The sequence below is a fragment of the Yinghuangia seranimata genome (assembly GCF_029953285.1).
GTDB classification, from domain to species: domain Bacteria; phylum Actinomycetota; class Actinomycetes; order Streptomycetales; family Streptomycetaceae; genus Yinghuangia; species Yinghuangia seranimata.
Map to the genome: position 1 here is coordinate 1 of NZ_JASAOI010000020.1, position 55,584 is coordinate 55,584.

Below are 55,584 nucleotides of genomic sequence, written 5' to 3' on the forward strand. Positions count from 1 at the left end.
GGCGGGGCGCGCCCCCCGGCCCCGCGGCGCAAGCGGGCTGCGTTGTGTTTTGGGCGCGCCGACCTTGCTCGGCGCGCCCAACCCCCAACCCCGGATGTGGGTTGTGGGAGCGCGACGCCGTGGTGGCGACGCCGCGCAATGCGATTGGGCGCGCCAAACAGACTCCGATGCCGTTCTGTGATTAGTGAGTGGGTTCGAACGGCGCGCGCGGTCGTGGGCTGCGCTGCGTGACATGGCCGTGGTTGGGCTGGTCGGCTCGGTGGTCGATGGGCGGGGTGCTTGGGCGTGTGTCGACGTTTGGCCGGTGCGTGCGACGGTCGACTCCGTACCCAGCTCACTCCGGTACTGGCGTGAGCACGTTGTCCGGGGGAAACGGCGAAGGCCCCCGGGCGCCTTGCGGCGGCTCGGGGGCCTTCTTGGTGGGGTGAGTGACGGGACTCGAACCCGCGACGTCCTGGACCACAACCAGGTGCTCTACCAGCTGAGCTACACCCACCACGCTTCTGCCGATCGTGTTCGCGACCGGAGCAGCGAGAAAGAGTGTACAGGGGATCGAGGGGTGCTCGCTCCCAGGTTGTTTTTGCGGGTCAGGGGGTCGGGACCTCGGGGGTGGTGAACCGCGCCGAGATCTCTTTGGCGGTGTCGGTGTCGGGGCCGGGCTGCGGGACGAAGATCGCGTCCCGGTAGTACTTGAGCTCGGTGATGCTGTCCTTGATGTCCGCGAGGGCCCGGTGGTTGCCGGTCTTCGGCGGGGACTGGAAGTAGACGCGGGGGTACCAGCGCCTGGCCAGCTCCTTGATCGAGGAGACGTCCACGATGCGGTAGTGCAGGTACGACTCCAGGTCCGCCATGTCGCGGGCGAGGAAGCCGCGGTCGGTGGCGACGGAGTTGCCGCACAGGGGGGCCTTGCGGCCCTCGGGCACGTGGGCGCGGATGTAGGCGAGGACCTGTGCCTCGGCCTCGGCCAGGGTGATGCCGTCGTCGAGCACGTTGAGCAGGCCGGACGCCGTGTGCATCTTCCGCACGACGTCGGGCATGCCCACCAGGGCCTCGGCGGGCGGGCGGATCACGACGTCGACACCGTCGCCGAGGATGTTGAGCTCCGAGTCGGTGACGAGCGCCGCCACCTCGATGAGCGCGTCCTGGGCGAGGTCGAGTCCGGTCATCTCACAGTCGATCCAGACCAAGCGGTCATTCATAGCCGATCAGCCTAGGCCCTCCGCCCCACACCTTCCCCCGGAAGGAGGGGAAGGAGGGGAAGGACGCTAGGGCGCGGCCGTACCGCCGTACCACCTCTGGTCGGGTGGTACGGCGGTACGGCACGGTCCGCCGTGGTGCGGGGCCCGGCTCAGCCCCGCTCCGCCGCCGCCTCCAGCTCGTCGTCCGCCGCGTCCGGGTCGCGGGTCCGGAACGCGTCCCGGTAGGCCGCCGGCGGGATGCCGAGCTGCTTGCGGAAGTGTCCGCGGAGCGCGACCGGCGAGCGGAAGCCGCAGCGCCGGGCGATCTCCTCGACCTGGAGCTCGGTGGTCTCCAGCATCCGCTGCGCCTGCAGCACCCGCTGGGTGAGCAGCCACTGCAGCGGCGCACTGCCGGTCAGTGAGCGGAAGCGCCGGTCGAAGGTGCGTCGGCTCATGTAGGCGCGCGTGGCGAGGACCTCGATGTCGAACTTCTCCGACAGGTTCTCCAGCGCCCACGAGATGACCGTGGCGAGCGGGTCGCCGCTGATCTCCTCCGGCAGCGACAGGTCCATGTACGCGGCCTGTCCGCCGACCCGGTGCGCGGGCACGACGAGCCGCCGGGCGAGCGCGTTGGCGGCGTCCGAGCCGTGGTCGATCCGCACCAGGTGCAGGCACAGGTCGATGCCGGCCGCGGTGCCCGCGCTGGTCAGGACGTCGCCGTCGTCGACGTACAGCTCGCGCGGGTCGACGCGCACCTTCGGGAACGACTTGGCGAGCGCGGGCGCGTACATCCAGTGCGTGGTGGCCGGCCGGTCGTCGAGCAGGCCGGCCGCGGCGAGGACGAACGCGCCGCCGCACAGGCCGACCACGCGGGCGCCTTCGCGGTGCGCGCGCCGCAGCGCGTCGACGACGGGCGCGGGCGGGGTGCGGGACGGCGAGTGCCAGGCCGGCACGATCACGGTGCCGGCGCGGTGCAGCCCGTCGAGCCCGTGCGGCGCGATGAGCTCGACGCCGCCGGTGGTCCGCAGCGGCCCGGGTTCGGCCGCGCATACCAGTAATCGGTAGTTGGGGACCCCGGCGTCCCGCCGGTCGACGCCGAAGACCGAGATCGGGATCGAGCTCTCGAGGATCGGCGAGTTGGAGAAGAGCAGCACCGCGATGGTCTCGGCGCGGCGTCGGCCGATGAGCCCCGCGGGCCACTCGGCGTAGGTGCCGGGATCGGCGGCGTCGCGCACCGCCGGGTCGGCGTCCTCGGAGTCGTCGGCGTCGCCGTCGTACGGGTTCTGGACGGAGTACGCGGTGCGCCCCGGTGTCTCGTCGTCCTCGGGTCTGTCCCCGTGGTCGTGCTCGTCCCCGCTCCGGTACGCCTCCGGCTCGACCGCGGTCCCCAGTTCGCCGCGCGGCCCGGGTACCGGCACCTGGGCCCGGCCGGTCCGCGCCGCGGGTATGGACACCTCGGTTTCGGGCTCGGGAGAGGCCGCCACCTGCTCCGCGTCGCCCTTCTGCGTGGCCGCCGCCGTACCCACCCGGACACGTCGATCCGCTTGCCGATCGTCGGTCCTGCTCATGGCTCCGATCGCCCCCTTCAGCCCTCCGCGGCCCCCACCGGCCGAGGACCGGGGGAGCGGGAGGGGTCGTTGATGGCGAGTCTCAGTAGTTCACACACGCCACTCAAGTCACCCAAGATCGGAACTTACTCTTTCTGGGCTTGTCTATGCATGGTGTTCTCCACGTGACGTTATGTAGATATGCCTGTTTGTGATGGCGGTCACACCCACCGTCTGAACTCTTCGCCGAGGAATGCCCGGTTTGAGGGGTGAATTTCGTGAATGAAAGTTATGCCGAGTTACGTGCGGTGTGATGGGAATTTCGAATGATCACCAGCAACGCGACGGCGCCCGCGGCGAGCAGCCCGGCCGCGACGCCCGCCGCGGCGGCGGGGCCGGCTCCGGTGGCGAGCATGGCGACCGCGGCGCAGCCCGTCGCGACGGCGTACCAGAGGCCCGCTTCGGCCAGGTCGGCCCGGGCGTCGGTCACGGGCGTCGAAGGGAGACGGGTGGGCGGCACGGCGGGGTCTCCTAGCGGGCTCCTCAAGGGCGGGCCGGACCCCGCCGACCCGGGGTCGGCGTCACACGTGCGCGGGATCGCCGCCCCGGCCGGCGCGGCCGCCCGGACACGCGGTGTCGCCCTGTGCAACGCGGAGGCCGGGTGCGGGGTAACGGGCGCTCCCCCTGGCGTACCGGAACGTCCTCCGCCGATGACTTCACCCGGACGGCCGCTTGGGGGCGCTCAGGGGCTCCCGTCGGCACGCGAGGGCGGATATCGTGCGTCCTCGACCACCGCACGGCCTGTCCGATTCCGACCGCGAGACGTAATCTGTACCCATAGGCTCTTAATTGATCCTGAGGGGCCCTGCGGCGTCCCTCCTCAGCAAAGACGCCCCGATTGCCATGGCTGCTTTCGACTTCAGTGACCTTCCGGACGGCACCCCGTTGCTCCGTCCCGACGCCAAGCGCCCCCGTGACCCCGCCTTCCAGCACCCCGTCGTCGTCGGCTTCGACGGCTCCGGCGCGAGCGAACGCGCGCTCGCGTACGCGGCCGGCATGGCCCGGCGGCTCGGCGGAGGGCTGGTCATCGTGCATGTCGCGAACCGCATTCCGGCGACGGTGTGGGCGGGCTGCGAACCGCCGGTCTTCATCGACGTGCCCGACAACCGCTCCGAGGCGCTCGGCCTCGAACTCGCGTGCGCGGACCACCTGAGCGACGTCCCGTGGATCCTGGTGGAGCGCGGCGGCGACATCTGCCACGAGATCGAGGACGTGGCCAAGGAGTTCGCGGCGGACGCCATCGTGGTCGGCGGCTCCTCCGGGTTCGTCAGCCGGTTGTTCGGCTCGGTGGCGTGCCGGCTCGTGAAGCACGCCAAACGCCCCGTCGTCGTCATCCCCTGACGCCCGGATTTCCCTGTTACCGCAGGTAATTCGGTACGTGCGCGAAGCCCCGACCGTTTTGTTGCCGTGCGATCCACGCCACCCCGGCGGTCACCCCGGCGCATGTTGCCTGCCCCTGACATGGGGAAGTGTCGCGCTTTGCCCGAATTATCGGGCAATCTTGCCCCCGGCTCGTGATCGAGGTTCGCGCCGACCTGCATTACTTTGCTGCCAGCCACGAAAACTGCGCAGTGCTGTGGTCACGTGACAGAACAGAGATCGCGAGGCACGAGGTTGGCGGACTACCGAATCGAGGACCTCGCCCGCGAGGGCGGTACGACCGTGCGGAACGTGCGCGCGTACCAGGACCGCGGGCTGCTGCCCCGGCCGCGACGTGCGGGCCGGGTGTCGCTGTACGACGGCAGCCATCTGGCGCGCCTGCGCCTGATCGGCCAGCTGCTTGAGCGCGGCTACAGCCTGGTCAGCATCAAGGAGCTCCTCGACGCGTGGGACAACGGGCGCAGTCTCGGCGGCGTCCTCGGCCTGGTCGCCGAGGTGACCGGCCCGTGGAGCGACGAGGAGCCGGGCCGGATGACGCGCGGCGAGCTGACCGCGATGTTCGGCGGCCTGTCCGATCCGGTGGTCATCGCGGGCGCGGTGCAGTTCGGCCTGCTGGAGCCCGAGGACGACACGCTGACGGTGTTCCGGGTGCCCAGTCCCCGCGAACTGGCGGTGTGCGCCGAGCTGCACGCGGCCGGCGTCCCCGTGCACGCGGTGCTCGACCACCTGCGCGCGCTGCGCGCGGACATGGAGCGGGTCGCCGGGCTGTTCATGAAGCTCACCGAGACCTACCTGTGGCAGAACTACCTCAAGGACTCCTCGCTCGACGAGGCGCCCGAGATGGCGGAGCTGATCCGCCGGCTGCGTCCGCTCGCGCAGCGCGCCGTGGACAGTGAACTGGCCCGGGCCATGCGCCGCCTGGCGACCCGTCAGTTGGGCGAGACGCTCGGCAGGGTGCTGGAGGCGGAGAACGCCGCCGAGTCGCCGGTGCCCGACGAGCCCGCGGCGCCTGCCATGGAGCGCTACCCGTTCATGTCGGACGAGTGGATAGCCGCGGTCTCCAGACTCAGCAGACTCATCACGCCCGACCCCGAGAAGCGCACCCCGCACCCGGCGGTCGTCGACATCGTGGTGAGCGACGTACCGGGCCGCGACGACCCGGCCGAGCTGCACATGGACGTCTTCCACGGGCGCGTCCTGGTGCGCCCCGGCCTGCTGCCGGGCCCGGACCTGATGATCCACATGGACTACCCGACGGCGCGCAGCCTGCTCCTGGAGAACGACCGCTCGCTGCCCCGCGAGGCGCTCATCGACGGCCGCATGACGGCGCGCGGCGACCTGTTCGCCCTGACCACCTTCCGCGAGGCCATCGCCAGCCTGTCCGGATGGGACCTCGCGGGCGTGCTGACCGAGCTGACGGCGGCCGAGGACGCGGACCCGGCGCAGGCCCAGTAGGGCCGTCCGCCACCGGCCGCCGTTCGCCGAACTCGGCGAGGGGGGCCGGACCCGGTCAGGCCCGGATCCGCTCCACCAGCGCCTCGACGTACTCGGTGAACACCGCGACCATGTCGACGCGCTCGGGGTCGAGCAGCCACTGCAGCTGCAGTCCGTCCATCATCGCCAGCACCTGGCGGGTGACGGCCTCGGGATCGACGTCCGCGCGCAGCTCGCCGGACTCGACGCCGTGCCGCAGCGCGGTCGAGATCGACGTGACGAGCGTCGCATAGCGCTGCCGCGCCCACGCGTGCGCCGGATGGTCGGTGGTGACGGCCTCGCCGGTGAGCACGGTGAACAGCTGGACGATGCCCGGCTGCCGCGCGTTGTGCTCCACGAGCGCGACGAGCGCGCGCAGCATCGGGTCGGCGCCGTCGGGGATGGCCGCGACGTCGAGGCGTTCGGCGTCCATCTCGTCGCGCAGGTCGAGTACGGCGGTGAGCAGGTCCTGCTTGCTGCGGAAGTGGTGCAGCAGCCCGGCCTGGGTGAGCTCGGCGCGCTCGGCGATGCGGGCGAGCGAGGTGCCCCGGTAGCCGTTCTCGCCGAACTCCTGCAGCGCGATGTTGAGGATGCGCGCGCGGCGGGCGTCGCCGGTCGCGTAGCCCTGGCGCCTGCCGCGCCCGGCCGGCGCGCTGCCGCGCTCACCGGTCCGCGTGGCGGCGGATGCCGTCGTCCCTGATGCGTCCATGCCTCCCATCCTGCCGTGCGCCGCTCGCGGCGCGTCAGGGGGAAGGTCACGTGCAGATAACAAAGCTACCGTGTTATAGGTTTTTACGGTTACCGTGCCGTGGAACCTGGTGAAGCGGACCGTGCGGCCCGCGGTCGCGGCGGCAGGACCGTGCCCCAGGAAACGACCCAAGCAGCGACCCAGAAAGCGACGGTAGGGCGGCCATGACGACCACCAACCCTGGCGGCACCGCGCACAGCGCACCCGCCGAGATCTCCGACGAGGAGCTGCGCGGCCTGGTCGGGCGCCTCGCGCTCGAGGACAAGGTCCGGCTCATCGTCGGCGAGGACTTCTGGTCGCTGCCGGAGCTGCCGCAGATCGGCCTGCGCAAGCTGCGCATGTCCGACGGCCCCGTCGGCGTCCGCGGCGTCCTGTGGGACGAGCGCGACACCTCGCTGCTGTTCCCCTCGCCGACCGCGCAGGCGGCGGCGTGGGACCCCGAGGTCGCCCGCCGCGTCGGCTTCCTGATGGGCGCGCAGGCCCGCGACAAGGACATCCACGTCCTGCTGGCGCCGACCGTCAACATGCACCGCACGCCGCTGGGCGGCCGACACTTCGAGTGCTACTCCGAGGACCCGCTGCTGACGTCGAGGATCGGCGTCGGGTTCGTCGAGGGTGTGCAGTCCGCCGGCGTCGCCGCGACCATCAAGCACTACGTCGCCAACGACTCCGAGAACGAGCGGATGACGTACGACAGCCGGGTCGGCGAGCGCGCGCTGCGCGAGGTCTACCTGGCGCCGTTCGAGGCCGCCGTCCGTGAGGCGCGCGTCTGGCTCATCATGTCGGCGTACAACAGCGTCAACGGCGCCACGATGACCGAGAACGCGCCGCTCCAGAACGACGTGCTCAAGGGCGAGTGGGGCTTCGACGGCGTCGTGGTCTCCGACTGGATGGCCGTCCGCTCCACCGAGGCCGCGTCCCTCGGCGGCACCGACATCGCGATGCCGGGCCCGAACGACCTGTGGGGCGACGCCCTGGTCGAGGCCGTCCGCGAGGGCCGTGTCGACGAGTCCGTCCTCGACGACAAGGTCACCCGCATCCTGCGCCTCGCGGCGCGCGTCGGCGTGCTCGGCGACACCGCGCCGCGCGGCGACGTCACGACCCCGGACACCGCCGACGCCGAGATCCGCGCGATCGCCGCCAAGGCGATGGTGCTGCTGGAGAACCGCGACGCGGCCCTCCCGATCGACCCGGCCGCCGTGCGCCGCGTCGCGCTCATCGGCCCCAACGCCGTGCGCCTGTCGTCACAGGGCGGCGGCTCCGCGCACGTCAACCCCGACCACGTCGTCGCCATCCCGCAGGGGCTGCGCAACGCGCTCGGCCCGAACGTCGAACTGACGGTGCGGGAAGGCGCGTTCACCCACCGCGCGCTGCCCGACCTGCCGCTCGACGCGTCCGTCGACCCGGCGACCGGCGAGCCCGGCCTCGGCATCGAGTTCGGCGCCGTGGACGGCACCTCGCTCGGCGCCGACCACCGCCTCGGCTCGAACCTGGTGTTCTGGCCCGGCACGATGCCGGAAGGCGCCACGTCCATCACGGCGCGCGCCCGCATCACGCCGACCGTCGACGGCACCCACCTGCTCGACGTGCGCGGCCTCGGCTCGTTCGACCTGACCGTCGACGGCGCCACCCAGTCGTTCCAGCTCGACTCCGAGAGCGGCGACATCATCGAGGCGCTGCTCCGGCCGCCGATCAAGCGGTTCGAGGTGGCCGCCAAGGCCGGCGTGCCGGTCGAGGTCGAGGCGCGCTACTCCGCCGACCAGGCGATGGTGTTCGCGTCCATGGGGCTCGGCTGGGCCAAGCCGCGGCTGGCCGACGACGAGGAGCTCGCGCAGGCGGTCGCCGACGCGGCCGCGGCGGACGTCGCGGTCGTCGTGGTCGGCACCACCGACGACATCGAGTCCGAGGGCTTCGACCGCGCGGACCTGCGGCTGCCCGGGCGGACGAACGAGCTCGTCACCGCGGTCGCGGCGGCCAACCCCAACACGATCGTCGTCGTCAACGCCGGCTCCCCGGTGCTGATGCCGTGGCGGAACGACGTCGCGGCGGTGCTGTGGGCCTGGCTGCCCGGCCAGGAGGGCGGCGCGGCGATCGGCGACGTCCTCACCGGAGCCGTCGAGCCCGGCGGGCGCATGCCGACCACCTACCCGGCCGACGAGGCCGACGTCCCGGTGCTGTCGACCGAGGTCGTCGACGGCGGGCACGTGTACGCCGAGGGCCCGAACATCGGCTACCGGCTGTGGGCGCGGCAGGGCGCCGTCCCGGCCTACCCGTTCGGCTACGGCCTGGGCTACACCGACTGGGCGTACGAAGGCCTGAGCGTGGACGGCGACGCCGCCACCGGCCTGACCGTCGAGGCCACGGTCGCCAACACCGGTGCGCGTGACGGCCGCGAGGTCGTGCAGGTGTACCTGGAGCCGGTCTCCGGCGAGCTGTTCGGCGCGCCCGAGCCGATCCGCCTGATCGGGTTCGCGGCGGTCGAGGCCGCGGCCGGCGGCAAGGCGGTCGCCCGCATCGCCGTCGACGCGGCGACGCTGGCCCGTTGGGACGAGGCCGCCGGCGGGTGGGCGACGACGCCGGGCGCGTACCGCGTCGGCGTCGGCCGCAACGTCGGCGACCTGCGCCTGAGCACGGAGGTTTCCCTGTAACCCAGGGAGGTCCGCAGGGGACCGCGAACGGCGGGACGGCACTTACCGGTGGCCCCGTCCCGCCTTTCGCTTTTCCCGGACGGGGAACGCGTGTTCGGGCTCCGGCCGGCTTCGCTCATGCGGCTGGCAATCCGGCGTAGCGGGTCCGCGGGTCCTCGAAGTGCCGTACGTTGGCCGATGAGCGACCGGTGCGGGCGTCGTCCGCCCGCCGAGAGAGGGGACCCGGCCATGGCCACTCAAGAGGAGATGGACGCCGAGAAGGCCGAACTGTACGGCCGGGACATCAGCGGCGCCGAGTGGATCAGCTATGGCGAGGACACCACCGGCGAAGGCGTCGTGCAGACCGCCGAGATCGGCGGCGGCGCGGTCGCGATGCGCAACTCGGCGCACCCCGAGGGCCCCGTCCTGCGCTTCACCAAGGGTGAGTGGGACGCGTTCGTGCTCGGCGTGCGGGACGGCGAGTTCGACCTCGACCGGCTGTAGACCTCGACCGGGTGCAGGGCGCGTCGGCCGCATTCGCCACGGCCGGCCTCGCCGAACCATCGGCGATAGTCGTACTTTTCACCCGTTTCACCTGTTTGGGCGGTCCCGATTCGGTTACCTCCCCCAGCATCCGTTCTGTCGGCTGCCCGGAGGAGGCGCGCCAGGTGCCTGCGCGTGGAGTGGGGATCGTCGCCGAAGGCGTCACGGTGCGCGGGCTCGAAGGCACCGTCGTCGCCGACGTCGACCTGGACGCCAGGCCCGGGTCGTTCACCGTCCTGTCCGGCCCGGCCGGCTCGGGGCGCACGGCGCTGCTCCTCGCGCTGGGCGCGCGCTTCAGGACCGCGCGCGGCACCATTACGGTCGACGGCACGCCCCTGCCGCGCGGCGCCAAGGCGGCGCGCCGCCGGATCAGCGTGGCCCGCGCGGCCCCCGCGATCGAGCTCGAGGAACGCCTCACGGTCGCGGAACTCGTCGGCGAGCGCCGGGCGATCGGCGGCCCGCACGTCACCGACACGTCGGTGGCCGACGCGTTCGACCTGGTCGACCTCGCCTGCCCGCCGCACACCCTCGCGGGCCGGCTGCCGCACGTCGAGAAGCTCCTGCTCGCCCTCGCGCTCGCCACCGCCGAGGAGAGCGGCGGCGTCCTGGTCGACGACGTCGACTCCGGCATCGCCGGGACCGACCTGGACCGCGCGTGGCACGCGGTCCGCGCCGTCGCGCGCACTGGCCGCACCGTCATCGCCACCGCGACGGCGCCGCCGGGCGGCAGCCTGCGGCCCGACCTGGGCCTGGCCCTGCCCGGCCACCACACGCACCTGCCGGCCACCCGCCCGGGCGGGCGCCGATGAACGCCCTGCGCCTCGCCTGGCTCGAACTGCGCCGCTTCCGCGGCCCCATCCCGCGCCTCGTGCCGATCGTGATCGCGCTGGTGCCGCTGCTGTACGGCGCGCTGTACCTGTGGTCCAACTGGGACCCGTACGGCAAGCTCAACCGCGTCCCCGTCGCGATCGTCAACGAGGACCGGGCCGTCCAGGCCGACGGCCAGACCGTCGACGCAGGCGCCCAGCTGACCGCGCGCATCCTGGCCGACCACACGTTCCAGTGGCACGCCGCCGACGCGTCCCAGGCCGCCGACGGACTCAAGGACGGCGACTACTACTTCGTGGTCACCGTGCCGCCCGACTTCAGCGCGGCGCTCGCCTCCGCGGGCGGCCCGCAGCCGCGCCAGGCCGACCTCACCATGACGCTCAACGACGCCAACGGCTTCATCGTCGGCAAGATGGCCGAGTCGGCGAAGGTGCAGCTCCAGGCGTCGGTGTCGCAGGCCGTACAGGCGACCTTCGTCCAGCAGGCGTACGGCCGCCTCGCCGCGCTCAAGCAGAACCTCGGCCAGGCCGCCGCCGGGGCGCGCCAGTTGCAGACCGGCATCGGCACCGCGCCCGTCCCGGAGCTGCAGCAGGGCGCGCAGCAGCTCGCCGCGGGCCTCGACCAGCTGACCGCGGCCGTGCCGGTGCCGCCCAGCCAGCAGGCGGCGCAGGCCGAGGCGGGCGTGCTCGCCGCGCCGGTCCAGATCGCCGTCCAGAACCTGCACCCGGCGAAGGTGTACGGCCGCGGCCTCGCGCCGTTCTTCCTCTCGATCGCCATGTGGGTGTTCGGCCTGATCGCGTTCATGATGCTGCGGCCGCTCAACACCCGGGCGCTCGCCGGGCGGTCGGGCGCGCTGACGGTCGCGCTCGCGGGGTGGCTGCCGGCCGCCTTCCTCAGCATCGTCGGCGCGTACGTCCTGTACGGCGTGGTCGACCTCGGGCTCGGCCTCGACCCCGTGGACGTCGGCAAGACGCTGCTGCTGCTCGCCGTCGCGGCGGCCTCTTTCGTCGCGATCGAGCATTTCCTGACCGTCGCGTTCGGCGTGATCGGCGACGCGCTGTCGCTCGTGCTGCTGATGCTGCAGCTGACCTCGTGCGGCGGCCTGTACCCGGTCGAGACGACGCCGGCGATGTTCCGCGCGCTGCACCCGGTGCTGCCGATGTCGTATGTCGTCGAAGGCCTGCGCGTCACGATCTCGGGCGGGCAGAGTTGGGTGCTGGACCGCGCGTTCCTGGTGCTGGGGGCTTTCCTGGTGGTCGCCCTCGCGCTGTCGACCCTGACCGTGACACGCCGCAGGATGTGGTCGATGACGACGCTCAAACCGGCCATCCAGGTGTAGCTCCCCGGCCGACGCCGCGACGGCCGACCCGCGTACCGTCGCATATGCACGCCACAGCGTCCGTTCTGACGGAGAATCGGACGGGGGCGGCCGCACGAGGCAGGCCGAGGGAGGGGCTCCGGGGATGGACGCTGCACGAATACAGACGTTGCACGAGAAGGCGGAGGCCGCTTTGACCGAGCTCGGGCCGGACCACCCCGGCGCGCTGGACGCGCGCGCCGAGTGGGCGCGTGCGCTCGGCGAGGAGGGCCGCGCCGCCGAGGCCGCGGTCGCTTTCGGCGAACTCGCGGACGAGTACGCGCGGCTGCTCGGCGCCAAGCACCCCGACACCCTGCTGGCGCGCCACAACCAGGCGTTCTGCCTCGGCATGTCCGGCAACGCGGTGACCGCCGAGTCGCTGGCCCGCGACGTCGCCACCGACTACGTCGAACTCCTCGGCGCGGACGACCCCGAGACGCTCAACGCCCGCGCGCTGTGGGGCCGCTGGACCGGCGAGGCCGGCGACCCCGGCGCGGCCGCACGCATCCTGCGCCCGGTCGTCGAGAGCTGCGGCGACGTCCTCGGCCCGGTGCACGCCGAGACGCTCACCAACCGGCACCAGCACGCCCAGTGGGTGGGCCGGGCCGGAAACCCGGCCGAGGCCGCGCGGCTGCTCGAGGAGATCGCCGGCGAGCGCGACGCCGTCCTGGGCGCCGAGCACCGCGACACGCTGCTGGCCCGCCACGACCTCGCCCAGTGGGCCGGCGAGGCCGACGACGCCGTACGCGCCCGCGACCTACTGCGCGCCCTCGTGACCGACGCCGTGCGGGCCCTGGGCGCCGGCCACCCCGACACGCTGGTCATGCGCCACAACCTCGCGCACTGGACGGGCGAGGCGGGCGACCCCGGTACGGCCCGCGCCCTCCTGGAGTCCCTGTGCGCGGACTGCACGCGCATCCTGGGCGCGGAGCACCCGGACACGGAGAACTGCCGCCGTGCCCTGGACTGGTGGACGTACGGCCCGAAGGCGGGGGCCTCCGCGCGGCCGGCCAAGGCGGCCAAGGCCGAGAAGACGCGCAAGCCCAAGCGGTTCAAGCCCGGCAAGGGCGGAAAGGGCGGCGACGCCGAGAACGCCGACGCGTCCGACGCCGACGCGGCCTGACGCGGCCCGACACCGTCCGACACCGTCCGACCGGCATGACGCAGGCGTGCGTGACGCAGATGTAGGGGACCGGCGGGTCGGCCGGTCCCGTCAGGCCGTCAGCCCCAGAACTCGTTCCCCAGGTCGAGGTCCTCGACGCACTCGTCGATGTCGCTCATCTTGCCGCCGACGATGGTGAAGAACAGCGAGCCGAGGGTGTCTATGCTGCGGCCCTCACGCGTCGCGGTGATCCGGTGAACGGAGATGGCGTGGCCGCGCCCGTCGGGCATCACCGACTGGAGCTCGACCTTCATCGTGCCGTCGGTCATCATGCCCATCTTCATGTAGTAGTCCAGGCAGGCGTCGACGCCCTTGTGGTGCCCGGACAACTGGTGGAGACCGGGGACATGGTGCACGCAGTCCGTGGTCAGCATCCCCCGGAGGGCGTCCATGTCGCCTCTGTTGAACGCGGCGTAGCCGTTCTTGACCAGCGTGACGTCGGGGTGTTCAGCCATGACTGATTCACCTGCTATGTCGTGATTGTCCCGAGGTTTCATCGTCTCTCTCCCGCGCCCGGCCCGGCAACACCGGGCCGGGCGCGGGAGAGCCGGTCAGCGCCGGGACTTCGGATAGACCGCGGTGACCTCGACCTCCACCAGCCAGCCGGGCACCGCCAGCGAGACCACCTCCGTGGTGGCCCGCGCGGGCCGGGCCGGGTTGGTCAGCAGCGGGGCCTTGGCGGGGGAGGTGCCCATCGGGACCGGAACCGGCTGCTTCGTCGTCAGGTCGGTGTTCGCGAAGAACTGGCGGTACGCGCGGTTCCAGCCCGCGTAGTCGGCCGCCGCCGCGCCCGGGGGCCGGACGAGGTAGCACTTCATGGTGACCACGTCGGCCGGGGTGAGCCCGGCCGCCTTCAGGTTGTCCTGGATCGCCTTCAGCACCACCAGGGACTGCGCCTCGGTGACCGTCACCCCTTGCGCGCCCGCGGTCGTCGCGGGGTCGGTGAACATCTCCGGGGACCCGGCGGGCGCGCCCGGGTTGAGCGCGCCGGGGCCCAGCCCGCTGCTCTGGTAGACGGCGACCTCGCCGCCGAGGCCGACCCCGGTGGCGATGGCGGGGTTCGACTGGCCCGCGGGCAGGGCGACCCGCACCTCCTTGTCGCCGATCCGCTCGTCGTGGGCGTCCGCGGCGCCGACCCCGGTGACGGTCGCGCACGCGACCGCCAGGACCGCGGCGGCGACAGCGAGCCCGCCCTTGCGGCGGGCGGTGGCCCGGCCGAGGCGCCGGGCGGGGTGGGCGGCCGGGCCGCTGCTCACTCGATTCAGCTCGCTCATGCCGCCATCACCCTCGTGTGCAGATCCGTCACGACCTTGCGCGCCGACGAGAACGCGCCGTGCTGCCAGGCGATGACGTGGCTCAGCCAGTCGCCCGCGAAGTAGACGTTCCCCTGGGCCTGGTTGAGCAGCTTGTACTCGGGCCCGTTCTGGTCGCGCCAGCCGACCCAGCCGCCTTCCAGGTACGGGGTGCGGTGCCACGCGACGCTGAACGACGCGTCCAGTTCGGTGCGGTACCGGTCGCCGAAGATCTTCACCCCCTGGTCGACCGCCCGCTTGGCGCGCTCCTCGTGCGCGAGCCTGCCGTACGCCTCGGCGTTGGCGCCGTAGTTGTAGTAGCCGATGACCGTGCCGCGCCGGCCCTGGAAGCCGTACGACGGGAACCACATGTTGCTCAGGTCGAGCGTCGTCGGCACCACGCCGCCGTACATGCGGTCGTCCAGCTCCCACCAACGGCGCCGGTACTCGAGGCCGATCTTGCCGACCGCGAACGGCACCGGCGTTTTGAGCGCTCCGGTGACCGCGTCGCCGAGGTTGTGCCGCAGCCGCGCGGCGATGTGCGGCGGGGTCGCGACGACGCAGAAGTCGGCGCGTTCGGCGTGCTCGCTCCCGTGCGCGTCCTTCCAGGTGACCTCGACGCCGCCGGGCACGTTGGCGACGCCGGTGGCGGCCGCCTCGTACTGGATCCGGTGCCGTCCGACGGCCTTCTCCAGCGCGCGCGGTATCGCGTCCATGCCGCCGACCGGCTGGAACATCATCATCGCCTGGTCGTAGCCGAGTTCGAACGAGAACCGCATGCCGACACCGCTCGCCAGGACGTCGGACAGCGACGGCACCGGGCCGAGCACGGTGCCGGCGTTCTCCGCCGCCCCGGGTTCGACCGTGTAGCCGCGCCGGTCGGAGCCCGCGTACTTCCAGCCGTCTGCCTTGCCCTTGATGGCGCCGAAGTCCTGCAGGAAGGCGAGCAGCCGGTCCTTGTCGTCCTTGGTCAGCGCGGTGTCGAGCGCGCCCTGGTCGGTGGCCTTGGCGAGCAGTTCGGAGACGTAGCCGTAGACGTCGGACTTGGCGGTGCGCCAGCGCATCGGCTTGCCGCTCAGCGGCCCGGCGTCCTCGTGGTAGATGTACGCGTCCGCGTTGGCGTTGACGAACGGCTGGAGTTCGACGCCCAGTTCGCGGCAGTAGTCCAGGGTGACGTGCGACTGCGGCAGCCGCCCGGGCCCGCAGTTCATGTACTGGCCGTCGGAGAACCGGGCGCGCTGGGTGCGCCCGTCCAGGTCGGTCTCGACGGTGCCGCCGCGCGCGGTCCAGTTGCGGCCGCCGGGGCGGTTCTTGGCCTCCAGGATCCGGCAGTCGTAGCCCGCCTTGCCGAGCTCGTACGCGGTCGCCAGCCCCGCGATGCCGGCACCCAGCACGACCACCTTCTTGCGGCCGCGCCCGGTCAGCCGGAAGTCGGACTCCTGCGGCGCGCGGTACGGCTCGGCTCCGGCGACCGGCACGGGAGCGAGCCCCAGCGCGCCCATGGCGGAGTACATGACGCCGGCCCCGCCGGCCAGGCCGACACTGCGCAGGAAGCCGCGGCGTGACGTTTCTTCGAGCATGTGTCCTCCGTTTGCGTGTAATGCGAACGGATCCTGGGTCAGGGGTGTTGCCGCGACGTGCCCAAGCGGTTTCCGAAGGGTTGTCATTCCCGCAGGGGAGGGGACGATGGAGTCCTCACGCCGGTGTCATCACTCGGCAACATGATCGAAATCGGTCGGTCGGATGATCGGACAGCCGGGTACACCGCACCCACCGGCGCCCGAACCAGCCCGAACCGATCCGACGGATACAAAGGAGGCGGTCCCCGCATGCTCTTCCGACTGCGTGTCTCGCTGCCCGACCGGCCCGGCTCGCTCGCCCGGGTCACCCAGGCCCTCGGGGCGTCGGGGGCGGACGTCCTGCAGATGACCGTGCTGGAGCGGGACACCGGCCGGGCCGTCGACGAGTTCACCGTGTCGTGCCCCGGGGAGGGCCCGGTCGGCCGGCTCGTCGAGGCCCTGGAGACGCTGGCGGGCGTGCGTGTGGACGGCTGCTGGGCGGCGGGCGAGGTGCCCGGCACGTCCCCCGAGCTGGACGTCCTCGGCCAGGTCGCCCGCGACCCCGGACGCGCCGTCGCGACGCTCGTGGACGCCGCCCCCGGGCTCTTCCACGCCGAATGGGCGGTGGCCACCCGCGGCAGCAAGAGCCGCTCGGTCGTGCACTCCAGCTGGCAGGCCCCGAACGCGCCGAAGCTGCCGCTCGTGTCCCCGCTGCGCCCGCTCGCGCTGGAGTTCGACCGGACCGCCCACGGCGCCGGCGTGTACGGCGCCGCGGCCCCCATCGGGCTGTCCTGGCTGACCCTCTTCGTGGTGCGCACCGAGGGCCCCGCGTTCCACCGCAGCGAGCTGGAGCGCCTCGGCCGGGTCGTGGACGTCATCCTGGGCGTCCTGGGCACCCGTGCGGCCCCGCGCGCGGGCCAGGCTCCGCGCGTCTGACGCCCCGCTTCCCGCCTGGGCGATTTAGCCCATATGGCCTAATACTCCTGAGTAGTTCGTGATCGCGGCTTTATGTGATTGGTGGCACAGTTGTACAAATCCGGAAACCACGGAGGCCGTCGCGACCGTGTTCCGGAGGAGTAGCCGGGCTCCCGCCGCACCACGGGGTGGGGCCCGGCAAGGCCAGTCGGGGGCCGGACGAAAGCGATACCTGTGCAGGAAGACGAGCAGGCCTCCCCGGCCGAGCCCGGCGGTCCCGCCCCCGAGGGGCGCGACGGCCGCCCCGGGCGCACCCACCGCCGGCGCGACCGCAGGCAGCGTCGCCGCAGGCGCGTCCTGATCGGTATAGCCGGCGGCATGGCCGCCCTGCTGCTGGCCGGCGGCGGCTTCGTGTGGTGGATGTACGAGCGGCTCAACGGCAACATCAAGACCGAGGACTTCGCCGCCAAGCTCGGCGACAAGGACCGCCCGGCCGCCACCAACGCGCTCAACATCCTGCTCGTCGGCTCCGACTCGCGGGAGGGCGCCAACGCCGCCTACGGCACCGACCCCGGCGACACGCAGCGGTCCGACACCACGATCCTGCTGCACGTCCCCGAGGGCCGGAAGGCCGCGCTCGGCGTCAGCTTCCCGCGCGACCTGATGGTCAACGTGCCGTCCTGCCAGAAGCCCGACGGCACCGCCTCGCGCCCGTACTTCGGCATGTTCAACAGCGCGATGGAGGTCGGCGGCACCGCCTGCACGATCAAGACCGTCGAGAAGCTGACCGGGGTCCGCGTCGACCACCAGATCACCGTCGACTTCACGGGCTTCAAGAAGCTCGTCGACGCGCTCGGCGGCGTCCCGATCCACCTCGACCAGCCGATCGACGACAAGGCCGCCAAGCTCCAGGTCCCGGCCGGCGACATCACGCTCAACGGCGAGCAGGCGCTGGGCTTCGTCCGCGCCCGCAAGAGCATCGGCGACGGCAGCGACATCCAGCGCATCCAGCGCCAGCAGCTGTTCCTGACCGCGATGATCCACAAGGTCAAGAACGAGCGCCTGCTGACCAGCCCGACGCGCCTGTACAGCATCCTCGACGCCGCTACGAAGGCCATCACGACCGACCCCGGCATCGGCAGCCTCAGCGACCTGTACGACCTGCTCACCAGCCTCAAGGGCATCCCCGAGAGCGACGTGAAGTTCGATACGGTGCCCGTCACCACCTACCGGCCCGACCCCAACCGGGTGGCGCTCGTGCGCCCCGAGGCCGACGTGCTGTTCGCGCAGCTGCGCGACGAGTCGGCGGCCGTGCTGCCGTCCGGCAGCGCGACCCCCACGCCGACGCGCTAGCAGAGGGTCGCCAATCCGGGGGCGTTACCGTGACCTCGGCGTGACCCGGCGTCGTTGGAAGGTACGGTGCAGGTGACCATGCCCACGGGTCGCGCACCGGCTCGCGGTGGGCGTGGTTACGGTGATCCCACCGGGCGAACTACGTGATACCGAGGGGTTGGTGGCAGCGACGCCATGGCGGGTCGGGTTCTTCAGGTGGTGCAGAGCACCCGCTGGCGGCGGCGCTCCGGCGAGTACGCGTCGATCGGGCAGGCGCTCGGCGCGGCCACCCCGGGCGATTCGGTCGTCGTCGCCGCCGGGACGTACCAGGAGGACGTGGTCGTCACCGTCCCCGTCACCCTCACGTGCGCGGACGGACCGGGCACCGTCGTGCTCGAGGCCGCGGACGGCGTCGCGCTGACGGTGCTCGCGGACGCCGCGGTGCACGGCCTGACCGTCAACGGCGGTGCGGGCGTGCTGTCGTCGGCCGTCGTGGTGGACGCGTGCGCGCCGATACTCGAGGAGCTGACGGTCCGCGCCGCGTCCGTCGTCGGCGTCGAACTGCGGGGCGGCGCCGACCCGATGGTGCGCCGCTGCCGCATCGGCAACCCGCAGGGGATAGGCGTCGGCGTCACCGCGCTCGCGCGCGGCACCTTCGAGGACTGCGAGATCTCCGGCACCGGCCGCGAAGGCATGGACGTGCGCGACGGCGGCAGCCCCACGCTGCTGCGCTGCCGGCTGCGCGACGTGTCCGGGCACGGCCTGCGGTTCAGCGGCCCCGGCAGCGGCGGCACCGCCACCGACTGCGAGATCCACGACGGCTCCGACACCGAGCCCGCGGTGTTCGCCGGCGACCAGGCGACGCCCGAGCTGGTCGGCTGCCACATCCACGACGTCGGCGGCGGCGGGGTGTGCGTCGCGGGCGGCGCGGCCCCGCGCGTCGTCGACTGCCGCATCGAACGGGTCGGCTGGGCCGGCATCTCGGTCGGCGGCCAGTCGAGCGGCGGCACCGCCGTGCGCACCGAGATCACCGCCGTCAAGGGCACCGGCGTGCAGGTGGACGACCTGGCGTCGTTCACCCTCGAGGAGTGCCGGATCCGCGACGCCGAGGCCAACGGCGTCTCGGTCGACCGCGGCGCCACCGCGACCCTGGTCGGCTGCCGGCTGCGCGACACCGGCCGCAGCGGCGTCGACGTGCACGGCCACTCCGAGGTCACGCTCACCGGCTGCACGCTGCGCAGCTTCGGCCGCAGCGGGCTCTCGCTGACCGACCACGGGGCCCGCGCGTCCGTCATCGACTGCGAGTTCCACGACTCGACCGGCGGCCACCCCGCGGTGTGGGTCGGCGACGGCGCGGACGCCGCGCTGGGCGAGTGCCGCATCCACGACGTGCTCGACGCCGTCAGGGTCGGCGGCGTGGGCACCGGACTGTCGATGCAGGGCTGCGAGCTCCACGACCTGGAGGAGACGGCGATCGTCGTCGGCCAGGGCGCGATCGTGTCGGTCAACGGCTGCCACATCCGCAAGAGCACCACCGGCGTGTGGTTCACCGAGGCCGACTGCGGCGGCATCGTCGCGGACTGCGTCATCGAGGACGTCACCGACGGCGTCTCCGTCACCGGTGCCGCCGGGCCCACCGTGCGCCGGGTCCGCGTCGACCGCGCCACCGGCGAGGGCATCCGCGTCTCGGGCGGCGGCCGCGGCGACTTCGAGGACTGCGAGATCGCCAACGGGCGCGGCTACGGCGTGCACGTGCGCGAGGGCTGCCAGCCGTCGTTCACCCGCTGCGCGACGCGCGGAAACGCCAAGGCGGGCTTCGAGTTCGCCGACGCCGGGCCGATCGCGTCCGACTGCACCTCGCAGGGCGACGGCCCCGGCGACGGCGGCGCTCCGTCCGCGGCGCTCAAGCCGGAGTCCCGGCAGGCCGGCGTCGCGACGCTGACCGAACGGCTCTCGCTGCCCGGCGCGCGGGACGGCGCGAGCCCCGGCGGCGACGACGCGCAGCACGCCTCCACCCGGAGCCCCGAGGAACTCCTCGGCGAACTGGACGCGTTGGTCGGCCTCGGCTCCGTCAAGCGCGAGGTCCGCAACCTCATCGACCTCATCTCGGTCGGCCGCCGCCGCGAGGAGGCCGGCCTCAAGGCCCCGACGCTCCGCCGCCACCTGGTCTTCACGGGCTCACCCGGCACCGGCAAGACCACCGTGGCACGGCTGTACGGCGAGATCGCCGCAGCGCTCGGCGTGCTGCGCACCGGCCACCTGGTCGAGGTGTCGCGCGTGGACCTGGTCGGCGAGCACATCGGTTCGACGGCTCCGCGCACCAAGGAGGTCTTCGACCGGGCGCGCGGCGGCGTGCTGTTCATCGACGAGGCGTACAGCCTCGCGCCCCCCGACCCGTCGCGCGACTTCGGGCGCGAGGCGATCGACACGCTGGTGAAGCTGATGGAGGACCACCGCGACGACGTCGTGGTGATCGTCGCGGGCTACACGGACGAGATGGAGCGCTTCCTGTCCGCGAACCCCGGCTTCGGGTCCCGGTTCTCGCGCACCATCACCTTCCAGGACTACGTGGCCGAGGAACTCGTCGAGATCACCGGCACACAGGTCGCCGAGCACGAGTACGCGCTGACCGACGCGGCGTCCTCGTCGCTGCTGACGTACTTCCGCCGGCTGCCGCGCGGCGCGGGCTTCGGCAACGCGCGCGAGGCCCGCCGCACGTTCGAGACGATGATCGAGAACCACGCGTCGCGGCTCGCCCGCATGCCGGAGGCGAGCATGGAGGAACTGCGCACGCTGCACGCGGCGGACCTGCCGGACCTGCCGGCCTGACGTCCCGTGGTGGGTGTGCGGCGAGGCGTCAGCCGCCCCACACCCACCACGACACGGTCTGCGTCATCGCGTCGTCGCGGTACGCCTCGTCGCGGACCCACACGGTCGTGTCGCGCACGCTGGCCTGCACGCTGTGCCACGTCCCCGGGGCGAGCCCCAGGGCGCCGGTGTCCGCGCTCGTCCGCCCCGCGAGGGCGGGTACCGCCGCCCCGTCGACCGCCCACGACACCTCGAGCGACGTCGCGGGCAGCACCGTGGTGACCGTGAGGTTCTGCCGCGTTGCCACGTTCTCGGACGGGGACGACGCGTCGATCGGCTTCACCCGTCCGTAGAGGCTCTTCACCAGCGCCTCGGCGCTCGGGTAGTTGAACGGCTGCCCGAGCGACCGCATCAGCGAGTCGGCGGTCGGCCGGTAGTAGCCGGTGTCCTGGTGCAGCCCGCCCTCGTACGTGCTGATGGCCGAAGTGTCCAGCCAGCGCCACCACTTGGCCTTGTCCTGCAGCAGGCGGGTGGGCGTGTCCACGGTGGTGACGTTCGGGAACGGCGGCTCCTCCGCGCCGCCCTCGCCGTGCCCGCCGAGGTCCTTGGGGTCGGCGTACTCGTCGCCCAACGCGCCCAGTGAGTGGCCGAGTTCGTGGGCCAGGATCTGCGCGGTCTCGGGCACGCCGCCGGCCACCGAGGCCGTGCCGCGGCCCGAGGCCAGACCGCCGTACGTCGAACTGTTGGCGACCGCGACGACCAGGTCCTGCGCGGGCGCCAGCGCGGCGTACGACCCGACCGTTGCGTCGTCGGCGCACAGCAGCCGCTCCACCCCCTGGCAGCGGTAGTGCATGCCGAGCGGTGAAGGCGTCTTGGCGGGCCGCGCGGGGTCGTCCGATACCCCGGACCCCGGGGCGGCGATGTCGACGCGGTAGGCGGCCAGGTAGGGCGCGTAGGCGTCGAACGGCTGCGTGGCCAGGAGGGTCCGCCACAGCGCGTCGACCTGCTGCGCGAACTCCGGGGCCTGCTCCGCGGTGTAGCCGTCCCCGACGAACACGACGGTGAAGCGGTTTGCGGTCGTGGCGCCGTGGATGGGAGTCGCCGACGCGGGCAGCCCCGTGATGCCGCTCGACACCATGCCCGCGGGCAGCGCGCGTGTGCGGGTGATCGTGCCGTCCGGCGCGAACGACTCCAGGTACCACGGCGCGGCGGCACGGGCCTGCGGCCCCGGGTCGCCGCACGGCCCTGCCGTGCCGGGCCCGCCGCCCTGCGCGGCCAGCGCGAGCGCCGTCACCAGCACGCACGCGGCGGTCGCCAGCCGCATCGCGGGCCGGTACGACGCGCGCGCGTGCCGGACCGCGCGCCCGGCGCGGCGCCCCGCGACGCCCGCCGCGTCCAGTCCGCGCTCCGCGACCGTGAGCGCGCGCCGCGCCCCGCGCCGGACCCTGCAAATGATCGCCATGCCGCTCACGTTCGGCGACCGCACCGGCTCCGGCAACTCAGCGCGCCCATAAGGAACCCCGGGATACGCCGAGCGGGCGTCACCCAGTACGCCGACCGGGCGACGAGCCGGCGCCGACCGGAGCGTAAATCCGATGAGTGGCCCGCGACGCGGCCGGGCATCGGTACGTGGCGTGCACCGAAAAGCGGCCGGAACGAACGAGGATGGTCGACGTGGACACCTGCCTGGGCATCGACATCGGGGGCACCGGCATCAAGGGCGCCCCCGTGGACACGGCCGCCGGACGCCTGCTGCACGAGCGCATCCGCCTGCTCACGCCGCAGCCTTCGGAGCCCGGCGCGGTGCTCGACGTCGTCCGCGAGGTGGTCGCGCGGTTCTCGTGGCGCGGCCCGATCGGCATCACCTTCCCCGGCGTGGTCGTCGACGGGGTCACACGCACCGCCGCGAACGTCGACAAGGGCTGGGTCGACCTGGACGCCCGCAAGCTGTTCAGCGAGGCGCTCCACGTGCCCGTCACGGTCGTCAACGACGCCGACGCGGCCGGCATCGCCGAGATGCGCTTCGGCGCCGGCGCGGGGCGGCGCGGCACCGTCATGGTCCTCACCTTCGGCACCGGCATCGGCAGCGCGCTGTTCCACGACGGCGTGCTGGTCCCCAACACCGAGTTCGGGCACATGGAGCTGCACGGCCACGAGGCCGAGCACCACGCGGCGGGCAACGTGCGCGAGGAGCACGACCTGACCTGGGAGCAGTGGGCGCACCGCGTCCGGCACTACCTGCAGCACCTGGACATGCTGTTCTCACCGACGCTGTTCGTCATCGGCGGCGGGGTCAGCAAGAAGGCCGACAAGTTCCTGCCGCACATCGTCAAGCACGTGCGCGCCGAGGTCGTGCCGGCCGGGCTGCACAACGACGCGGGCATCGTCGGCGCGGCGATGGCGGCCCAGCTCGCGTGCGGCACGGCGCCGCTGCCGACGCCGGACGCGGCGTCCGCCTGAGGCCCGCCGGTCCTGGGGTGGCCCGGGCCGAGGGCGCCCGGGACGGCTCAGGCCAGCGGTGCGCCGTGTACCTGACGTCCCGCCAGGAACGTGGCCAGGACCTCCAGCCCGCGGACGTCCTCGGGCGGGACCTCCAGCGGGTTCGCGGACAGCACCACCAGGTCGGCGTACTTGCCCGGGGTCAGCGAACCGGTGATGTCGTCGCAGAGCAGCTGGTACGCGGCGTCGATCGTCTCGGCGCGCAGCGCCTGCTCGACCGTCAGGCATTCCTCGGGTGCCATTACCCGCCCCTGGCGCGACCGGCGGGTCGCGGCGACCGTGATGTTGTGCAGCGGGTCCTCGGGCGTCGCCGGAGGGTCGTTGTGCAGGGAGATCCGCATCCCCGCGTCGACCGCCGAACGCGCCGCCGCCCAGTGCGCGCCGTACTTCTCGCCGAACAGGTCGTCGGTGAGCACCTCGCCCCAGTAGTACACGTGGTCGATGAAGACGCTCGCGGTGACGCCGAGCGCGGCGGCGCGCACGAACTGGTCCTGGCGCATCGCGCCGACGTGCTCCAGGCGCAGCCGGTGGTCGCGGCCCCGGTAGCGGGACAGCACGCTCTCGTACACGTCCAGCACCATGTCGATCGCCAGGTCGCCGTGCGCGTGGCAGGCGATCTGCCAGCCGAGCGGGAAGTACGCCTCGACGACCTCGGCGAGCGCGTCCCACGAGTAGTTCGTGGTGGTGCGCGGCCGACTGCCCAGGCCCATGCTGCGCGTCAGCTCGGTGTCCAGGTAGGGGAACGACACCGCGATCGTGCCGACCCACGGCGACCCGTCGACCCAGATCTTCACGCCGACCTCGCGGATCAGGTCGTCGCCCTCGCCCGGGTGGACGCCCGGCTCTGGCGCCTTGCCGGCCGGGGAGTACAGCCGCAGGCGCAGGCTGAGCCCGTCGAGCCGGTGCTTCGGGTCGAGCAGCGCGTCCCGCCACTCCGGCAGGCACGCCATCTCGCTGATCGTCGTGACGCCGACCTGGTTGAGCCGCGCCACCTCGCGGCGCAGCGCGGCGACCAGCTGCTCCCGCGGATGGCCCGCCGCGGGGAACAGCCGGCGGATGGCGCCCGCCTCGTACGCCGTGCCCAGCAGCGTGCCGTCCTGGCTGCGGCCGAACCGGGCGCCGGGCGGGTCCGGCGTCGTGCGGTCCACGCCCGCGCGCTCGGCGGCGCGGGTGTTGAAGAAGCCGAGGTGCGCCGACTGGGTGAGGATGACCAGCGGGGCGTCGGGCGAGACGGCGTCGAGCCAGGCGAGCGTCGGTTCCGGCAGCCCGTGGCCGTGGCCGATCGTGTCCCAGCCGATGAACGCGGCGCCCTCCGCGCCGCGCGCGGCCAGCGTCTTGCGGATGGTGTCGACCACGTCGTCCGGGGTCGGCACGGTCATCGGGCGGATGTCCACCAGGTCCGTGCCGAACAGGCGCGCCTCGGCGACCGCGTGGCCGTGCGCCTCGACGAAGCCGGGCAGGAGGCACCGGTCGCCGAGCTCCACGGTGCGGGTGTCCGGACCGGTCCAGGCGTGCGCGTCGGCGCGGCCGCCGACTCCGACGATGCGGCCGTCCCGTACCGCGACGGCGGTCGCGCGGGGGCGGGCCGGGTCCATCGTCACCGCCGTGCCGAGGAAGACCACGTCGGCGGGCAGCACGGTCGGGCGCTCGGGGTCCAGGCCGTCCGCCGCCGGTCCGGAGCCGGCTCCACCCGCCTCATCGGGCACGGGCCCGGGGATGGGGGCGGAGTGACGGCCGGGGCGGGGGTGGTCGGTGCTCACTCCCGCCCGATACCCAGGCGTCTGCGCACTGAAGCGGACGAATCCGCCGGTCCGTCAGCCGCGGCCGGTCGTCAGCAGCCCGCCGAGCAGGCCGGCGATGTTCCATGCGTCGTCGACGCCGCGGTGGTGGGTGCCCTCCAGCAGCAGGCCCGCGTGCGCGAGCGCGCCGGCCATGCCCAGCTCGTGCGGGAGGGCGTGGACGAGCGAGTAGAGCGTCTTGACGTTGAGGTGCCGGGTGCCGAACGGATAGGGCACCCCGAGCGCGGCGCACTGGCGTTCGAACTGCTGCCGGTCGTACTCGCCCCAGCTCGCCCAGACCCGCTCGTGGGAGCGGTATTCGTCACGCAGCAGGGCGCACGCTTCGGCGAACGAAACACCGCCGTCGACGTCCTCCTGGGTGAGCGTGGTCAGCTGCGTGCAGAAGGCGCTCACGGTCGAGCGTTGAGGGCGTACCAGGACGCCTCTTTTGTCGGTACGCTCTGCGCTCGCGATGTCGAAGACGGTCACCCCGATCTCGATGATGTCGTTGCTTTGGCCTGCGGGTGCCGACCCGTCCCAGCAGGTCGCTTCGACGTCGACCACGAGTATCCGATCCAGGAGCCGTTTCGCCATGGCGTGATCCAAGCACCGACGGCGCGACGTGACGAAGGGGTTTCGGTGGTGGTCAGGTGGAACGGTTGGGTCGAATCCCCGTCCCGTATCGAGGGGTTCCTGGTGTCGCCGGTATGAACCGGCTTGACCAACGCTGGGTGGACGGCTCGGGTACAAGCAGTGACATAGCGGGAAAATTCCCGACTATGACGCTGTCTCCCGAACGCATCGAGACGGCCCTCTCGGGGGCGGACACCGCGAACTTGACGGTCGCCGAACGGCTTTCCCATATCCGCTGGATCGCCGGCGGCACAGGAGCGGGCAAGAGCACGGTCGCACGCATGCTCGGAGAACGCCACAGCGTCCCGGTCTTCCACGGGGACCCGGCGGAACCCGGCTGGATCGCGCGCTCCGGCCCGGAACACCCGAACCTGTACGCGCTCGCCCGCCTGCCACCCGGCAGCTTCTGGGCGGGACGGACGGGCAAGCAGGCCTTCAAGGCGACCCCGAGCGTGCACGGCGAGACCTTCGCCCACCTCGTCGACGACCTGCTGGTCGCCGGCCCGCCCGCCGAAGGCCCGGTCCTGGTCGACTACTTCGGCATCCCGCCGGGTCACCTGGCGCCCGTCCTGGCCGATCCGCGGCACGTGGTGTTCCTGCTGCCCACCAAGGAGTTCAAGCGCGACGTGATGTACTCCCGCCACGCCGCGACCGGCGACCTGGACGTCCTGAGGAAGCGGCTCGTCCGCGACGGCATGTGGGACGACAAGGTGCGGCGGGAAGCCTCCCGGCACGGCTACCACGTCGTGACCGTCGACGGGACGCGCCCGCTGGCGGACACGGCCGACGAGATCGCGGAACTGTTCGGCCTGGCGGTGTGAGACGGCGGTGGGCGGGGCGGCCGACGCCCCGCCCCCGGCGCGGGTCCGGTAAGACGCGCCGTGCCCGCTTCCGTGCATGCGTCGGAGGTCAGTTCACCGTGCCGGCGTACGTCGCGGGGTAGTTCTGCGTCGCGTCGGCCCAGAACTCCGGGGTCTGCATGGCTTCCATGTTGCGCGGCACGCTCGAGATCTTCGAGCCGGTCCTGCCGAGGTCGCTGAACGTCGTCTGGCCCGAGCCGTACAACTCGGTGAGCGACGGGATGTCGGGGACCTGGGGCACGTTCACGTGAGGCAGGCGGGCCTCGGGCAGCTGCGGCTCGGGCAGCTGGGCCAGGTCCAGGGAGGACAGCGTCTCCGGGACGGCCTCCAGCCGGGTCACGCCCGGAACCGCGGAGACGGCCGGCAGCTCGGAGGCCGCGGGCAGCGCCGAGATCTCGCCGACGCGGGCCAGCTCGCCCACGCCCGCGAGGTCGCCGAGCTCGTGGACCTGGGGGAGCTCGGGCAGCGCCGACAGGTCAGGCAGCGCGGACACCTCGGGCAGGTCCGGGAGTCCGACGGCCGGCAGGTCGGGCAGCTCGAGCGGCACCGGCAGGAGCGGCGCGGCGTCCGCGTGCGCGGCGCTCGGGACGGCGGCGGCACCGAGCGCCAGGAGCGCGGTCGCGACAACCTTGCGAGTCTTCATGACCTGCAGAACGCGCGCCGTACGGGAACGTCACGGCGTCCGGGAGAAGATCCCCCGGACACCCCGCCGCCCCTCAGCCCTCCGCCGCGAAGCCGCGCACCAGGATCGAGACCGCCGTCGCGAACCGGCTTGTGAAGTCGAGCCCCTCCCCGGTGGCGAGCGCCTGGGCGAGGTACGGGTACGCGTCGGCGTCGACCGGCTCCGGCTCCTGCGCGTCGGCTTCGTGGCCGGGCGTGGTGCCGACCTCCGCGAGCGTGTGGCCGATGACGAACGTGGTGAGCGCGTTGACGGTGTCCAGGGCGCGCCCGACGGGCACGCCCTGTTCGCACTGCACGGCGAGCGCGCTCTCCAGGATCCGGAACGCCGCGGGGGAGTTGACCGGCCGGGTCGCGATCACGCCGAGCACGGCGGGGTGCGCCAGCAGCGTGGCGCGCAGCGCGTGGGCGACGCCGGTCAGCGCCTCGGGCCACGGCCGGTCGCGGCGCGCGGCGAGGTCGCCGGCGGCGCGTTCCAGCAGTCGTTCGACCATGCCGTCGAGCAGCGCGGCCTTGCTCGGCACGTAGTGGTACAGCGTCATGCCCTCGACGCCCATCGCGGTGCCGAGCTTGCGTGTGGAGAGGGCCGCGAGGCCGTGTTCGTCGACGTACGCGATCGCGGCGTCGAGCACCTTGTCGCGGCTGAGCCCGGCGCGCGGGCGCGCCCTGCGGTCGGCCATGCGGTCACCCCTTGACGATTCTTGCACTGTAAGAAAGACTTCCGGCAGGTCGGAATCTTACACCGCAAGAAAACCCGTAGGGGGAGAACGTCATGCTGGTCGCCGCGATGTCCCGCAAGCTCAACGAGGGCGTCGACTACGCCGAGTTCCGCAAGGCCTGGATCCCGGCGGCGGAGGACGTCTTCCCCGACGACCCGCGCACCCGCGTCATCAGCGCCGTCAACGTCGAGGACCCGCGCGAGCTGCTGACCATCGCACTCATCCCGGACGCGACCGTCGACGACATCCCCGTGTGGATGGAGCGGCTCGCGCCCGTCGAGGAGCGCCGCCACGAGCGCATCAAGCACATGGTCGGCGAGCCGACCCTCAACGCGGTCTACCAGGTGGTCGGGGACGACGACCTGTCGCGGCCGATCGCGGAGTAGGGGCCCGCGGAACGCGGGTGCACATCCCGGGCGGCGGCAGGGGGGGTGGCCGCCGCCCGGGACCCGATACCGCCCCTGAGGGCGTAACGGCCAGGCGCTCGCACGCCAAGGGGGGAGTTAGGCGTGCATTGCGCCCGGGGCGCGAGGCGTGGTCAGGTCGCGTTGCGGCGATGGACCACGATGGCAGGGATGGAGGTCTCGTCTATCCACAACGTATCGCGGACGTGCGATGGTTCCCGCCTGGAGCGATGCGGTCGCGGACGCGCGTCGGCGCAGACCTCGGAACGTGCAGCGTGAATGATCACGGCGGATCTCCCCCCGGCTGTCGCGGTGACCGACGCACCGCGCGGACAGCACCCTTCAAGAGTGGCAGATGGAACGCCCCTGGGGCATCCCGCGCGTGGAGTATTCGCGAACTGATACCTCGTTCTGACGGATGAGCGGCGGGGTTGGGGTCCGCCGGGCGGCGGACGGCGTCGAGACCCGGCCAACCCGGCCGAATTGACACCTCGTTGCCCCGTGGCGGGCACCCTGGCGCTCCGGTCACCCGTCGTCCCGGCGAGACTCCGGCCGCGGACGCGCCGGCGCGAGGTCGGGGCTGTACCGGGACGCCTCGGGCGCCGACCACGCCAACCCCGTCGCGCCGGGCACCTCCACGACCGCCTCCACCGTCAGTTCGACGAGCCGCTGCGCGCCCGGGAAGGCGGCCGCGTGCTCGTGCTCCCAGACGATGCGGGCCGTGCCCGAGACGTGCAGCAGGCCGCCGGTCGACCAGTCGGGGAAGACCACGCCCGCCGCCGCGTGCACGGCGAGGTTGCCGAGCGTCATGAACATCGCGTTGCCCAGGTAGTCCGGCCACACGACGCGGTCGGGCGCGGGCGCGTGCACGAAGCCCGGGTTGCCGCCGCGGTGCGACGCGTCCGCGTGGCCCGCGTCGTCGGCGGTCGCCACGAAGAACGTGTCGGCGGACGTGACCGCGGCGCGTTGCGCGTCGGTCAGGCGGGTGCCGCGCGTGGCCTCGCCGGGCTTGGCGGCGGGGGCGGGTGCGGGTTCACGCTTGCTGATGTACTTCGGGCAGTTGCCGTACACCTGGTCCAACGCGACGGTGAGGCCTCCGCCGCTCGGCCGCGCCGTCCCGTTGAAGCGCCACCGGCGCCGCACGCCCGGCTCGAGGACGACCAGGCCGACGCGGGCCGGGCCGGCCAGCGCGGCGGCGAGCGGGTCGGCGGGCCCCGGCCGGGTGCGGATCTCGAGCGTCGTGTCGTCCACCGCGGCGAGGAAGCCGGGCTCACCGGTCAGCAGGGTCGCCCACATGCGGCCCTCCGTGTCGGCCGCCCCGAGCGCGGCCACGCGCTGGGCGGACAGGAACTCGGCGGCGGCCGCCGGAACGCGCGTCCCGACCACCTTGCCGACGCGCGCCGCGAGGGCGCCGACCCCGGCCCGGGCCTGGACGGCTAACTCGCCGGGGTGAAAGGCGTGGTCCATTGATCCCTTTCCCTTCCACATGGATAGGAGTGCGAGATAGCATTAGAACGTGACTGTGACGATCACCCCCGCAGCGACCGGCAGCGGCGCCCCGGCACTGGGCGAACCGCTCGCCGTCGAATACGGCAACACATGGCACGCCGTGCGCGGCACCCGCGGCGGCCTGCACGACGCGCTCGCGACCCCCGAGACGCTGGCCGCCTGGCTCGTCGAGCACGGCGGCCGCTTCCCGGAGGGCGTGGCCGACGCCGCGCTGGCCGGCCTGCGCGCCGAGGACCTCCCGCGCTGGACGGCGCTGCGCGACGCCATCCGCACCGTCGAGCAGGCCGTCGTGACCGGCACGGCGCCGGACGCCGACGCGCTCGCGACCGTCAACACGGCCGCCGCCGCGGCCCCGCGCGTCCCTCGCCTGGTGCTCGACGCCGACGGCCGCCTCACCGCCGTCGAGGTCGCCGACCCGCACCCCCACGCCGCGCTCGCCGCCCTGGCCGCCTCCGCCATCGACGTCTTCGGCGGCCCCCAGGCGGCGGCACTGCGCGCCTGCGAGGGCCCCGGCTGCGTCCTCTTCTACGTCCGCAACCACCCCCGCCGGGGCTGGTGCTCCCCGGGCTGCGGCAACCGCGCGCGCGTCGCCCGCTACCACGAGCGGCACAAGGGCTAGTTCCGCTCCGACCGCCACCGCCACCGCCACTGCCGCGGCACGTCGTCCGCATCCCCGGGCCGCCTCGGCAACGCACAGGCAAAAGTCCCGCACCCGGCCTGGGCCTCGCGTGCCCCGCGGCCCTACTGTCTGCGCATGAGCAACGCATCCGGTGCCTCCGCCAAGCCGTCGTCCGGTCGTACGTCCTGGTGGGTCAGCCCGCTCGGCGGGGTGAAGCGCAAGGGCCCGTGGGAGGTCCCGGCCAAGATGAAGTCGGTGACGCTCGTCGGCGGCGTGTCCCTCGACCTCACCGAAGCCCGGTTCGCCGAGCCCGAGTTCGTGCTCACCAAATTCTCGCTCGTGGGCGGCGTGTCCGTCACGGCCCCGTACAACGTCCGCGTCGACGTCCGCGGCCTCACCCTCCTCGGCGGCCGCGACATCGAAGACGTCGCCGAACTCCCCGCGGACGCCCCGACGGTCGTCGTCAAGGCCTACGGCCTCCTCGGCGGAGTGACCGTCAAGCGCGCCTGAACACGGATCGGACCGGAGCGGTCCCCGCTCCGGTCCTGTTCCCCGTGGGCGTGCGGTCACCCCTTATGCGGGGCGCGGGGTGTTCAGTTCCTCGGTGTTGGCGCCCATGATCTTGGCGCGGGTTTCGGGGTCGAAGTCCTTGACCTCGGTCTCGTAGTCGAGCGGGTTGGGCAGGGCCTCGATGTGCGGCCAGTCGGAGCCGAAGACGACGCGGTCGGCGCCCATGAGCTCGACGGTCTCGTGGACGTCGTCCTCCCAGAACGGGTTGATCCAGATGTGCCGGCGGAAGGTCTCCACCGGGTCCTCGGGGAACAGGCCGGGGACCTTGCGGTTGACCGAGCGCAGCTTGCGGAACAGGTCGCCGAGGAACTCCGAGCCGTTCTCGACGGACACCACCCGCACGTTGGGGAAGCGGTGGAAGACCCGGTCGAGGACGAGCGACGCGAGGAAGTCGTAGATCGGCCGTTCCATCGTCCACAGCATGGTGACGGACGGCTTGCCGTGGCCCTTGAAGTCCGTGGAAAGGCCCTGCTTGCGGCTGTAGCCGTTGGCTGAGTAGCCGCTGTCGCCGGCGTGCACGACGACCGGCACGCCCGCCTCGTTGACGCGGGCCCAGAAGGGGTCGAAGACGGGGTCGCCGGGGGTGAACGGGCCGTCGGCGGTGGTCGGCGCCGCCGGGCGCATGCAGACCACGCGGGCGCCGTTCTCCAGCGCGCGGTCGAGGTCGGCGAGCGCCGTGTCGAGGTCGGCGAGGGCGATGTAGGGGGCGGCGAAGATGCGGTCCTGGTGGTTCCAGCCCCAGTCCTCTTCCAGCCACCGGTTGAAGGCGCGGAACAGCTGTCCGACGGCGAACGGGTCGTGCTTGAGGGCGTCCTCGTAGATCATGCCGAGGGTCGGGAACAGCCAGACCTTGTCGAGGCCTTGGGCGTCCATCGCCTGGACGCGCGCGGCCGGGTCGCGGTACTCGGGGCGGATCGGCTCGCGTTCGCGCAGGAACTCCAGCGGGTTGCGGCCTTCGGGGTTGCCGCGGAAGTACTCGGCCATGGCGCCGGCCTTCGCGATCGGGTCGAAGGTGGGGTTCACCACGGCGTGGTTCACCTTGCCGCCGATGACGTGGTACTTGCGGCCGTTGATCTCGCACCACTGGATGACGCGGTCGCCCAGGCGCGGGTCGAGGTGGCGGGTGAACGCGTCCAGCGCCTCGTAGTAATGGTTGTCTGCGTCAAAGATGATGCTCATGCGCGTCATTGTGCGGCGAAGCGCGGGACGAAACAAGGTAAGGGTGTCTGTCTTTTTGTGCGGGCCCCGCCGGGCTTCCGCAGTGGTCCTGGGGCGCGCCGCCGCACGCCCCAGGACCCGGTCGTCCGACGGTTACTGAGTGACCATCAGGTCCGACAGCACGCCGGCGGCGCGGTCGGCCTGCGCGTGCGCGCCGAACAGATAGGTGCCGAACTGCGTGCGCCCCTTGAGGTAGTACTCGAGGAACGCGGTCGCGTAGACGTCGCCCGTGGCGTGCTGCGAGTCGTACGACACCCCGGGCGTGCAGTCCTGCGGGACGCCGGGGATCGCGATCTGCGTCCCCTGCTCGTCCAGGAACTGCACGTGGTTGGCGCCGGCGATCTCGACGTACTCCTTGAACGCGCCGGGAACGTCGTTGTAGTAGCGCTTGCCGGCTCCAGGCGAGATGCAGTCGTTCTGGCCGCTCTCGATCAGCGTCGGCACGTGGATGTTGCGGGTGTCCGCCTCGACCCGGTTGTACGTGTCGAGGTCGGCCGGGTCGTAGCCCGGCGTCAGGGCGACCACGGCGTCGATGCGGCTGTCCTGCGCAGCAGCCGCGAGCGCGCCCGCGCCGCCGAGCGAAGCGCCCGCCGCCGCGACCTTGGTGGTGTCGACGATGCCCTTGATCGGGCTGCCGAACGCCGAGTTGTCGCTGATGACCCGCGAGATGCCCGCCTTGATGTTGGTGACGTGCATGTACGGGTCGGTGGACAGGATGTTCGGCGGGTAGTAGCTGAGCACGATGTAGCCGTGCGAGGTCAGGTACCCGATGATCCAGTCGAAGTAGTCGAACCCGACCCACGAGGCCGGGGCGAGCACGACGACCGGGTACTTGCCCTCGGTCTTGTCCGCCGGCTTGAGCCAGCCGTCGGACGTCGCCGGGTAGGACACGCGGGCGTTCTGGAAGCCGGGTCCGCCGGTCCAGTAGAGGAACTCGTAGGTGCCCACGTGGTACGGGCCGGGCTGGGTCGGCGGCACGGGCGTCACCGCGTGCGCCGGCGCCGCGCCGAACAGCAGCGCGAACACCGCGAGCAGCGCGACGAGGAACGAACCGGTGGTACCGCGCGGCCGCTTCGACCGCTGGGGGGATCTGGCCATGGTGCGTCGCCCTCCAAAGGGGGATCGGGTGGACGTACCTTGCGATCCGGGCGCCCGGCCGGCGGGGGAGAGGAACCGGAATCGAGGGGGAGGGTTCCGGTTCCGTCGCCGACCGGGCCCCGGCCACCCGGCCCGGAGCCCCGTCCTCGGTGGCGTGGAGGAGGAGCCGGCCCTGGCCGGGAGTCTCTGGGTGGTGCGGAACGGACGAGCGGGGAGCGTCAGCGGGTCATGCCGCCAGCACCCGGTACACGGCGTCGACGAGCGACAGCGCGCGCCAGTCGGTGTGCGACAGCGTCTGGCCGTTGGTCACATAGGCGAACGACAGGCCGCACGCCGGGTCGGCGAACGCCAGCGTGCCGCCGCTGCCCGGGTGGCCGAAGGCCTCGGGATTCCCCGAGACCTGGAAGAACGACGTCGAAGGTTTCATGAACCCCTGGGCGAACGCGGTCAGTTCGCCCAGGATGCGGTCCTGCCCTTCCACCGCCGTGGTGGTGGCGGCCTTGACCGAGTCGGGTGCCATCAGGCGGACGCCGTCAAGCGTGCCGCCGGCGGCCAGCGCGGCGTACACCCGCGCCAGGGCCCGCGCGTTCGTGACCCCGCACCCCGACGGGATCTCCAGCGCCAGCACGTCCGGGTCGTGGTCGGCGCCCGGCAGCGCCAGTTCGGGCAGCGTCAGCATCGCGCGCATCATGTCGGAGTCGGGGTCCCACGCGGGTGCGCCGGAAGCCGATGTGTCGGACGTGTCGGACGTGTCGGAAGCGGGCGTGCCGGAAGGCGTGGCGGCCCCCCGGTCCGCCACGCCCCCTCTTCCCCCCGTTCCCCCCTGTGTTCCCCCCGAGCCCGCCGGATCCGGGCTTCCCCCCGGACGTGCCCCGGTTCCGGCGGTTGTCGTTCCGGCTTCCCCCATGGCCGGAACGGCCGGTGGTGCGGGGACGAGCGTCGCGACCGTCGCCGCGACCTCGCGCGGCGTACCGATGTACGCCCGCACCCCCAGCGGTCCCGCTACCTCGTCGTTCAGAAACGCCCCTACCGTGCGCCCGTCGATCCGGCGCAGCAGCTCGGCCGCGTAGAACCCCCACGTGACCGCGTGGTACCCGTGCGCGGTGCCCGGTTCCCAGTGCGGTCGCTGCGCGGCCAGAAGATCGGACAAGGCGTCCGGAACGGCGACGGTGGACAACGGGATCGGTTCGTCGAGGAACGGCAGTCCGGCTTGGTGCGACAGCAGTTCCCCGACCGTCACGCGCTGCTTTCCGGCAGCGGCGAACTCCGGCCAGTAACGGCAGACCGGGCTCGCGTAGTCCAGTCGGCCGCGGTCCGCGAGCATCGCGAGGCAGGTGGCGACCAGCCCCTTGGTGGCGGACCACACCACCTGGACGGTGTCGTGCTCCCACGGCCGCCCCGTCTCCGGGTCGGCGAGCCCGCCCCACAGGTCGACGACCGGCAGGCCGCGGACCTGGACCGCCAGCGCCGCGCCGACCTCGCCGCGTTCGGCGAAGTGCGTACGGAACTCCCGCTCCACGGCGGCGAATTCCGGTGCGGCGTGACCCTGCACGGTCGCGTCTTCCACAGGTGGGCTCCGTTCGTGAGGTGCTGGTACGTGGTGCGTGGTGCGTTCGCGCCGCTCGTACCCGCTGGAGCACTGCCGGGTGGAGCCCTCCCCGGCGGTGCGGGAGGCCTCAGCCCTTGGTGTCCTTCCGGGCACGCCGGCCGTTCTTCGTCGGCGCCGTGCGCGGGCTCACCCCGTCGAGGACGAGGCCGAGGAACTGCTCCTCGAGTTCGGCGAGCGTGTAGCCGCTGGTCTGGTGCCATCCGACGGACAGCCACAGCGGGTAGGTCAGGTACCGGTAGGCCAGGTCGGGCGTCAGGTCGGCGCGGAAGTCGCCGGACGCCATGCCCGCTTCGAGCGTGTCGATCCACAGGTCGCGGGCCGCCATGCTCGAGACGTTCAGGTGCTGGAAGCGCGGGAGCGTCGCCAGGTACGCGTAGTCCCGCAGGTACACGGTGCACGCGTCCGGGTGGGTCTCGATGAGGCGGAACGCCGCGTGCACGAGTCCGCGCAGCCGCTCCAGCGGCGCGGGATCCGCCGCCACCGCCTCGTGGTTCCAGGTGTCGAGGTCCTCCATGGCTCCGCGCAGGATCTCGTCGACCATCTCCTCTTTGGACTCGAACCAGTGGTAGAGGCTGCCGGCCTGGATGTCGACCGCGTCGGCGATCTCCCGGACGGTCGTCGCGGCCACGCCCTTGCGGGCGAACAGCGCGGCAGCCTGGGCGAGGATCAGTTCCCGTCGCGCGGGCGCCTCCGGCGCCGTCTTCCTGCGTGCCATCAGTCCGTGTCTTCCTGCTCCGGCCGGTGAGGTAGAGCGCAGCCTAACCGCAGGCCGGGGATTTTCCGGAGGTCGTGGTTCCGCCGCAGTGGCGCACCGCCTTCCGTCTTCCGTTCGACGCCGCCGGCGGCGCGTTGCCGCCGAACGACCGGGCGTGACGCGTGGGGGAGGCCGCCCGGGGAGTGCTGGTGTGCTGTCCGGGCGAGAACCTAACGAGCGTTTGTTGGCTACCTAACGCTTGTTTGATGCACCTGAACTGTCGACCCGAACGGGCTTCGCTGTCAAGGCTTGTGCGACATCGACTCGTGCCCTACGTTGTCGCGCACCATCCGTGGGGGATGGCCGGCCGGGGAGCGGACGCGAAAGGCGTTGCTCCCACATGGACCGCTCCAACAGCTCCTCGCCTCCCAGAGGCCGCGCGCTGCGCCGCCTCGCCGCGGGCGCCGCCGTCGGCGTACTCGTCCTGAGCGCCGCGGCCTGCGGTGACGACGACAAGTCCGACAAGGGCAAGTCCGCGCCTTCGTCCGCGGGTTCGTCCGGCGGGGCCGACGTTCCGGCCGCCAAGATCATCGGGCTGTGGCAGGTCAAGGGCGAGGACCCCAACGCGATCGACGACTACCAGAACGGCGCCCTGGTCGCGGTCGACGAGATCAACGCCAAGGGCGGCGTCCTCGGCAAGCCGCTGCAGTTCGAACGCGTCCCCAGCGGCCTGAACCCGACCTCGGCGCGCAGCGCCTTCCTCGCCGCCAAGGACAAGGACCCCAGCGGCATGGTCGGCTTCCCCGGCGGCACCGAGGCGGAGGGGCTGCAGCGCGACATCGACGCCGCGCGCATCCCGATCGTCAACGTCAACAACGACATCACGCTGCTGTACGGCGCCAAGAACGGCAGCGAGTGGATGTTCACCACGAACCCGTACGACGGCGCCACCGCGAAGAACATGGTCGCCCTCGCGCAGAAGAACGGCTGGACCAAGCTCGGCGTCCTCGGCAACGACCTCGGCTACGGACGTGACGGCACCGACCGCACCAAGAGGGCCGCCGAAGGCACCCCGGTCACCGTCGGCGCCACCCGCCTCGTCCCGGTCGCGCAGACCGACCTCACCGAAGCGGTCCTCGCGCTCAAGGACAGCACCGCCGTCGTCTCGTGGTCGTACCCGAACACCCTTGCCGCGCAGCTGAAGCAGATGGCGCAGAACAACATCACCACGCCTGTGGTCGGCGGCGGTTCGACGCCCGTCGTCGTCAACTACGGCCTGGCCAAGGGCAAGGAGGTGGAGAACCTGCACGCCGTGCTCGCGTGCCTGCCGTCCACCGACCAGCGGCCCTCCACCAAGGCCTTCAACGACGCCTACAAGGCGAAGTACAAGACCGACGCCCCGCCGCTCGCCGCCGCCGCGCACGACGCGGTCTGGCTGCAGGCCGAGGCGATGAAGAAGGCCGGCACCACCACCGACCACGCCAAGATCAAGGCCGCGCTCGAGCAGCTGTCCTGGACCGAAGGCGCCTGCCAGCCCGAGTACAAGGCCGACCCGTCGCACGTCCTCGCGCACCAGCAGATCGCGCTGAAGTACGACGCGAACGGCGTGGCAACCGTCGAAGACACCTACAAGATCCCGGAGTTGGCGAAGGGGTCGAGCTGACCTCACGCTCGCCCGCGCGTCCGGGAACGAGCCGTTCCCGTTCCCGGACGCGCGATCCGGCCTTCCCAGGCAGGGTGGCGGCGTATCGGGTCGTCCCCTGGCGGCCCACTCAGCGGGTACGCCGCCACCCGCTCCACCGGCGCGCTCTCGACGGCGAACGCCTCCGAGTGTTCTCGCAGTTCGCCTGTGTTGTCCGGCGGTTCGTGCTCGTCCGACCGCTCCGTCCCGACCGACCAGAACCGGCGGTACCCATGGCCACGTTCCTCGCCCTGCTGGCCGGCGCGCTCGCGTACGCCGCCGTGCTCACCCTGGCCGCGCTCGGCTTCCTGCTGCTCTACAAGGCCACCGGCGTGGTCAACTTCGCGCACGGCGACCTGCTCACCCTCGGCGGCTTCCTGGCCTGGTGGGCGATCGACGACCTCGGGCTGCCGGTGGTGCCCGGCTCGCTGCTGGCGATCGTGCTGCTGGCCGGCGTCGGCGTCGTCCTGGAACGCGTCGCGTACGCGCCGCTGCGCAAACGTCCGCAGATGACCGTCGTCGTCGCGACCCTCGCCGCCGCCCTCGTCATCCGCGCCTCGATCGGCATCTGGCAGGGCAGCGAACCACGGCGGCTGCCCAGCCCGGTCGGCGACGGCGCGTGGCACGTCGCGGGTGCCGCGATCGCGTGGCAGCGGGTGCTCATCGTCGGCGTCACCGCCGTCGTGGTCGCGCTGCTCATGTACGTCTTCCGCTACACGTCGTTCGGCCGCCAGGTCCGCGCGCTCGCCGCCGACCCCGACGCCGCCCGGCTGTGCGGCGTACGCGTGCGGCGTGTGTCGATGATCGCCTGGGCGCTGTCCGGGGCGCTCGCCGCGCTCGCCGGGATCCTGGTCGCGCCGCTGACCGTGCTCGACCTCAACTTCGGGTTCGCGATCATGCTCGGCGGCATGGCGGCGGCCGTCGCGGGCGGCTTCGGCAGCCTGCGCGGCGCGGTCGTCGGCTGCCTCGGCGTCGGCCTGATCCAGCAACTCGTGGGCGGCTACTGGCTGCGCGACTACGCCGGGGCGCTGCCGTACGCCGCACTGTTCCTCGTGATCGTGATCCGGCCGCAAGGCATCGTCGCGACCCCCGCCTCCCGCCTGTGAACCCGCACCCTTCGGCTTCTGAACCCGCCGTGAGCCCCAAGGACGGCCCGCGCATGACCGAGACCGACAACGCCGCAGCGCCGCCTGCTTCTTCGCCGCCGGTGGCCGACTCCGCCCTGAGGAAGACGGCCTCATCGGGGTCCTCGCCGCGCTCCGACGCGCTGACCGCCGCGTTCGACGGTGTCCGCGCGCGGATCGGGGCGGGCGCGCGGCACGGCGACCGGCCACCCGCGTACCGGCGCCACCAGTACCTGGCCGTCGCGGTGTTCGTCGCCGTGACCGCCTTGACCGCCCCGCGCGTGGTCACTTCGGCGGAAGGGTCGAACCTGCTCGACCTGTGGCTCGCGTACTCGATCGCGGGCGTCGGGTTCTACTGGATCTTCGGACTCGGCGGGCGGTTCGCGTTCTGCCAGACCACGATGATGGCGGTCGGGGCGTACAGCTCGGCGTACGCGACCGGGCACGGGCGTGCGTTCTGGCAGAGCACGCTGATCGGCGCCGCGGCGGCCGCGATCGCCGCCGCGGTGATCGGGCTGGCGCTCGCCCGGGCCCAGCACTTCGCGTTCGCGATCGGGACCCTCGCGGTCTCGCAGGTCGGGGTCGTGGTCTTCAGTCGGACGAGTGACTTCACCGGGGTGAACGGGCAGGTCACGGGGCTGCCGTACGCGTCGTTGTTCGGGCACACCTTCGACTCCGACCGGTCGGTGTTCTGGCTGTTCCTCGGCGTCCTGACCCTGGTCCTCCTGCTCGGGGTGTTCCTGGAACGTTCACCGCTGGGGCGCGAGGCGGTCGCGGCACGGGACGGCGAGACGGTCGCGCGAACCGCCGGCGTGCCCGTGCGGCGCGTACACCTGACGCTCTACGTGCTCGGCTCCACCGCGGCCGGGATCTCCGGCGCGCTGCTCGGCGACTGGCGCGGCTTCGTCGCCGTCGACGACTTCGGCCTCGACCTCGGCATCGGGATCTTCCTGATGGTCATCCTCGGCGGCGCCGGATCACTGTGGGGGCCGGTGCTCGGCGCCGGGTTCTACGTGTGGGCGCCCAAGCTCCTCGCGGACCTCGACGAGTACAAGGGCGTGGTCTACGGCGCGCTGCTGCTGGTGATGATCATGGTCTGCCCGGACGGACTCATCGGACTCGGCGGCAGGGCCCGGGCGTTGGTGCGGCGGCGGCGCGAACCCGCGGAAGGCGGCGGAGATGCCTGAACACGTCCTCGAAGCCCACGGCGTCAGCGTCGCGTTCGGCGGCGTCAAGGCGGTCGACGAGGTCTCGGTCGCCGTCGGCGAAGGCCAGGTCGTCGGCGTCATCGGGCCCAACGGCAGCGGCAAGACCACGCTGCTCAACGCGCTCACGGGCGTCGTCCCCGCACACGGGGTGCTCATGGTCGACAGGCGCCGCGTCCGGCTGGGGGCGCCCGAACGGCCGCGCCGCGCAGGGCTGGTGCGGATGTTCCAACAGCCGCAGCCCTACCGCGCGCTCACCTGCCAGGAGAACGTGCTCGTCGCGACCCCGGACCGACGGGCCCGCGGGCTCACCGGGGCCTGGCTGCTGCGGCCGCGCATGCTGCGGGTCGAACGGGCCCGCTGGGCCTCGGCGTCCGCCGCCCTCGACCGGGTGGGGCTCGCCGCGAAGGCGCAGGTGTCGGCGGCCTTTCTGACGTACGGCGAACAGCGACTCCTGGACATCGCCCGCGGCATCGCCGCCGGCCCGCGCGTACTGATGCTCGACGAGCCCAGTGCGGGACTGAACGACCAGGAGACGCACGCCCTGCTCGTCCTGCTCCGCTCGGTCGCCGCCGACGGCGTCGCGCTCCTGGTGATCGACCACAAGATCGACTTCATCGACGCGCTGTGCGACCGCATCACCGTGCTGGAAACCGGCCGCGTCGTCGCCGAAGGCACGCCGGCCCAGGTATGGAAGGACCGCCGCGTGATGGACGCCTACTTGGGGACGGCCCAGGATGCTTGAACTCACCGGACTCACCGTCGACTACGGCACCACGCGCGCCGTAAGCGGCCTCGACCTGAGCGTCTCCGCCGGCGAGGCCGTCGCCCTCCTCGGGCCCAACGGCGCCGGCAAGACCTCGACGCTGCACGCGATTTCGGGGCTCGTGCCGGTGCGCGGCACCGTGCGGTTCGACGGGACGGACATCACCGGGCACGACCCGGCGGCGATCGCGCGGCGCGGGCTCATCCACGTCCCCGAGGGGCGGCGGGTGTTCCCGACCCTGAGCGTGCACGAGAACCTGCTCATGGGCCGCATCGCCGCGGCGGGCCGGCACGGCTGGACCGAGGACGACGTCTACAGCCTGCTGCCCGCCCTCGTGCCGCTCCGCGACCGAGCCGGATACGCACTCTCCGGCGGCGAACAACAGATGGTCGCGATCGGGCGTGCCCTGGTGTCCGCCCCACGCATGCTGCTCCTCGACGAACCCTCCCTCGGGCTCGCACCCGTCATCGTCCGCGCGGTGTACGACGCCCTCGCGCAGATCGCCGCCGACGTACCGGTCCTCGTCGTCGAACAGAACACCGTAGAGGCCCTCCGCCTGTGCAGCCGCGGCTACGTCCTGACCGCCGGCCGCCTGGCCCTCGCCGGAACCGCCGCCGAACTCGGCGACCGCGAATCCCTGCTCGCTTCCTTCCTGGGAACACGTGATGCGGCGCACGCCTAGGAAGACCGAGGGGCCCGTCCAGTCGCTGGGGGGCGACTGACAGGCCAGGAGGCCCGGCGGCGTCCTCGTCCGATGCCGAGCCGCCGCCGGGCCCCCGCCAGGTAGGCGAACACGTCTGCGAACCTCCTCCCAGACGTGTTCGCCTACCCACCCCGAGGATCTGCCGGGGAAACCACGACAGGAGCGTTCATGCCCATCACCACGCTGCAGATTCCCACCGCGGACGGCCACGCCGACGGCTTCGCGGCTTTTCCCGACCACGGCGAACGGCACCCCGGGGTGCTCATGTACGCGGACGGCTTCGGTATCCGTCCCGTAGTGCGGGAGTTGGCCCTCGAGCTGGCCGGGCACGGGTACTACGTACTCGTCCCCAACGTGTTCTACCGGCACGGCCCGGCCCCGTTGATCGAACTTCCCGCGCATGTCGGAGACGACGTCCGTCCCAAGCTCTTGGCCAAGGTGATGCCGTTGATTCAGGCGCACACCGTCGAACGCATCGTGAGTGATGCCGACGCTTACCTCAGGTTCCTCGCCGGCCGACCCGAGGTCGCCGCCGGGCCGATCGCGGTGACGGGCTACTGCATCGGCGGTCTGCTGGCCACGCGTACCGCCGCGGCCTATCCGGATCAGGTGGCCGCTGTCGCCGCGTTCCACGCTCCCGTGGGTGCGGACGGGCCCGAGGCCTTCAAAGCGATCACGGCCGAGGTCCACTTCGGCCACGCCGCAAGCGACCTGACACCCGAGGCCTTGGGCGAGCTCAACCGAGCCTTGGACGCCGCGAAGCTCGACTACACCTCGGAGATCTACCCCGGCACGGTCCACGGCTTCACCATGTCCGACACCGACGCCTTCGACCCCGCCGGACTGCGGCGCCACTGGGACAGCCTGATTCCGCTGCTCGACCGCACCCTGTCCGGCAGCTAGCGGGCGCCGCCCGTGGGTCAGTTCTCCGGTGGGGGCTGAGGGGCGGGGTGTTTGGTGGCGTTCTTGATGATTTTGTCGCGGAGGGCTTGGGCGAGGTCGATGTCGAGGGTGTCGCAGACGCCGAGGAGGTAGGCGAAGACGTCGGCGACCTCTTCGCGGACGTGTTCGGCGACGTCGGGGTTGGCCATGACGTCGGCGGCCTGGTCGGGGGTGAGCCATTGGAAGATCTCCACCAGCTCGGAGGCCTCGACGCTCAGGGCCATGACCAGGTTCTTCGGCGAGTGGTACGGCTGCCAGCCGCGCTCCTCGGTGAACCGGCGCAGCGCCAGGGTGAGCTCTCGGATCGGGTCCGGGGCGGGAGATGTCATGGCGACCAGTGTGCCGTCACCCGGCGGTGTCGGTCCGGCGGGGGAGAATGGGTGGGTCGGACGTACGCACATGGAAGGTCGGTCACGGTCGCATGAGGGTCGCCACCTGGAACATCAACTCCGTCGGGGCCAGGCTGCCGCGTCTGCTGCAGTGGCTGGAAGGCGCCGCGCCCGATGTGGTGTGCCTGCAGGAGCTCAAGTGCGCCGCCGACGCGTTCCCGTTCGAGGCCGTGCAGGAGCTCGGGTACGAGGTCGCCGCGCACGGTGACGGGCGCTGGAACGGCGTGGCGATCCTGTCCAAGGTCGGCATCGACGACGTCGTCCGCGGGCTGGACGCCGGCCCCGACTACGAGGGCGTCCAGGAGACGCGCGCGATCAGTGCCACGTGCGGCCCGGTGCGGGTGTGGTCGGTGTACGTGCCGAACGGCCGCGAGGTCGCCCACGCGCACTACGCGTACAAGCTGGAGTGGCTCGCGGCGCTGCGCACGGCGGTCGTCGCCGACGCGGCGGCCGACCGGCCGTTCGCGGTGCTCGGCGACTACAACGTCGCGCCCACCGACCAGGACGTGTGGGACATCAGCCTGTTCGAGGGCGCCACGCATGTGAGCGCGCAGGAGCGGGCGGCGCTCGCCGAGCTGGAGAAGGCCGGGCTCGCGGAGGTCATGCCGCGCGCGCTCAAGTACGACGTGCCGTTCACCTTCTGGGACTACCGCGACCTCGGGTTCCCGAAGAACAAGGGCATGCGTATCGACCTGGTGCTCGGCAACCCGGCGTTCAACGCGGCGGTCACGGACTCTTACGTCGACCGCGAGGCGCGGAAGGGCAAGGGGACTTCGGACCACGCCCCCGTCGTGGTGGATCTGGACCTGTAGAAGACATGAAGACGCCCGGGGCCGTTTGCGCGGCTCCGGGCGTCGTCGTTGTCAGAGGTACATGCCGTCGCTGATCGGGGCCCGGTGTGCCTCCACCGGCGCCGCGCCGTTCTTCAGGGCGTACAGCTCCGCCAGGGTGGACGCCGAGCCCACCCCCTGCGAGGTGCCGAGCCACTCCGTCGCCTCCTGGAAGTCCAGGGGGCCGACCTCGATCTGCGCGAGGCAGCGTCCCGGGCGGACGACCGCCGGGTGCAGGGCGCCGAGCGACTCGTTGGTGGTGATCGCGACCAGGACGTTGCGGCCCTGCCCGAGCAGCCCGTCGGTCAGGTTGAGCAGCCGGGACAGGGCCTGCCCCGTCGACCGCTTCGCCTCGCCGCGGATCAGCTCGTCGCAGTCCTCCAGGACCAGCAGCCGCCACCGGGTGTGCTCGGTCTCCTCCTCCTCGCCGGTACGCCCGATCGCGACGTCCATCAGGTAGCCGGTGTCGCCGAACAACGCCTCGGGGTCGAGCACGCAGTCCATGCGGCACCAGTCGCGCCACTCCCTCGCGAGCGACCGCAGCACCGTGGTCTTGCCGGTGCCGGGCGGGCCGTGCAGCAGGATCAGCCGGCCGGCGACGTCGTCGCGGCCGACCGCCATGAGTTTGTCGAACGCCGTCGCCGCCGAGCCCGCGTAGTTGCGGCGGATCTGCGCCCACGGCGCCGCCGCGATCGAACGGGTCGTGCGGTACGGGCCGCGCCGCGCCGAGTGGTACCAGAAGCCCATCGCCACCGACTCGTCCTGTGGCAGCGGCTCGGCCTTCGCGTTCTTGACCGCCTTCTTGAGGACCGCGCGCCCCACCTTGGCGTTGTCCGCGGTCACCGTGACCTCGCCGCCGCCGCTGCGCCACACCACGGCGCGCAGCGTCCACCCCTCGCCCGCGGCGAGTGTGGAACGGCGGTCGTCCTCCTCGACGGTGCGCAGGACGCGCGCGCCGCGCGGCACCAGCTTCGCACCCGGACGGATGCGGTCGAGCCGGGTCGTGCTCGCCCACGGCTGGCGGCCCGACACGAACTCGGCGAGGGTCAGGGCGTCGATGACGTCGTACGGGGTGTCGGAATCGTCGAGTCCCAGCGAATAGGGCAGGGTCTGTGCGGGGTCGTGCGCCGGTCCCGTGCCGGGCTCGGCGTCGCCGCCGCCGGCTTCGGGCGCCGCCACCCCGTGGATCCGGGCCGGTATCTGACGGGGCATGGACATGCCTCGATCATCCGTGCCGTCGGGCCGCGCGTACAGCGGTTTTGCCGAACCCGCACGTCGCGGCGGACGGCGTCGGGGGCGGAATCGGGTGCGGAACGGGGTGCGGAATCGGCACGACGTCGCCCGCGCCGGTGCGCGCTCAGACGTCCAGATAGGCGGCGTCCACCGCCGCCACCACCGCGGCCAGCGCCGCGTCGCGGTCGAGCCCCAGGCGTCGGGCCCGCGTCGCGTAGTCCAGTGCCGCGGCCGACGCCTCGCGCTGCGCGGTGTCGCCGACGGCCGCGATGACGGTGCCGTGCCGGCCGCGGGTCTCGACCACGCCGTCCGCCTCCAGCTCGCGGTACGCGCGGGCGACCGTGTTGGCGGCGAGCCCCAGTTCGGCGGCCAGACCGCGCACGGTCGGCAGCTTCGTCCCGACCGGCAGCGCACCCTCCCGGGCCAGCTCGGCGATCCGGGCCCTGACCTGTTCGAACGGCGGGACCGAGGAGTGCGGGTCGACGGTGATCTGCATGGCCGCAAGTGTGACGCACCGGCCCCGCGCGGGCGGCGCGGCGCGTTGCCCGCGTGTCCCATACCCGGATGAATCGTTCCCTGACTACCGGAGCGAGCGGTAATCCCAACCAGGATCGGGGAGCGACGCATGGGCAGCGCGGTCGAGCACGAGGAGCACGTTCACCACAACCACGAGCACGGCGACGGCTGCGGGCACGTCGCGGTGCCGCACGGCGACCACATCGACTACGTGCACGACGGGCACATCCACCGCGTCCACGACGGCCACACCGACGAGTGCTCGCCGACCGGGCACGCGGTGCACGACGGGCACCACCACGAGCACGGTGACGGTTGCGGACATGTCGCGGTGCCGCACGGCGACCACGTCGACTACATCCACGACGGACACCGGCACGCGCGCCACGACGGCCACTGGGACGACCACTGAGCCGGACGCCGGCGCGGGACCGCCGCAAGTCCGTTCACCCGAGCGCGTAATCCGTTCGCCACAAGGCGAATTCCCTTATTCCGGACGCTGAAGAGGGGCAGTCTCAGCCCATGGACATTCTGGTGATCGGCGGCTCCCTCTTCCTTGGCCGGAGCATCGTCGAAGAGGCGCTCAAGCGCGGGCACAAGGTGACCACCTTCAACCGGGGGCGGACGGGCATCGATGTCCCCGGTGTGGAGGCCGTGCGGGGCGACCGCGAGAACAAGCAGGACCTGGAGCGCCTGGTCGGGGGGCGTTCGTGGGACGCGGTGATCGACGTCTGCGGGTTCACGCCGCGCGTTGTCGGCGACTCGGTGGCGGCGCTGAACGGTCATGCGCGGGCTTACACGTTCGTCTCCAGCCTCTCCTCGTACCAGGACTGGCCGACTAAGCGCATCGACGAGTCGTCGCCGCGCAATCCGTGCGCGCCGGACGCCGAGGAGGGCGACGGCGACTACGGGATACTCAAGGCGGGCTGCGAACGCGCCGTCGAGGGCGACTTCGAAGGCCGCACGCTCATCGTCCAGCCGGGCCTGATCCTCGGCCCGTACGAGAACGTCGGCCGACTGCCGGCGTGGCTGTACCGGATGGCCGAGGGCGGGCGGGTGCTCGCGCCGGGCGACCCCGACCGCGCGATGCAGCTCATCGACTCACGAGACCTCGCCGCGTTCACCCTCGACCGCACCGAGGCCGGCGCCGAAGGCCGGTACGTCGTCAGCGGTTCGCCCGCGAACACGACGATGGGCGACTGGCTCGCCGACTGTGTCGAGGCCACCGGGTCGGACGCCGAACTGGTCTGGGTCGACGACGAGTTCCTGCTCGAGCACGGCGTCGAGCCGTGGAGCGAACTCCCCCTGTGGGCCCCGGCGAGCGACGACTTCGCGGGCGTATGGCTGCCGGACCCGTCGAAGGCGCTCGCCGACGGCCTCGTGTGCCGCCCGGTCCGCGAGACGGTGCGCGACACGTGGGCATGGCTGAAGGCGGCCGGCATGCCGACCGACCTCCCGCGCTACCGAGGCCACCAGATCCAGCAGGGCATCAACCGCGAGAAGGAACGCGCAATCCTGGCGGCCTGGGACGAGCGGTCGGCCTGACGCTGTGGGGCCAGAGGGGAACCTGACGGACTGTGGGGCCAGAGGGGAACCTGACGGAGTAGGGCGCGCGCGATGGGCCTGACGCCGAACGGACAAGGCGGGGGAGAGCCACGGGGCGTTCCGCGCTGCTGAAGTGCGGTTGAGTTCACACGCTCACGCGTTCACGCTCACGCGTTCACGCTCACGCGTTCACGCTCACGCGTTCACGCGCTGCTCCTCTAGGGCCAGTTCCCCGCCTGCCCTCCCGCCCGCGCGGCGCGCTGACACGCTCGCGCCCTACTCCTCCCCCCGCGTCGCCCCTTCCCCATCCGCCTTTGCGACCGTCTGTCCGTATCGTTGCCACGTGCGTCCGATACGTCTGCTGGCCGGGCTTCCCGAGCGGCTTCCCGCGCGGGTGTTCGGGGTGCCCGGGGTGGATCTCACGCTGGCCTTCGTGATGCTGCCGATCCAGTTGGTCGGCGTGTTCATCGTGTCGGTGCCGGTCTATGTGCTCGACACCGGTGGCGGGCCGCCCTCGCGGCTTGAAGGGCGTGATGTCGACTGGATGGCCTGGTGTCTCCTCGTCGTCGCAGCGCTCATGCTCGTGTGGAGGACGAAGCGGCCACGGGTCGCGCTGGTCGTGGAGAGCGGCATTCTCGCGGCGTATCTCGCGCGCGGTTACCCGGTCGGGCCGATCGTGTTGCCGGTCATGATGTGCCTCTACACGACCGCCGCCGCCGGGCGGCGGCGTCGGACGGCGTTGGCGGCGTTGGCGTTCGTCGTCGCGGCGTGCGGGTTCTGGGTGCCGCGGATCGCTCGGATCCTCGACGCGGCGGCCACGTTCGTCGGCACGGTCACGGTCTTCTACGCGGTCGTGTTGGCGATCTTCGGCGGGCCGGTGCTGTTCGGCGAGGTCGTCCGTGTGCGGCGGGAGGCCGCTGAGGCGCGGGTGGCGCAGGCGATGCGTGACGCGGAGCGGCGGGTCGCCGAGGAGCGGTTGCGCATAGCGCGTGAACTGCACGACGTCGTCGCCCACAGCATGGCAGGCATCGCGGTGCAGTCGGCCGCCACGCTGCGGCTGCTCGGCGACCCCGACGACGAGGTCCGCGAGGCGCTCACCGCCATCCGTACCGCAAGCCGACAGGCGCTCGGCGAACTGCGGTCCACCGTCGGCATGCTGCGCGACACGGGCCTCAAGGACACCGACGGGCTCGAACGCCTCGACACGCTGTTGGAGGCGGTCCGCAAGGCCGGCGTGCCGGTCGAGCTCGACCGGTCGGGGGACGAGGTGCCGCTGCCGCCGGAGACCGGGCACGCGGCGTACCGGATCGTGCAGGAGTCGCTCACCAACGTGCTGCGGCACGCGGGCCACGGCGCGACCGCGCGGGTGCGCGTCGTGTACGGGGACGGCGACCTGCTCCTCGAAGTCGTCGACGACGGCCCCGGGTTGGCTGACGGCCACGGCGCCGGGCACGGTCTGTCGGGCATGCGGGAGCGCGCCGAGTCGGTCGGCGGCTCGGTCGTCGCGGGTACGCTGCCGGGCGGCGCGGACGGCGCGGACAGCGCCAAAGCCGGCGGCTTCCGGGTCTCGGCGCGGCTGCCGCTGACGGGCGTTCGAGGGGAGGCGCGGTGATACGCATCGGGTTGGCCGATGACCAGGCGCTGGTCCGCACCGGGTTCCGCGCGCTGCTCGGCACCGAGGCCGACTTCGAGGTGGTCGGCGAGGCGTCGGACGGCGGCGCGGCCGTCGCTCTGGCCCGCGAACTGCGCCCCGACGTCCTGCTGATGGACATACGTATGCCGGACGTCGACGGCCTCACCGCCACACGCCGCATCGTCGGCGACCCGGAACTCGCCGGCGTGCGCGTGGTCATCCTGACGACGTACGCCGAGGACGCCAACGTCTACGGGGCGTTGCGCGCGGGCGCGAGCGGCTTCCTGGTCAAGGACGCCGAGGCCGAGGAGCTGGTGCAGGCCATCCGCGTGGTCGCGCGCGGTGACGCGCTGCTGTCGCCGGGCATCACCCGTCAGGTGATCGGGATGTTCGCGCGCTCCGACGTGCGCATCGGCACCCCGGACGCGGGCGCCGGCGACGTACCGCTGGACGCCCTCACCGAGCGCGAGCGCGAGGTGCTGTGCGAGATCGCGGCCGGTCTCGCGAACGAGGAGATCGCGCTGCGCCTCGGGATGAGCCCGTTCACGGTCAAGACGCACATCAGCCGCATCCTCGCCAAACTCGGGCTCCGCGACCGCGCGCAACTGGTCGTCGCGGCCTACGAGTCGGGCCTGGTGCGTCCTGGCCGCGAGACCTCGGGGCCGCACGAGGGCGCGGAAGGGTAGTGCTGCCGGAGTAGTCCTGCCGCTGTACGCCGGGCCGGAGTACAGCGCGCGCCGCAGCGCGGGGACCGTCCGCGCGGGCGACGTACGCGCCCCCTCGCGCGACGAGGATCGAGGCACGCAGACGCGCTCCCGCAGCGAGAAAGGCCCGGCCCGATGTCGCGCTTGGACGAGGTCCTCCCAGCCTGGCACTTCCGAGAGCACCACACCATCGAGATGGACGCCTACGCGGACACCGTGTTCCGCGCGGTCGAGGACGTGACGTGGCGGGAAGTCCCGGTGTTCCGCACGCTGATGGCGCTGCGGATGGGCCGCGACCCGCAGTCGGACCCGCGGGTGCTCGCTTCCATGCTGGCCGGCGGCTTCGCGGTCCTCGACCGGCTCGACAACGAACTGGTGGCCGGCACGCTCGCGAAGGCCGCCTTGCGCGGCCGCGTCCCGTTGCCCGCCGACCTGGCCGCGGACGCCTTCACGAAGTTCGAGGAGCCCGGCCATCTGAAGATCGCGTTCAACTTCCTGCGGCGCGGTTCGACGGTGACCACCGAGACACGCGTGTGGGCGACGGACGAGCGCAGCCGCCGCGCCTTCCAGGCCTACTGGCTGCTGATCAGAGGCCCCAGCGGCTTGATCCGGCGGGTGTGGCTGCGCGCGATACGCGAGCGCGCCGAGAACGAACCGGTCTTCCTGTGAACGGAGGGGGAGGAGCCATGACTTCGGGCACGACGGAGCACGAGGCACGGGACACGCCACTGGACACCACCACGGACGGACCCCGCAGCGGTCGACGGTCGCGGGGCGCCCGGCGACGGCGGGTCGCGGGCATCCCGTTGGCGGTCGGCCTGTCCGGCATCGGCGGGCTGCACCTGCTGTGGGCGACCGGGGCGACCTGGCCGTACGACGACAAGGACGCGTTCGCGCGGCACGTCACCGGCACCCAGTACCCGCCCGCACCGGCGAGCGCGGCCGTCGGCGTGGCGTTGGTGGCCGGGGCCTATCTCGCGTTGAGCACGGGCGGCTTCGCACGGCGGATCGGCCCCAAGCGGCTGCACGGCCTCGGCATCGCCGGATTGACCGCGGTACTGCTGGGCCGCGGCCTCCTGGGGCCGCTGACCCATCGCGGTGCCGCCTCCGAGTACGTCCGGCTCGACTGGCGCCTCTACTCGCCGCTGTGCCTGGTCCTCGGCACCCTCGCGCTCGCCGTCGCGACCGGATACGGGCTCGCCGGGCGCGGTCCGGCGGAGCCGTCGACCGACGCCGATGTGCGGGACTCGTCGTGATCTTGTGAAGGAACCGGGGCCGCGGGACCGCAGCCCCGGACGGGGGATTGGGTGGCGACATGACCTTGAACGACGGCGGGCCCGAGCAGGCCGCACCCATCTACAACCGCATCGGCGTCGGCTACGCGGGCGTACGCAGGCCGGACCCGCGCCTCGCGGCGCTGATCGCGTCCCATCTGGCCGGCGCGGAGACGGTGCTCAACGTCGGCGCGGGGGCCGGGTCGTACGAGCCGGAGGGCGTCGAGGTGACCGCCCTCGACCCGTCCCAGGTGATGCTCGACCAGCACCCGGGCACCCGCAAGGTGCTCGGCAGGGCCGAGGAAATGCCGTTCGACGACGGGCGGTTCGATGCCGCGATGGGGGTGCTGACGGTGCACCACTGGAGCGACGTGCAGCGCGGCCTGGCCGAGATGCGGCGCGTGTCGCGGCGCCAGGTCCTCTACACGTGGGACCCGGGCCACGACACGGAGCTGTGGATCGTCAGCGAGTACTTCCCCCAGGTCCGCGAACTGGAGCAGTCCCGCGTCCCGAAGCTCGCCGACGTCGCCGCCGGGCTCGGCGCGCACACCGTCGTGCCGTTCCCTATCCCGCACGACTTCACCGACGGCTCGCAGTGCGCGTTCTGGAGGCGGCCGCACGCCTACCTCGACCCGGCGGTGCGGGCGGCCAGCTCGACGTTCCACTTCCTCACCGAGGAGCAGATCGCCGACGGCGTGGCCCGGCTCAGCGCCGACCTGGACAGCGGCGCGTGGCACCGCCGCCACGCGGACCTCCTGGAGCGCGACGCGGTGGACTACGGCTTCCGGCTCCTGATCGCGGGGGACTGACCTCGACTCACCTCGGCCGACCGCGGCTGACGTCGGTCGGCGCTCAGGCCGTGGCGTACACCTTCTCGACGAACTCGGCGATCTGCCGGTCGGTGACGTTCCGGGCGAGGTCGGCCTCGGTGATCATGCCGATGAGCCGGTTGCCCGTGGTGACGTCGATGACCGGCAGACGGCGGATCTGGTGCTGCTCCATCAGATCGAGCACCTCGGTCACCGGGGTGTCCGCGTCGCACCAGTACAGCCGCCCGCCGAGGTCGCCGGCGAGCACCGTCGCGGGGTCGCGGCCCTCGGCGCAGCAGTGCAGCACGATGTCGCGGTCGGTGATGACGCCCTTGAGCTTGTCGTCGGAACCGCAGATGGGCAGACACCCGACGTCGAGGTCCCGCATCATGCGGGCTGCGTCCATCAGGGTCGAACTTTCGGCGACGCACTGGGCCCCCGCGTGCATGACGTCGCGGGCCTTGAGATCGGTGGAGTCCATGACGGGCCCCCTTCCGGCTTGCGTGGGTGGGGCTGACGCTTCGATCCCATCACCGGGCGCGGCCCGTCGCCACTCGGCGGCGGTGGCCGGTTCGGACGGGCGCGCGGCGCGTCGGGTGTGCCGGAAATCACGCATGCGGGTGAGCGCTTGGCAAAGAATCCGCGATCCGCGGGAACTCGGCAACCACGCGGCACGTCAAGCGTGTCACCAAGACGAGTGTGCCCCCGGCAGGAATCGAACCTGCGACAAAGCGCTTAGAAGGCGCCTGCTCTGTCCGCTGAGCTACGGGGGCTGGGCGTGAGGATCATGCACGGGATCCGGTCGCGGCACAACACAATAGAGCCGCTTCGCGGTGGTACTGCCCGTGCCGTCACGACCGTTACCTGATCAGACGCAGTTGGCGGCCAGAATGTGATCAGGCGGGGTGCTTGGCCATGGGAAATTCATGGCAAAGCGGACACGGCTCGTCGCGGCGGCCGCCGGGGTGCGCTCCGGCGCCCGTGCGCGGCTGGGCGGGTCCGTGCGGCGCCCCCGGTTTACGGCCATCGACCTGCGAGGACGTACGAACATGAACGAGGCCCGCCCGGTGCGTGCGGCACTGATCGGCTACGGGCTCGGCGGCGCCGCCTTCCACGCGCCGTTTCTGGCCACCCTGCCCGAGTACCGACTGGCCGCCGTGGTCACCGGCAACCCCGAGCGGGCCGCGGCGGCGGGCGGCCGCTACCCCGGCGCGGAGGTGCTTCCCAAGGCCGACGAGGTGTTCGCCCGGGCCGACGAGTTCGACCTCGCGGTGGTGACGGCGCCCAACCGCTTCCATGCCCCGCTGGCCCGGCAGGCGCTGGAGGCCGGCCTGCACGTCGTCGTCGACAAGCCGTTCGCCGGCACTCCGGAGCAGGGGCGTGCGCTCGCGGCCTTGGCCGCCGACCGGGGGCGCGTGCTGTGCGTGTTCCAGAACCGGCGCTACGACGGGGACTTCCGTACCGTCCGGGCGCTGATCGACGAGGGTCGGCTCGGCGACGTGCTGCGTTTCGAGTCGCGTTTCGAGCGGTGGCGGCCCGAGCCGGCCTTGGGCGGGTGGAAAGAGGACGCGGAGCCCGCCGCGCTCGGCGGCATCCTGTACGACCTGGGCAGCCACCTGATCGACCAGGCCGTGGCGTTGTTCGGCCGACCGGTGCGGGTCTACGCGGAACTCGACCGCAGTCGGGTGGGTGTGGCGGTGGACGACGACAGCTTCGTCGCGCTGGAGCACGCCGGCGGGGAGCGCTCGCATCTGTGGATGAGCGCGACCGCGGCGGATCTCGGGCCTCGGATGCGGGTGCTTGGGACGAAGGCCGCCTATGTGAAGTACGGGCTCGACGTCCAGGAGGCGGCCTTGCGGGCGGGGGCGACGCCTGGCGGGCCCGGGTGGGGGAGCGAGGAGCCTTCGGCGTGGGGGCGGCTCGGGGTGCCGGGGGATTCGACGGCTGTCGAGACGCTGCCGGGGGCGTACCAGGACTTCTACCGGGAGCTGGCCGTGGCGCTCGTGGATCATGCGGCGCCGCCGGTGCCGCTGGCCGAGTCGGTGGCGGTGCTGGAGGTCATTGCGGCGGCGCGGCGGTCGGCGGCGGACGGGGCTGTGGTCCCGTTGTCGTGAGGTGGCGGCCATTAGTCAGTTCAACTGACGGGCCGTCACCGAAACGGCTGGGTGATATTCCCGGAGAATCGGGGATTGTCCAGGCGTGGTGATGACGTGGTGAGCCCCGAGGGCGCCGAACTGCCTCAGGCGGTTGCGCGGCTGCGGGACGCCGCTGCTGCGGCGCGGCTCCCGCTCGAGCTTCCCGGGGTCGACGAGGCGCGTCGTGCGCGTCGCGAACTCGTCGCCCAGCTCGACGACTACGTCCTGCCCCGGCTCCGGCACCCCCAGGCGCCGCTGCTCGCCGCCGTCGGGGGTTCCACCGGTGCCGGGCGCTCCACGCTCGTCAACTCCCTGGTCGGGCGCGAGGTCAGCCCGGCCGGGGTGCTCCGGCCCACGACCCGCGTGCCGGTGCTGGTGTGCCGGGCCCACGACCGGCCCTGGTTCTCGGGGACGCGCGTGCTGCCCGGGCTGCGCCGGGTCGCGCCCGGGCCGCGCGCGGCGGACGCGGGGCCGGCGCTCGTGCTGCAGGTGGACGACCGGGTCCCGGCGGGGCTCGCCGTCCTCGACGTCCCGGACATCGACTCGATCGACGACGCCAACCGCGAGCTCGCGGTGCGGCTGCTGGGCGCCGCCGACGTCTGGCTGTTCGTGACCACGGCCGCCCGGTACGCCGACGCCGTGCCGTGGCACCTGCTGCGCGTCGCGCGCGAACGCACTGCGGAGCTCGCCGTGGTGCTCGCCCGCGTCCCGGAGACGGACCTCGACGAGGTGCGCGCCGATTTCCAGGCGCTGCTGGCCGGGGCGGGCCTCGGCGCCGTCCCTGTCTTCACGCTTCCGGAGACGACGCTGAACCGAGGGCTGCTCAGCCGCGCCCAGGTGGCACCGGTGCGGAACTGGCTCTACGGGCGGGCGACGGATCCCGATGCCCGGGCCACCGCCGCCCGCCGGACGCTCGGCGGCGCGCTCGACAGCCTTCCGGCCCGCTCCGCGGTGGTCGGACGCGCGGCCGAGGGGCAGCACGAGGCCGCGAGCAAGCTCGCCGCATGCGTCCGACGCTCCTACGCCGCCGCCTCACGGCATCTCGACGCGGCTCTCGGGAACGGCGAACTGCTCGCCGGGGAAACCCTCGCGCGGTGCAGGGCCTGGGCGGACGCGGGTCGCCCGGAGGCCGGGGCCGTCGATGTCGCGCATGCGGTCGCCGGCGCCGCGGAGGACCTCGTCCGCGACATCGCCGAACGGGCCGCGGGCCTCACCGAGTCCTGTTGGCGCGCCCGCCTCGGCGGCGCGGAACTGATCCTTGCGACCCGGGCGGGTGTCGTAGCACGCGGTGCGGACGGCACCGTGCGCGATCCCGGCGTCCCGGTCGAGGACCTGGCCGCCGAGGCCGCCGCGGGATGGCTCGAGCAGTGCCGTGCGGCCGCCTCTGAGGACGCGTCAGGCGTCGCGTCGCTGCTGGTTGCCGCAGTGACCGCCGACGCCTTCGAGACCGGGGCACCCTCCGACGTATGGGCAGGTACGTCGGCGGGTGCTCCAGCGGGAGCCGGGTCGGGCCGCGACGACGGCGACGCACTCGCGTCGCCTGACGGCGCCGTGCCGGTGGCCGACACCCCCCGCGACGCCCTGGCCGATCTGCGGCTCCGGGCCGCGACCGTCCTCGACGCCGGTCGCGACCGGCGGCTGCGGGCGGTGGCGGCGCTGCGCACCGGGCCGGGGGAAGGGCTCGGCGAGGCGGTGGACGCGATCAGGCGGGCAGGGTGAGTGCTGTGGCCGCCGAGCGGTTCGTCCATTCCTTCTCCGCGCCCGAATACGGAACCGGGGAGGAGCCCTCGCGGTTGCTCGCCCGGCTGTCCGCGCTCGACCGCATGGTGGACGCCTCCGAGGGCCGTCTGCCTGCCGAACAGCTGCTGCCTGCAAGGGCGTTGCTCGATCGGGCCGACGTTCGGCTGCGTACCGCGCCGACCCATGCCGTGGTCGCGCTCGCCGGCGCCACGGGGTCCGGCAAGTCCTCGCTGTTCAACGCCCTCGTCGGCCTCGACCTGTCGAAGACCGGTGCGCGGCGGCCCACCACCGTCACCGCGCTCGCCTGCGCCTGGGACCCCGACGGGGCCCGGCCGCTGATGGACCTGCTCGGGCTGCCGCCGACCCGCCAGATCCCCCGGCACGGGGTGCTCGACGCGCCGGGGCCGCTGCGCGACCCGGTGCTGTCCCGGCTGGTCCTCGTCGACCTGCCGGACCACGATTCCGTCGAGACCGGGCACCGCGAGGAGGCCGACCGGTTCGTCGCGGCCGCCGACCACCTGATCTGGGTGCTCGACCCGCAGAAGTACGCAGACGCGCTCGTGCACACCCGGTACCTGCGGCCGCTCGCCCGGCACGCCGACGTCATGACCGTCGTGCTCAACCAGATCGACCGGCTGCCGGCCGGCGGCGCCGACGC

53 protein-coding genes, 2 tRNA genes and 1 pseudogene (1 of these 56 only partly in view) are annotated in these 55,584 nt (G+C 72.5%); 33 read left to right on the forward strand and 23 right to left on the reverse strand.

The genetic code is table 11. From position 1 onward, the window contains the following. Positions 1–420: 420 nt before the first annotated feature. The 4 genes from QI554_RS14095 to QI554_RS14110 all read right to left on the reverse strand — a co-directional run bounded on the left by QI554_RS14095 (position 421) and on the right by QI554_RS14110 (position 3,245). Positions 421–496: transfer RNA gene (locus tag QI554_RS14095), tRNA-His, on the reverse strand. Between the two features lie 91 nt (positions 497–587). Beyond that, the gene (gene orn / locus QI554_RS14100; RefSeq protein WP_281469899.1) at positions 588–1,199 is read right to left on the reverse strand and encodes an oligoribonuclease; all 612 of its coding nucleotides are present in this window, start codon (positions 1,197–1,199) and stop codon (positions 588–590) included. A 149-nt stretch (positions 1,200–1,348) separates the two neighbouring features. After that, the gene (locus QI554_RS14105) at positions 1,349–2,413 is read right to left on the reverse strand and encodes a GlxA family transcriptional regulator (RefSeq protein ID WP_281470013.1); all 1,065 of its coding nucleotides are present in this window, start codon (positions 2,411–2,413) and stop codon (positions 1,349–1,351) included. A 601-nt stretch (positions 2,414–3,014) separates the two neighbouring features. Next, positions 3,015–3,245: a hypothetical protein gene (locus QI554_RS14110; protein WP_281469900.1), complete on the reverse strand. Its 231-nt coding sequence runs from the start codon at positions 3,243–3,245 to the stop codon at positions 3,015–3,017. Positions 3,246–3,628: 383 nt separating this feature from the next. Between QI554_RS14110 and QI554_RS14115 the strand changes: the two genes are divergently transcribed. Next, positions 3,629–4,126, forward strand: a complete 498-nt coding sequence (locus tag QI554_RS14115) for a universal stress protein (RefSeq protein WP_281469902.1) — start codon at positions 3,629–3,631, stop codon at positions 4,124–4,126. A gap of 273 nt (positions 4,127–4,399) precedes the next feature. Beyond that, entirely contained in the window at positions 4,400–5,620 is a 1,221-nt protein-coding gene (locus QI554_RS14120) for a MerR family transcriptional regulator (RefSeq protein ID WP_281469904.1), read from the forward strand. 55 nt (positions 5,621–5,675) lie between these two features. Here the strand turns inward: QI554_RS14120 and QI554_RS14125 are convergent, their stop codons facing one another. Further along, positions 5,676–6,347, reverse strand: coding sequence for a TetR/AcrR family transcriptional regulator (locus QI554_RS14125; protein ID WP_281469906.1), 672 nt, complete (start codon positions 6,345–6,347; stop codon positions 5,676–5,678). Between the two features lie 203 nt (positions 6,348–6,550). Here QI554_RS14125 and QI554_RS14130 point away from each other — a divergent pair, with 203 nt between their 5' ends. The 5 genes from QI554_RS14130 to QI554_RS14150 all read left to right on the forward strand — a co-directional run bounded on the left by QI554_RS14130 (position 6,551) and on the right by QI554_RS14150 (position 12,864). Continuing rightward, complete coding sequence (locus tag QI554_RS14130; RefSeq protein ID WP_281469908.1) at positions 6,551–9,034, forward strand: beta-glucosidase family protein; 2,484 nt, start codon at positions 6,551–6,553, stop codon at positions 9,032–9,034. 228 nt (positions 9,035–9,262) lie between these two features. Continuing rightward, complete coding sequence (locus QI554_RS14135) at positions 9,263–9,517, forward strand: DUF397 domain-containing protein (RefSeq protein WP_281469910.1); 255 nt, start codon at positions 9,263–9,265, stop codon at positions 9,515–9,517. Positions 9,518–9,681: 164 nt separating this feature from the next. Further along, a complete protein-coding gene (locus tag QI554_RS14140) occupies positions 9,682–10,365 on the forward strand; it encodes an ATP-binding cassette domain-containing protein (protein ID WP_281469912.1) in 684 nt (227 codons plus the stop codon). Further along, on the forward strand, positions 10,362–11,723 hold the full coding sequence (locus tag QI554_RS14145) for a YhgE/Pip domain-containing protein (RefSeq protein WP_281469914.1): 1,362 nt from the start codon (positions 10,362–10,364) through the stop codon (positions 11,721–11,723). The genes QI554_RS14140 and QI554_RS14145 overlap by 4 nt, the downstream gene beginning before the upstream one ends. Positions 11,724–11,847: 124 nt before the next feature. Beyond that, a complete protein-coding gene (locus QI554_RS14150) occupies positions 11,848–12,864 on the forward strand; it encodes a tetratricopeptide repeat protein (RefSeq protein WP_281469916.1) in 1,017 nt (338 codons plus the stop codon). 98 nt (positions 12,865–12,962) lie between these two features. Here the strand turns inward: QI554_RS14150 and QI554_RS14155 are convergent, their stop codons facing one another. From QI554_RS14155 to QI554_RS14165, 3 genes are all read right to left on the reverse strand, one after another. Continuing rightward, a complete protein-coding gene (locus QI554_RS14155) occupies positions 12,963–13,358 on the reverse strand; it encodes a nuclear transport factor 2 family protein (RefSeq protein WP_281469918.1) in 396 nt (131 codons plus the stop codon). A gap of 96 nt (positions 13,359–13,454) precedes the next feature. Beyond that, positions 13,455–14,177, reverse strand: a complete 723-nt coding sequence (locus QI554_RS14160; RefSeq protein ID WP_281469920.1) for a Rid family hydrolase — start codon at positions 14,175–14,177, stop codon at positions 13,455–13,457. Continuing rightward, complete coding sequence (locus QI554_RS14165) at positions 14,174–15,775, reverse strand: flavin monoamine oxidase family protein (protein ID WP_281469922.1); 1,602 nt, start codon at positions 15,773–15,775, stop codon at positions 14,174–14,176. The genes QI554_RS14160 and QI554_RS14165 overlap by 4 nt, the downstream gene beginning before the upstream one ends. Before the next feature lie 249 nt (positions 15,776–16,024). Here QI554_RS14165 and QI554_RS14170 point away from each other — a divergent pair, with 249 nt between their 5' ends. From QI554_RS14170 to QI554_RS14180, 3 genes are all read left to right on the forward strand, one after another. Then, positions 16,025–16,690, forward strand: a complete 666-nt coding sequence (locus QI554_RS14170; protein WP_281469924.1) for an ACT domain-containing protein — start codon at positions 16,025–16,027, stop codon at positions 16,688–16,690. Between the two features lie 213 nt (positions 16,691–16,903). Beyond that, positions 16,904–18,022, forward strand: coding sequence for an LCP family protein (locus QI554_RS14175; protein WP_281469926.1), 1,119 nt, complete (start codon positions 16,904–16,906; stop codon positions 18,020–18,022). A 195-nt stretch (positions 18,023–18,217) separates the two neighbouring features. Next, positions 18,218–20,830, forward strand: coding sequence for a right-handed parallel beta-helix repeat-containing protein (locus QI554_RS14180; protein WP_281469928.1), 2,613 nt, complete (start codon positions 18,218–18,220; stop codon positions 20,828–20,830). 28 nt (positions 20,831–20,858) lie between these two features. Here QI554_RS14180 and QI554_RS14185 read toward each other — a convergent pair whose 3' ends face one another. Next, on the reverse strand, positions 20,859–22,271 hold the full coding sequence (locus tag QI554_RS14185; protein ID WP_281469930.1) for a M64 family metallopeptidase: 1,413 nt from the start codon (positions 22,269–22,271) through the stop codon (positions 20,859–20,861). Between the two features lie 203 nt (positions 22,272–22,474). Between QI554_RS14185 and ppgK the strand changes: the two genes are divergently transcribed. Then, positions 22,475–23,269, forward strand: a complete 795-nt coding sequence (ppgK, locus tag QI554_RS14190; RefSeq protein ID WP_281469932.1) for a polyphosphate--glucose phosphotransferase — start codon at positions 22,475–22,477, stop codon at positions 23,267–23,269. A 47-nt stretch (positions 23,270–23,316) separates the two neighbouring features. Here the strand turns inward: ppgK and QI554_RS14195 are convergent, their stop codons facing one another. Together QI554_RS14195 and QI554_RS14200 are read right to left on the reverse strand one after the other, a co-directional pair. Next, complete coding sequence (locus QI554_RS14195) at positions 23,317–25,014, reverse strand: amidohydrolase (RefSeq protein ID WP_281469934.1); 1,698 nt, start codon at positions 25,012–25,014, stop codon at positions 23,317–23,319. Positions 25,015–25,122: 108 nt separating this feature from the next. After that, positions 25,123–25,680 (reverse strand): 3'-5' exonuclease, encoded by a 558-nt coding sequence (locus QI554_RS14200; protein WP_281469936.1) that lies wholly within the window; start codon positions 25,678–25,680, stop codon positions 25,123–25,125. A 185-nt stretch (positions 25,681–25,865) separates the two neighbouring features. On the opposite strand from QI554_RS14200, the gene QI554_RS14205 reads away from it, so the two are divergent. Then, on the forward strand, positions 25,866–26,540 hold the full coding sequence (locus tag QI554_RS14205; protein WP_281469938.1) for a P-loop NTPase family protein: 675 nt from the start codon (positions 25,866–25,868) through the stop codon (positions 26,538–26,540). An 88-nt stretch (positions 26,541–26,628) separates the two neighbouring features. Here the strand turns inward: QI554_RS14205 and QI554_RS14210 are convergent, their stop codons facing one another. Then, entirely contained in the window at positions 26,629–27,222 is a 594-nt protein-coding gene (locus tag QI554_RS14210; protein WP_281469940.1) for a hypothetical protein, read from the reverse strand. A 73-nt stretch (positions 27,223–27,295) separates the two neighbouring features. Then, positions 27,296–27,937, reverse strand: coding sequence for a TetR/AcrR family transcriptional regulator C-terminal domain-containing protein (locus QI554_RS14215; protein WP_281469941.1), 642 nt, complete (start codon positions 27,935–27,937; stop codon positions 27,296–27,298). Between the two features lie 92 nt (positions 27,938–28,029). Between QI554_RS14215 and QI554_RS14220 the strand changes: the two genes are divergently transcribed. Continuing rightward, positions 28,030–28,362, forward strand: a complete 333-nt coding sequence (locus QI554_RS14220) for a hypothetical protein (RefSeq protein WP_281469943.1) — start codon at positions 28,030–28,032, stop codon at positions 28,360–28,362. A gap of 543 nt (positions 28,363–28,905) precedes the next feature. Here QI554_RS14220 and QI554_RS14225 read toward each other — a convergent pair. Then, positions 28,906–29,847 (reverse strand): pyridoxamine 5'-phosphate oxidase family protein, encoded by a 942-nt coding sequence (locus tag QI554_RS14225; protein ID WP_281469945.1) that lies wholly within the window; start codon positions 29,845–29,847, stop codon positions 28,906–28,908. 49 nt (positions 29,848–29,896) lie between these two features. On the opposite strand from QI554_RS14225, the gene QI554_RS14230 reads away from it, so the two are divergent. Together QI554_RS14230 and QI554_RS14235 are read left to right on the forward strand one after the other, a co-directional pair. After that, positions 29,897–30,508, forward strand: a complete 612-nt coding sequence (locus tag QI554_RS14230; protein ID WP_281469947.1) for a CGNR zinc finger domain-containing protein — start codon at positions 29,897–29,899, stop codon at positions 30,506–30,508. A 135-nt stretch (positions 30,509–30,643) separates the two neighbouring features. Continuing rightward, a complete protein-coding gene (locus tag QI554_RS14235) occupies positions 30,644–31,018 on the forward strand; it encodes a hypothetical protein (protein ID WP_281469949.1) in 375 nt (124 codons plus the stop codon). A 63-nt stretch (positions 31,019–31,081) separates the two neighbouring features. Here QI554_RS14235 and QI554_RS14240 read toward each other — a convergent pair whose 3' ends face one another. The 4 genes from QI554_RS14240 to QI554_RS14255 form a co-directional block, all read right to left on the reverse strand. Beyond that, a complete protein-coding gene (locus QI554_RS14240; protein ID WP_281469951.1) occupies positions 31,082–32,257 on the reverse strand; it encodes an amidohydrolase family protein in 1,176 nt (391 codons plus the stop codon). A gap of 132 nt (positions 32,258–32,389) precedes the next feature. Next, positions 32,390–33,394: an alpha/beta hydrolase family protein gene (locus QI554_RS14245; protein ID WP_281469952.1), complete on the reverse strand. Its 1,005-nt coding sequence runs from the start codon at positions 33,392–33,394 to the stop codon at positions 32,390–32,392. A gap of 226 nt (positions 33,395–33,620) precedes the next feature. Then, positions 33,621–34,961, reverse strand: a complete 1,341-nt coding sequence (locus tag QI554_RS14250; RefSeq protein WP_281469953.1) for a serine hydrolase domain-containing protein — start codon at positions 34,959–34,961, stop codon at positions 33,621–33,623. A 109-nt stretch (positions 34,962–35,070) separates the two neighbouring features. After that, a complete protein-coding gene (locus QI554_RS14255) occupies positions 35,071–35,718 on the reverse strand; it encodes a TetR/AcrR family transcriptional regulator (protein ID WP_281469954.1) in 648 nt (215 codons plus the stop codon). Positions 35,719–36,097: 379 nt separating this feature from the next. On the opposite strand from QI554_RS14255, the gene QI554_RS14260 reads away from it, so the two are divergent. The 7 genes and pseudogenes from QI554_RS14260 to QI554_RS14285 all read left to right on the forward strand — a co-directional run bounded on the left by QI554_RS14260 (position 36,098) and on the right by QI554_RS14285 (position 42,079). After that, the gene (locus QI554_RS14260; protein WP_281469955.1) at positions 36,098–37,360 is read left to right on the forward strand and encodes an ABC transporter substrate-binding protein; all 1,263 of its coding nucleotides are present in this window, start codon (positions 36,098–36,100) and stop codon (positions 37,358–37,360) included. Between the two features lie 251 nt (positions 37,361–37,611). After that, the gene (locus QI554_RS14265; RefSeq protein ID WP_281469956.1) at positions 37,612–38,484 is read left to right on the forward strand and encodes a branched-chain amino acid ABC transporter permease; all 873 of its coding nucleotides are present in this window, start codon (positions 37,612–37,614) and stop codon (positions 38,482–38,484) included. A 53-nt stretch (positions 38,485–38,537) separates the two neighbouring features. Further along, on the forward strand, positions 38,538–39,689 hold the full coding sequence (locus QI554_RS14270; RefSeq protein ID WP_281469958.1) for a branched-chain amino acid ABC transporter permease: 1,152 nt from the start codon (positions 38,538–38,540) through the stop codon (positions 39,687–39,689). After that, positions 39,682–40,209 (forward strand): annotated as a pseudogene (locus tag QI554_RS14275) (ATP-binding cassette domain-containing protein); the annotation flags it as partial. The gene QI554_RS14270 and the pseudogene QI554_RS14275, both read left to right, overlap by 8 nt. Further along, a complete protein-coding gene (locus tag QI554_RS43565) occupies positions 40,204–40,452 on the forward strand; it encodes an ABC transporter ATP-binding protein C-terminal domain-containing protein (RefSeq protein ID WP_425527974.1) in 249 nt (82 codons plus the stop codon). The pseudogene QI554_RS14275 and the gene QI554_RS43565, both read left to right, overlap by 6 nt. After that, entirely contained in the window at positions 40,445–41,155 is a 711-nt protein-coding gene (locus QI554_RS14280; protein ID WP_281469962.1) for an ABC transporter ATP-binding protein, read from the forward strand. Before QI554_RS43565 ends, QI554_RS14280 begins: the two co-directional genes overlap by 8 nt. A 189-nt stretch (positions 41,156–41,344) precedes the next feature. Next, positions 41,345–42,079 (forward strand): dienelactone hydrolase family protein, encoded by a 735-nt coding sequence (locus QI554_RS14285; RefSeq protein ID WP_281469964.1) that lies wholly within the window; start codon positions 41,345–41,347, stop codon positions 42,077–42,079. Positions 42,080–42,096: 17 nt separating this feature from the next. Here the strand turns inward: QI554_RS14285 and QI554_RS14290 are convergent, their stop codons facing one another. Next, a complete protein-coding gene (locus tag QI554_RS14290) occupies positions 42,097–42,447 on the reverse strand; it encodes a nucleotide pyrophosphohydrolase (protein ID WP_281469966.1) in 351 nt (116 codons plus the stop codon). 92 nt (positions 42,448–42,539) lie between these two features. Between QI554_RS14290 and QI554_RS14295 the strand changes: the two genes are divergently transcribed. Next, positions 42,540–43,319: an exodeoxyribonuclease III gene (locus QI554_RS14295; RefSeq protein ID WP_281469968.1), complete on the forward strand. Its 780-nt coding sequence runs from the start codon at positions 42,540–42,542 to the stop codon at positions 43,317–43,319. A gap of 51 nt (positions 43,320–43,370) precedes the next feature. Here the strand turns inward: QI554_RS14295 and QI554_RS14300 are convergent, their stop codons facing one another. Both QI554_RS14300 and QI554_RS14305 read right to left on the reverse strand, forming a co-directional pair. Continuing rightward, positions 43,371–44,555, reverse strand: coding sequence for a DUF5925 domain-containing protein (locus tag QI554_RS14300; protein ID WP_281469970.1), 1,185 nt, complete (start codon positions 44,553–44,555; stop codon positions 43,371–43,373). Between the two features lie 139 nt (positions 44,556–44,694). Beyond that, a complete protein-coding gene (locus QI554_RS14305; protein ID WP_281469972.1) occupies positions 44,695–45,066 on the reverse strand; it encodes a GntR family transcriptional regulator in 372 nt (123 codons plus the stop codon). 129 nt (positions 45,067–45,195) lie between these two features. Between QI554_RS14305 and QI554_RS14310 the strand changes: the two genes are divergently transcribed. From QI554_RS14310 to QI554_RS14340, 7 genes are all read left to right on the forward strand, one after another. Then, positions 45,196–45,498 carry a hypothetical protein gene (locus QI554_RS14310; protein ID WP_281469974.1) on the forward strand — a complete coding sequence of 101 codons (303 nt, stop codon included), beginning with the start codon at positions 45,196–45,198 and terminating at the stop codon, positions 45,496–45,498. A 110-nt stretch (positions 45,499–45,608) separates the two neighbouring features. Then, positions 45,609–46,631, forward strand: a complete 1,023-nt coding sequence (locus QI554_RS14315) for an NAD-dependent epimerase/dehydratase family protein (protein WP_281469977.1) — start codon at positions 45,609–45,611, stop codon at positions 46,629–46,631. A 343-nt stretch (positions 46,632–46,974) separates the two neighbouring features. Beyond that, positions 46,975–48,243, forward strand: coding sequence for a sensor histidine kinase (locus QI554_RS14320; protein ID WP_281469978.1), 1,269 nt, complete (start codon positions 46,975–46,977; stop codon positions 48,241–48,243). Continuing rightward, positions 48,240–48,950, forward strand: a complete 711-nt coding sequence (locus QI554_RS14325; RefSeq protein ID WP_281469980.1) for a response regulator — start codon at positions 48,240–48,242, stop codon at positions 48,948–48,950. The genes QI554_RS14320 and QI554_RS14325 overlap by 4 nt, the downstream gene beginning before the upstream one ends. Before the next feature lie 153 nt (positions 48,951–49,103). Further along, a complete protein-coding gene (locus QI554_RS14330; protein ID WP_281469982.1) occupies positions 49,104–49,637 on the forward strand; it encodes a hypothetical protein in 534 nt (177 codons plus the stop codon). Positions 49,638–49,654: 17 nt separating this feature from the next. Then, positions 49,655–50,224 carry a DUF3995 domain-containing protein gene (locus QI554_RS14335; protein ID WP_281469984.1) on the forward strand — a complete coding sequence of 190 codons (570 nt, stop codon included), beginning with the start codon at positions 49,655–49,657 and terminating at the stop codon, positions 50,222–50,224. A gap of 59 nt (positions 50,225–50,283) precedes the next feature. Continuing rightward, entirely contained in the window at positions 50,284–51,051 is a 768-nt protein-coding gene (locus QI554_RS14340) for a class I SAM-dependent methyltransferase (protein ID WP_281469986.1), read from the forward strand. A 43-nt stretch (positions 51,052–51,094) separates the two neighbouring features. Here QI554_RS14340 and QI554_RS14345 read toward each other — a convergent pair whose 3' ends face one another. Both QI554_RS14345 and QI554_RS14350 read right to left on the reverse strand, forming a co-directional pair. Further along, a complete protein-coding gene (locus tag QI554_RS14345) occupies positions 51,095–51,532 on the reverse strand; it encodes a CBS domain-containing protein (protein ID WP_281469988.1) in 438 nt (145 codons plus the stop codon). Positions 51,533–51,751: 219 nt separating this feature from the next. After that, positions 51,752–51,824 (reverse strand) — tRNA-Arg (locus QI554_RS14350). Positions 51,825–52,100: 276 nt separating this feature from the next. On the opposite strand from QI554_RS14350, the gene QI554_RS14355 reads away from it, so the two are divergent. The 3 genes from QI554_RS14355 to QI554_RS14365 all read left to right on the forward strand — a co-directional run. Then, entirely contained in the window at positions 52,101–53,165 is a 1,065-nt protein-coding gene (locus QI554_RS14355) for a Gfo/Idh/MocA family protein (RefSeq protein ID WP_281469990.1), read from the forward strand. A gap of 96 nt (positions 53,166–53,261) precedes the next feature. Then, the gene (locus QI554_RS14360; RefSeq protein ID WP_281469992.1) at positions 53,262–54,905 is read left to right on the forward strand and encodes an ATP-binding protein; all 1,644 of its coding nucleotides are present in this window, start codon (positions 53,262–53,264) and stop codon (positions 54,903–54,905) included. Further along, positions 54,902–55,584, forward strand: partial view of a GTPase gene (locus QI554_RS14365; protein ID WP_281469994.1) — the start only. The gene runs 859 nt beyond the window's last position; 683 of the gene's 1,542 nt are visible here — the first part of the coding sequence; the start codon lies at positions 54,902–54,904; its stop codon lies beyond the right edge, outside the window. Before QI554_RS14360 ends, QI554_RS14365 begins: the two co-directional genes overlap by 4 nt.

What these genes read in the sequence shown, in the direction of transcription:
- orn (WP_281469899.1), bottom strand. Translation starts at nt 1,199, where the DNA reads ATGAATGACCGCTTGGTCTGGATCGACTGTGAGATGACCGGACTCGAC.
- QI554_RS14115 (WP_281469902.1), top strand. Translation starts at nt 3,629, where the DNA reads ATGGCTGCTTTCGACTTCAGTGACCTTCCGGACGGCACCCCGTTGCTC.
- QI554_RS14125 (WP_281469906.1), bottom strand. Translation starts at nt 6,347, where the DNA reads ATGGACGCATCAGGGACGACGGCATCCGCCGCCACGCGGACCGGTGAG.
- QI554_RS14130 (WP_281469908.1), top strand. Translation starts at nt 6,551, where the DNA reads ATGACGACCACCAACCCTGGCGGCACCGCGCACAGCGCACCCGCCGAG.
- QI554_RS14135 (WP_281469910.1), top strand. Translation starts at nt 9,263, where the DNA reads ATGGCCACTCAAGAGGAGATGGACGCCGAGAAGGCCGAACTGTACGGC.
- QI554_RS14145 (WP_281469914.1), top strand. Translation starts at nt 10,362, where the DNA reads ATGAACGCCCTGCGCCTCGCCTGGCTCGAACTGCGCCGCTTCCGCGGC.
- QI554_RS14150 (WP_281469916.1), top strand. Translation starts at nt 11,848, where the DNA reads ATGGACGCTGCACGAATACAGACGTTGCACGAGAAGGCGGAGGCCGCT.
- QI554_RS14155 (WP_281469918.1), bottom strand. Translation starts at nt 13,358, where the DNA reads ATGGCTGAACACCCCGACGTCACGCTGGTCAAGAACGGCTACGCCGCG.
- QI554_RS14160 (WP_281469920.1), bottom strand. Translation starts at nt 14,177, where the DNA reads ATGAGCGAGCTGAATCGAGTGAGCAGCGGCCCGGCCGCCCACCCCGCC.
- QI554_RS14165 (WP_281469922.1), bottom strand. Translation starts at nt 15,775, where the DNA reads ATGCTCGAAGAAACGTCACGCCGCGGCTTCCTGCGCAGTGTCGGCCTG.
- QI554_RS14170 (WP_281469924.1), top strand. Translation starts at nt 16,025, where the DNA reads ATGCTCTTCCGACTGCGTGTCTCGCTGCCCGACCGGCCCGGCTCGCTC.
- QI554_RS14185 (WP_281469930.1), bottom strand. Translation starts at nt 22,271, where the DNA reads ATGGCGATCATTTGCAGGGTCCGGCGCGGGGCGCGGCGCGCGCTCACG.
- ppgK (WP_281469932.1), top strand. Translation starts at nt 22,475, where the DNA reads ATGGTCGACGTGGACACCTGCCTGGGCATCGACATCGGGGGCACCGGC.
- QI554_RS14200 (WP_281469936.1), bottom strand. Translation starts at nt 25,680, where the DNA reads ATGGCGAAACGGCTCCTGGATCGGATACTCGTGGTCGACGTCGAAGCG.
- QI554_RS14205 (WP_281469938.1), top strand. Translation starts at nt 25,866, where the DNA reads ATGACGCTGTCTCCCGAACGCATCGAGACGGCCCTCTCGGGGGCGGAC.
- QI554_RS14210 (WP_281469940.1), bottom strand. Translation starts at nt 27,222, where the DNA reads ATGAAGACTCGCAAGGTTGTCGCGACCGCGCTCCTGGCGCTCGGTGCC.
- QI554_RS14215 (WP_281469941.1), bottom strand. Translation starts at nt 27,937, where the DNA reads ATGGCCGACCGCAGGGCGCGCCCGCGCGCCGGGCTCAGCCGCGACAAG.
- QI554_RS14220 (WP_281469943.1), top strand. Translation starts at nt 28,030, where the DNA reads ATGCTGGTCGCCGCGATGTCCCGCAAGCTCAACGAGGGCGTCGACTAC.
- QI554_RS14225 (WP_281469945.1), bottom strand. Translation starts at nt 29,847, where the DNA reads ATGGACCACGCCTTTCACCCCGGCGAGTTAGCCGTCCAGGCCCGGGCC.
- QI554_RS14235 (WP_281469949.1), top strand. Translation starts at nt 30,644, where the DNA reads ATGAGCAACGCATCCGGTGCCTCCGCCAAGCCGTCGTCCGGTCGTACG.
- QI554_RS14240 (WP_281469951.1), bottom strand. Translation starts at nt 32,257, where the DNA reads ATGAGCATCATCTTTGACGCAGACAACCATTACTACGAGGCGCTGGAC.
- QI554_RS14245 (WP_281469952.1), bottom strand. Translation starts at nt 33,394, where the DNA reads ATGGCCAGATCCCCCCAGCGGTCGAAGCGGCCGCGCGGTACCACCGGT.
- QI554_RS14255 (WP_281469954.1), bottom strand. Translation starts at nt 35,718, where the DNA reads ATGGCACGCAGGAAGACGGCGCCGGAGGCGCCCGCGCGACGGGAACTG.
- QI554_RS14260 (WP_281469955.1), top strand. Translation starts at nt 36,098, where the DNA reads ATGGACCGCTCCAACAGCTCCTCGCCTCCCAGAGGCCGCGCGCTGCGC.
- QI554_RS14265 (WP_281469956.1), top strand. Translation starts at nt 37,612, where the DNA reads ATGGCCACGTTCCTCGCCCTGCTGGCCGGCGCGCTCGCGTACGCCGCC.
- QI554_RS14270 (WP_281469958.1), top strand. Translation starts at nt 38,538, where the DNA reads ATGACCGAGACCGACAACGCCGCAGCGCCGCCTGCTTCTTCGCCGCCG.
- QI554_RS43565 (WP_425527974.1), top strand. Translation starts at nt 40,204, where the DNA reads ATGCTCGACGAGCCCAGTGCGGGACTGAACGACCAGGAGACGCACGCC.
- QI554_RS14280 (WP_281469962.1), top strand. Translation starts at nt 40,445, where the DNA reads ATGCTTGAACTCACCGGACTCACCGTCGACTACGGCACCACGCGCGCC.
- QI554_RS14285 (WP_281469964.1), top strand. Translation starts at nt 41,345, where the DNA reads ATGCCCATCACCACGCTGCAGATTCCCACCGCGGACGGCCACGCCGAC.
- QI554_RS14290 (WP_281469966.1), bottom strand. Translation starts at nt 42,447, where the DNA reads ATGACATCTCCCGCCCCGGACCCGATCCGAGAGCTCACCCTGGCGCTG.
- QI554_RS14295 (WP_281469968.1), top strand. Translation starts at nt 42,540, where the DNA reads ATGAGGGTCGCCACCTGGAACATCAACTCCGTCGGGGCCAGGCTGCCG.
- QI554_RS14300 (WP_281469970.1), bottom strand. Translation starts at nt 44,555, where the DNA reads ATGTCCATGCCCCGTCAGATACCGGCCCGGATCCACGGGGTGGCGGCG.
- QI554_RS14305 (WP_281469972.1), bottom strand. Translation starts at nt 45,066, where the DNA reads ATGCAGATCACCGTCGACCCGCACTCCTCGGTCCCGCCGTTCGAACAG.
- QI554_RS14310 (WP_281469974.1), top strand. Translation starts at nt 45,196, where the DNA reads ATGGGCAGCGCGGTCGAGCACGAGGAGCACGTTCACCACAACCACGAG.
- QI554_RS14315 (WP_281469977.1), top strand. Translation starts at nt 45,609, where the DNA reads ATGGACATTCTGGTGATCGGCGGCTCCCTCTTCCTTGGCCGGAGCATC.
- QI554_RS14330 (WP_281469982.1), top strand. Translation starts at nt 49,104, where the DNA reads ATGTCGCGCTTGGACGAGGTCCTCCCAGCCTGGCACTTCCGAGAGCAC.
- QI554_RS14335 (WP_281469984.1), top strand. Translation starts at nt 49,655, where the DNA reads ATGACTTCGGGCACGACGGAGCACGAGGCACGGGACACGCCACTGGAC.
- QI554_RS14340 (WP_281469986.1), top strand. Translation starts at nt 50,284, where the DNA reads ATGACCTTGAACGACGGCGGGCCCGAGCAGGCCGCACCCATCTACAAC.
- QI554_RS14345 (WP_281469988.1), bottom strand. Translation starts at nt 51,532, where the DNA reads ATGGACTCCACCGATCTCAAGGCCCGCGACGTCATGCACGCGGGGGCC.
- QI554_RS14355 (WP_281469990.1), top strand. Translation starts at nt 52,101, where the DNA reads ATGAACGAGGCCCGCCCGGTGCGTGCGGCACTGATCGGCTACGGGCTC.